Raw genomic sequence first — 57671 nt, 5'->3', positions numbered from 1 at the left:
GATTGCGGAGGAATTTGGATTTGTTGGATCGGCTGTACTGCTGCTGCTCTATTTTATCCTGATTCACCGGTTGATTCTGATAGCCCTTGTCAGCAGGGACCGCGCAGGGCCGTTTCTCATCGTAGGGATTGTAGCCATGCTGCTATATCAGATTCTGGAGAATATCGGGGCGTATATCGGTTTAATGCCGCTGACGGGAATTACCCTGCCCTTCATCAGCTTTGGAGGAACCTCGATTCTGATTAATATGGCCAGCATGGGCATTGCCATGAGTGTGCTTTTATACGGGCAGGATATGGAAGAGGATCTGCCGATGCTTGCCGCTCCCTCAGCCCCTGCCGGCAAATTAAACAGCATGATTCCATTCGTGAAATAGCGCATATCCATCTGCTAATTATAAATTAATAGATTGCTAGGTTTGCAGCCTCTCTTCCCTGGACATACTAGGGACATAAGAGTTTCATAGGGAGAGGGGCTGCGGGAGATGGATGTCAATAAACCGGGAATACAGGATTCCTTGCGCGTAACCGTTAAGTATACTGCCATTTTAGTTTGTTTTTTTATGATCCTGATGATGGCCTGGGAAGGGCAAAAAAGTGATGCGGCGATAGCGGAGGTTACTATTCCTCAGGATTCGATCCGTTTGCGCATTCTGGCGAACTCGGATATGACGGGCGATCAGCTGGTCAAACGCCAGATCCGGGACTCCATTGTTGAACAAATGAACCAGTGGGTAGCGGAACTGGAAGATCCCCAGAGCCTGGAGCAGGCGCGGGCATTGATCCGGGGCCATCTGCCGGAACTCAATGCGCTTGTCGCGGACGAACTGGAAAAGCAGGGGATTGAGTACACCTATAAGGTGGAACTGGGTGTGGTTCCTTTCCCGACCAAAATGTACGGTGGTACGGTGTATCCGGCCGGGGAATATGAAGCGGTACGGGTTACGCTCGGTGCAGGCAAAGGGCAGAACTGGTGGTGCGTACTGTTTCCGCCGTTATGCTTCATTGATGCAGGCTCAGGAGATGCGGCTGCCTCCGCCAAAGGAGCAAAGACTGTTTCCGCTGCTGGAGCGGAGGATGGAGCCAAGGTGAAGGCTGCGGAAGCGGGCAAGGTGACAACCGTTTCAGCTGAGAATGGCAATGGAGATGAACAAGCTTCGGCCCCGAAAGTGCGGTTCTTTATCTGGGAACTGCTGCGCAATCTCTGGAGCTGGATCAGCGGATTATGGTCTTGAGCAGATATTAGTCTTTCTGGCTCGCGGTTGCGAGATATGTTACGATATAGGATGAACTTGAGCGGATTTGCTGCGGTCCCACCTGGTGGGGCCGTTTTTGAGATTTAAAGAGATGATAAGGTGATGAGAAATGACAGAGCAGAAAGTTTACCCGTTCGCGGTCCAGCGCCGGAGCGGAAACATAAAGAATACGGTTTACTGGGAACTGGATTCCGTAAAGGAAACTGGGGATCACCCGGCTGCGGCTCCGGTGCTGCGGAGTGAGGCGGATGAGCGGGCGATCACGGCGGCTGCAGACATGCTGCGCGAAGGCGGAACGGTCGCATTTCCGACTGAGACGGTGTACGGGCTTGGCGCGGATGCCCGGAATACCTCTGCAGTAGAGGCGGTTTTTGCGGCCAAGGGCCGCCCTTCCGACAATCCTCTAATCGTGCATATTGCGCAGCGGGCGGATCTGGATGACCTTGTGACGGAAGTGCATCCGGTGGGCGCGGCATTGATCGACGCATTTTGGCCCGGTCCGCTGACGCTCGTACTCCCGGTTCGGCCCGGCGTGTTGTCTCCGCTGGTGACGGCCGGGCTTGATACAGTCGGGGTGCGTATGCCTGACCACCCGCTTGCGCTCGCGCTGCTGAGCGCAGCCGGCTGCCCGGTTGCCGCGCCCAGCGCCAACCGTTCCGGGCGGCCAAGTCCGACACTGGCCGCCCATGTGATGGAAGACCTCGCCGGATACATCGGCGGGGTTCTGGACGGCGGCGCCGCCGGGGTCGGCCTGGAGTCGACCGTCGTGCAGGTGCAGCCGGACGGGACGGTCGCTGTGCTCCGTCCCGGCGGCATCACCGCCGAGCAGCTGGCGGCGGTTGCGGGTGCCGGGGCTGTGGACACCGCCCCGGCTGCTGCCGTGGACTTTGCCGGCGCTCCAGCCGGCCCGTCCGCGGCCCGGGCCGAAGCGGACGCCGGTACCGGCTCCGGCTCCGCCTTCGTCCAGCCTGCCGGCGCGGTGCAGGCCGCCGGTAACGGCAGCCCGGCGCCGCGCGCGCCGGGCATGAAGTACACGCACTACGCCCCGCACGGCTGGCTGGGCGTAGTGCGCGGCGTTTCCCCGCAGCGCGTGGCGGAAACCGCCGCAGATCTGCTGCAGGCGGCGCAGCGGAATGGCGAAGTGACGGGCCTGCTCCTCTTCGAGGAGCACCGGGCCCTGTATCCCGCCGTTCCGGCCGCCTGCGTCGTTTCCCTCGGCTCGCTGGACTCGCCGGAGGAAGGGGCGCGCTCCCTGTATGCCGCGTTGCGGCGCTTCGATGAAGCGGGAGCGACCTACATCCTGGCCGAGGCTTGCCCGGAGGCCGGTCTCGGCGCAGCCATCATGAACCGGCTGATGAAAGCAGCCGGTGGATCCGTGATCGACGCCGGATAAATTCCGGCTCCGCTCACACAGTGCCCTGCGTTGAAGTCCCGCATGGGCACCCCGGCCAGGGCAATGCCGGTCGAGTCCCTCCCGGCCGCCTATTTTTAACCAAAATCCTTTCACCCAGCGGTTTCCCGCCTCCAACCTCTCCTGCTCAGTCATGATTGCCGTCTTGTCCGCATATCGTTGTTGTACAAGACTATCGGACTTTGGGGGTATGGGCATGAGCATGGGCATAGCAGGGGAATATGCTGGCTGGGGCCAGCTTGTAACGATTGCCATAATGGCAATCGCACTCGGGATGGACGCATTTTCGCTCGGTGTAGGTATCGGGATGAAGGGCATCCGTCTTTTGCATGTGCTGCAGCTCAGCCTGCTTATTGCTTTTTTTCATGTGCTGATGCCGCTGCTTGGCTTGTTTACCGGCAGCTATGTGGGACATCTGCTTGGCCAGGTAACCACTTTTGCAGCCGGGGGGCTGTTAATTCTGCTCGGTGGACATATGGTGTTCAACTCTTTCCGGGCCGGTCATGCTGGAACGCGGTCTATGGATCACCAGACCTTCTGGGGCATGCTGCTTATTTCACTGAGTGTAAGCGTTGACTCCTTTTCTGTTGGGGTATCGCTTGGCATGTTTGTGAATAGCATAGTTTTAACTGTTCTTGCTTTTGGCGCCTGCGGGGGGTTCATGGCGATTACCGGTCTGCTGCTGGGCAGGCGGGTCAGCCGTGGACTGGGCGATTACGGGGAGGCGCTGGGAGGAGCGATCCTGCTGGCGTTTGGATTGCTGTTCATCTTCTGATACAATAACGGTAAAAATTAATTTATATTATATTTGGAGGTGGAAAGCATGCTGCATATTTTATTCGTCTGCACCGGGAATACATGCCGCAGTCCTATGGCTGAAGGGCTTCTGCGGAAACTTGCGAAGGAACGCGGAATCGAGCTGGAAGTGCGGTCTGCAGGCGTATCCGCCATTTCCGGCACTTCCATATCCAGGCACGCTGGAGCAATCTTGCGGGAAGAGGGTATTAATGATCAGATGATCTCCTCACAGCTGAACGCAGAGATGGTGTCCTGGGCGGATCTGGTACTGACCCTGACGGGCGGGCATAAACGGCATTTGCTGCAATATTTTCCTAATGCGGTTACGAAGACGTATACCTTGAAAGAATATGTCCATGATGAAGAGGCGGTTAATAGCGATATTCAGGAGCTGGACAGCTTGTATGCAGATGCGGAACTAAGCAAAGCATTGGGCGGAGAGCCGAAGGCGACCGATTTGCAGCGGATAATCGAGATCCGCCAGCGCATTCCAAGCTTTGATATTACCGACCCCTATGGCGGTTCCCGTGAGGATTATGAGCTGGCAGCGGCGGAAATCCGTACCGCTCTTTACAATCTGCTCGATAAATTGGAATCCTTACGCCGTTTGTAAAGAAGGTTGATTTTTCGCAGCCTTTCCTTTAAGATGAAATAAATATTATCCGGTTCCGGTGTAACTGGCGACAAATGTGGATCAAACCACGATGGAGCACTGGAATAAACGGCCGGTCGCCTGGGCAAAAGAGCACATCCGCAGCTTCCTGCGGACTGCTCTTTTTTGTTTAAAATATATGTAAGCTTAAGCTGCGTACTATCCTTCAGCATTCATTCCCTGCTGTGGCGCAGCAGTACCTCTGCAGTAAAAAAACGGTTTTGGCCTGAAATGAGTTGCAGTAAACGTTGAGGAGGCAGAAGTGATGGATGAAGTCATGAAGCAGGACTCTTGGGAAGAACGCGCTCCCGGCAGTCCGGCCGTGGAAGGGGTGGAACCGGCGGGGACTGGGCTTTCCTTGGCTGCTGCCACCGCAGTAGTCGTAGGCGAACTGGCGGAAGCCGGCAAGCTGGGGCCGGGAAAAATCCTGGTCGTCGGAGTCAGTACAAGTGAAGTAGCCGGCGTCCGGATTGGAACCGGCGGGGCGCTTGAAGTGGCAGAGCAACTGCTGCAGGGTGTTCGCCAGGTTGCTGATAAATGGGGGTTTCATCCCGTATACCAATGCTGTGAGCATTTGAACCGTTCGCTTGTCATGGAGCGTTCTTTGCTGGAGTCGCTCGGACTGAGGGAGGTTTCGGCGGTGCCGATACCGGGAGCCGGCGGTTCAATGGCTGCCGCAGCGTACCGCTCGATGTCGGACCCTGTTTTGGCTGAAACGGTGGAAGCCCATGCCGGGATTGACATCGGTGAGACGCTGATCGGCATGCATCTGCGCCGGGTAGCGGTTCCGTTTCGCCCGAGTTTGCGCTATATCGGTTCGGCCAGAGTCAATGCGGCCTGGAGCAGACCGCCTCTTATCGGCGGCGAACGTGCGGTATACCGTACACCGGAAACCAGTGGTGCACAGCTCTGCGATTAAGCAGGGCAGCAGCTTGTAGCAATACATTAACAATCAGGGATTAAATAAGTACAACATAAACTAATGCACTAGGGAGGAAATCAAAAATTATGGAACAATTGCGTAAGAGTGACCCTGCAGTACTGGAAGCCATGGGACTGGAACTAAGCCGTCAGCGTGCCAACATCGAGCTTATCGCTTCGGAAAATATCGTCAGTGAAGCAGTAATGGAAGCCATGGGCTCCGTACTCACGAATAAATACGCCGAAGGTTATCCTGGCAAACGTTACTATGGCGGTTGTGAAGATGTAGATATCGTGGAGAATCTGGCCCGCGACCGTGCCAAACAGCTGTTTGGCGCCGAACATGTCAATGTGCAGCCGCATTCCGGCGCTCAGGCCAATATGGCGGTTTATCTTGCCGCGCTGAATCCTGGCGATACTGTACTGGGGATGAACCTGGCGCATGGCGGCCATTTGACACACGGCAGTCCTGTGAATGCCTCCGGCTTGCTTTATAACTTTGTTGCTTATGGCGTGCAGGAAGACACATTCCTGATCGATTACGATGAAGTGCGCAAAGCCGCCTTCAAACACCGTCCTAAATTGATTGTAGCCGGTGCAAGTGCGTATCCGCGGACGATTGATTTTGCAGCACTCGGTTCCATTGCGAATGACGTAGGTGCATTGTTCATGGTCGATATGGCTCATATCGCCGGGCTGGTTGCTGCGGGTGTTCATCCGAGTCCTGTTCCGCATGCCCACTTCGTCACTACAACAACGCACAAAACCTTGCGTGGTCCGCGCGGAGGCATGATTCTCTGCAGACAGCCATGGGCCGCGGCCATTGATAAAGCTGTATTCCCTGGTTCCCAAGGCGGACCGCTGATGCATGTGATTGCCTCCAAAGCAGTTTCCTTCGGCGAAGCACTGCAGCCATCCTTCAAGACCTATGCCGAGAATGTGGTGAAGAACGCTAAAGTACTTGCGGAGACGCTGATCGGAGAAGGAGTGAACATCGTCTCCGGCGGTACGGACAACCATCTGATGCTGCTGGATACCCGCAATCTGAGCATTACCGGAAAAGATGCGGAGAAAGTACTGGATTCCATCGGTATTACCGTGAACAAAAATGCAATCCCGTTTGATCCTACCAGCCCATTTGTAACCAGCGGCATCCGGATCGGAACACCTGCGGTTACTTCGCGCGGTATGGACGAGCAGGCTATGGTAACAATCGGCCGCATTATCGCAAACGTGCTGAAGAATCCGAAGGATGAAGCTAAATTGACTGAAGCGGCCCGTGAGGTCGCCCAGCTTACAGATCAATACCCGATTTATCCGGGTCTCCAGTACTAAATATCCACTTTGCTATCAGACTAATCTGAGCATAAAGCTTTCGCCTCCGTTGCGCTGGTATCCCGGCTGCTTCGGAGGTTTTTTTGAAAGTTAATAAAGAAGCAAAATCCTCATGTGACATAATGTTCACATCTTAGAATTGAAAACAGTCTGATGTCGTCATGAAATATTCATGAAAGTTCATGGAGTTTTCAACAAAATAAGTGAAAAAAATGTGAATAGTATTAAATGCAGCAAATAGAATAAACTAAAGCGCACTCTATTTCCAAAGCACCCCGTATTTTCCTGACTGTACTGGAAAGAATAGCTCGCCTTTGTTTATGCTTCCATGAAAAGGACTCAGTCATCGTAGGTGAAAAGAGCCTCCGGTGATGATATAATAGACAGGATTTAGCCACGGAAGAAGCAAAAGCGCTTTCTATGGCGAACAAGACTCACAATTACCGGAGGGACAGAAATGGGAAAATTGGTGATTTGCGATCATCCTTTGATTCAGCACAAACTAACATTTATTCGCGATGTGCGGACCAACACGAAAGAATTCAGAGAGCATGTCGATGAAGTTGCTACACTGATGGCTTACGAAATCACGCGGGATATTCCGCTGGAGACAATTACTGTGCAGACGCCGGTGGCCGAAACACAGGGCAAGGTTATCTCAGGAAGAATGCTGGGCTTGATACCGATTCTGCGGGCCGGCCTGGGAATGCTTGAGGGCGTTCTGAAGCTGCTTCCGGCAGCTAAAGTAGGACATGTCGGCTTGTTCCGTGATCCGGAAACCCTTCAGCCTGTCGAATATTACATTAAGCTTCCTACGGATGTTCAGGAACGGGAATTAATTGTTATCGACCCGATGCTGGCAACAGGCGGCTCTGCAATTGCAGCAATCACTTCTTTGAAGAACCGCGGCTGTACCCAAATTAAGATGATGAATCTGATTGCCGCCCCTGAAGGTGTCGCCGCTGTACAAGCAGCCCATCCTGATGTGGATATCTATGTGGCAGCACTGGATGACCATCTGAATGAACACGGATATATCATTCCGGGGCTTGGCGATGCCGGAGACCGGTTATATGGAACCAAATAATCTCTAGAGAAGTAATATAGAATAAATGTAAAACAAGCATCTATTTTAGAAGAGAGGGTGGGGGTTATGTCCAAAATTAAAGTAATGACGATTTTCGGAGTGCGCCCCGAGGCGATTAAGATGGCGCCTCTGGTCCTGGAACTGAACAGGCATCCCGAGCACATCGAGTCTGTTGTATGTGTGACCGCGCAGCACCGTGAGCTGCTGGATCAGGTGCTGGAGGTCTTTAAAATCACTCCTGACTACGATCTGGATGTGATGAAGGACCGCCAGACGTTGAATGAAATCACCATTCGGGTGCTGGAAGGGCTTGAACCTGTACTGCGTGAGGCCAAACCTGATCTCGTGCTGGTGCATGGAGATACATTGACGACTTTCCTGGCCAGTTATGCCTCTTTCCTGCAGCAGATTCAAGTAGGACATGTTGAGGCGGGACTTCGGACCTGGAATAAATTGTCCCCGTATCCTGAGGAAATGAACCGCCAGCTCACGGGAGTCCTCGCAGATCTGCACTTTGCTCCGACAGATTTGTCGGCAGGCAATTTGAGACACGAGAACAAAAAAGAGTCAAGCATTTATATCACAGGCAATACAGTAACCGATGTGTTTCAATATACCGTACAGCCGGACTACCGGCATCCTGTACTGGATTTTGCTTCAGGAAAAAGACTAATTTTAATGACGGCGCACCGCAGAGAATCTCAAGGCGAACCGCACCGTCATATTTTCCGTGCTGTCAAAAGAATCGCTGATGAATTTGAAGATGTAGCCATTGTTTATCCCGTGCATCCGAGTCCGGCAGTCAAGGAACCAGCGCATGAGATACTGGGCGGACACCCGAGAATTAAGCTGATTGATCCGCTGGATGTCGTTGATCTGCATAATTTTTATCCGCATACCCACCTGATTTTGACCGACTCCGGCGGCCTGCAGGAGGAAGCTCCCTCCTTTGGAGTTCCTGTGCTTGTGCTGCGTGATACAACCGAGCGCCCGGAAGGGATCGAAGCCGGAACATTGGAGCTTGTGGGAACGGACGAGGAGAAGGTGTATCAACGGACACATGCTCTTTTGACCGATCAGAATCTGTATCAGTCGATGAGCCGGGCCGCCAACCCGTATGGAGACGGCAAAGCCTCCGAGAGAATTGTCAATGCGATTTTGCACCATTTTGGAGCCGTTGAAGAGCGTCCTGAGGAATTTCACAGAATGTTCACAACTAAAAATTAAAGGCACAACGACTAATATACTAAAGTGAATAAAAACAGCATACAGTGAAACTGTACGGTTTATATGGTTTTGGTAGGCTTTGCTGTGATTATTTTCATGTTTTCAAGCACTTTTGAGCAATTTTCAATGAATTGACAAAGAGTCTGGATATTCAGTAAAATTAGTTGGGATTGTAGCCTATGAAGGAACAAAAGGACGAAGCCGGACTGGGACGGACCGCTTTAGTCATCGGAAGTGCAGGCACTTTGCTTGCCGCTTACATTATTATAGGTTTTTTTGCGGCAAGATGGCTGCAGAACCAGATGGACGGCCCCAAATCCTGGCTGGCCATCGGTACAATCACCGGGATGCTTCTCGGGATCGTTAACGTCGTCCTGCTAATCAAAAAATTTCTGGGGGAGCAAAATGGATAATATGACTCCCATGATCAATTCCGTTACCAGGATTACTCTCGTTGTGATGTCCGGATTGTTAATGGGATGGGCACTGCATCATGAGACCCGTACCGTGACACTGGGAATGGCGCTTGGTTTGTTAGCGGGATTGGTCAACTTTCGTTATCTTGCCGCCAAAGTAAGGCGGGTAACAAAGTCGGCTGCAAACCACGAGGGGAAGGCATTCAGCCTTGGTTTTCTTACACGGATCTGTTTTGCGATTCTGGTCACCATGTTCTCGGTCAAGATCGAGCATTTCTCGCTGGAGGCAACCATTGCCGGCCTGTTCATTCCCCAGCTTCTCTCTATTCCTGTGGGGATATATTTAGGTATTAGGAATAAGCTGTAGCCAGATTAAAGAGAAAGGGGGATGATACTATGCATGAAATGCCATTAATCTATTTCGGCGGAATACCGATTGATTTATCCGCTGTTCTGATGCTTTTAATCAGTTCGCTGGTAGTGTTCATATTGGTAATGATGTCTGTCCGCAACCTGTCCGTTGAGAATCCGTCCAAACTTCAGAACTTTATGGAGTGGGTGGTGGAATTTGTACAGGGAGTCATCAGCAGTGCCATGGACCTGAAGAAAGGTAAACCTTACATTTCACTGGGATTGACGCTGATATTGTTTATCTTTGTCTCCAATCTCCTGGGTCTGCCGTTTTCCTTCATCACTGAAGCCCATGAGCCGGTTAAGATTTTCGGACATGTTATCGAAGCGACCAAAAACTTGGCGCATGGCGAGCATGTGGAGATCTTGTGGTATAAATCGCCGACTGCCGATATCAATGTTACCGCAGGGCTGGCGATCATCGTGTTTGTATTGATGAACTACCTGGGCGTTAAGCTGAATGGTAAACATTATTTCAAACACTACATTGAGCCGTTTCCAATTTTCTTGCCGCTGAACATTATTGAGAACCTGGCGAAGCCGGTGGCGCTTGCCATCCGTCTATTTGCCAACATTTTTGCCGGTGAGGTTTTGATTACGGTTATTCTGAAGCTGGGATTCCTCAGTATTCCATTCTTGGCAATCTGGCAAGGCTTCAGTATCTTTGTAGGAGCGCTTCAGGCGTTTATCTTTACGATTCTGACGATGGTGTACATCGCGCAGATGACGATCCACGAGGAAGAAGCACATTAATGAACTGCCGTGAGGAAAGCGGCAGACGCCGGAGTACTCTTCGCGGGAGATTTTTATATCATTAAACAAATACTAAATGATTCAAAATTAAAGGAGGATATTTACAAATGGAATTTTTGGCAGCAGCAATCGCGGTTGGTTTGGGCGCACTCGGTGCAGGTCTTGGTAACGGTATGATCGTCAGCAAAACGGTAGAATCCATCGCTCGTCAACCGGAAGCACGTAACGCACTGCAGACAACAATGTTTATCGGTGTAGGTATCGTCGAAGTAATTCCGCTCGCCGCAACAGTTATTGCATTCCTGATCATGTTTACTTAATAAACCGTTCTTACGGTTTGGCGGGGAGGGCAAGTGCCATCCGCGCCTTACTTTTGTATATGTCCGCACACCGCGGTAACGGAAAGGAGTGACCACAGTGACTATAGTTTGGACGAATATAGTTTTTTCAATTGCCGCATTTGTAATTCTCTACTTCCTGCTCAGTAAATTTGCATTCAGCAAATTATTCGCAGTTATGGAGAAACGCCGTGAACTGGTGATGCAGCAGATGGATGAAGCAGCTAAGACCAGAGAGCAGGCGGTCGCTTATGTAGAAGAACAGAAGCAGGCTCTGCAGCAGGCACGTCAAGAGGCACAACAGATCATTCAACAATCCCAGGCCACAAGCAGCAATCAGGCAGACCGGCTTATGGATCAAGCTAAAGCTGAGGCTGCACGTCTTAAGGACGAGGCTGTCCGCGATATTTCCAACGAAAAGAACAAGGCTGTGGAAGCCCTGCGCAGCGAGCTTGGAACGGCTTCGGTCCGCATTGCTTCCAAGCTGCTTGAAAAAGAAGTCAAGGCTGACGGCGAGCAGGAACAGCTTGTCGATCAATACCTCAAAGAGGTAGGAGGCCGCTCATGAGCCGCGATACGGTAGTTGCTGGGCGCTACGCCAGAGCATTGTACGGTGCAGCGGTGGAGAAAGGCATTACGCTTGAAGTGGAAGAACAGCTGAAGACAGTAGTCGAGGTACTGCATCTCGATCAAGAGGTGAAACGGTTCATTCATGCACCGCGCATCTCAAAGTCCGACAAGCTGAAGGTGCTTCGCACAGCATTTCAGGATAAGCTCTCTCCAACGGTGATGAACATGGTGGAATTGCTGGTTGAGCGGGGCAGAACCGATATTTTTGCTGAGCTGCTGGAAACATACATCAAAATTGAAGGAGACGCCCTCGGTATCGGCGATGCTACTGTGTACTCTGCTTATGCGCTTAGTCAAGATGAGCAGGATACTGTGGCCGCAGAATTCAGCGAGCTTACTAAACGCAAGATTCGTGTTACGAATCTCGTGGACAAGGGCCTGCTGGGCGGACTTAAGGTCGTAATCGGCGATACGCTGTATGACGGCAGCTTGTCCGGCAAACTGGAGCGTCTCGAGAAATCTTTTAACGATAAGCATAGAAGATAGGGGTGAGGATATTGGGCATCAGACCTGAAGAGATCAGCACTTTGATCAAAAGTCAAATTGAGCAATATAAAGCCGATATCGAAGTGGCCGAAATTGGCACCGTCATTCAAGTCGGAGACGGTATCGCCCGTGTCTACGGTCTGGAAAACGCAATGGCAGGCGAGTTGCTGGAGTTCTCCAACGGAGTAGTGGGCATGGCGCTCAATCTGGAAGAAAGCAACGTCGGTGTTGTTATTCTGGGTGAGTATACGGAGATTCGTGAAGGCGATCAAGTTAAACGTACGGGACAAATTATGCAGGTACCGGTGGGCGAAGCCCTTCTGGGACGTGTAGTGAATGCCCTCGGCCAGCCGCTGGACGGCAAAGGTCCGATTGATACGACAGAATTCCGTCCGGTAGAGAACAATGCGCCGGGTGTTATCGACCGTAAATCTGTTCATGAACCGATGCAGACCGGTCTTAAAGCGATTGACGCGATGGTGCCGATTGGCCGCGGACAACGCGAGCTCATCATTGGTGACCGTCAAACCGGTAAAACAGCTATAGCAATTGATGCAATCATCAACCAAAAGGGCAACGGTATGAAATGTATCTATGTTGCCATTGGTCAAAAACAATCCACAGTGGCGCAGGTTGTAGAAACACTCCGCCGCCATGGTGCTTTGGAGTATACAATTATTGTAACTGCGTCGGCCTCCGAGCCGTCCCCACTGCTGTATATCGCTCCATACTCAGGTTGTGCAATGGGCGAGTACTTCATGTACAAAGGTGAGCATGTCCTTGTCATTTATGATGACCTTTCGAAGCAAGCCTCCGCTTACCGCGAATTGTCCCTGCTGCTCCGTCGTCCACCAGGCCGCGAAGCATTCCCGGGTGACGTTTTCTATCTGCACTCCCGTCTTTTGGAACGTGCGGCTAAGCTCAGCGATGAGCTGGGTGGTGGTTCATTAACCGCACTGCCTTTCATTGAAACTCAAGCCTCTGACGTTTCGGCCTACATTCCTACGAATGTAATTTCGATTACAGACGGCCAAATCTTCCTTGAATCTGACCTGTTCAACTCCGGTCAGCGTCCGGCGATCAACGTCGGTATCTCTGTATCCCGTGTAGGGGGATCAGCGCAGATCAAAGCTATGAAGAAGGTTGCCGGCTCACTCCGTCTGGATCTGGCCCAATACCGCGAACTTCAGGCATTCTCCCAGTTTGGTTCCGATCTCGATAAGTCTACGCAAGCCCGTCTGAACCGTGGTGCCCGTATGATGGAGATTCTGAAACAGGGCGTAAACCAGCCGTTGTCTGTTGAGCATCAGGTGCTCAGCTTGTATACCGCTGTTAAAGGCCACCTGGATGATATTCCTGTTAAAGACGTAAAACGCTTCGAGAAGGAATTCCTGGCGTTCGTCGAGAGCAGCGCTGCCGGCATTATCAAATCCATCACTGATACGAAGGATTTGACGGCAGACAACGAGACAGCACTGAAAGAAGCGATCGAGAAGTTCAAAAGAGGCTTCGCGACCAGCTAATCGCAAATAACTGTCTACCCATGCTTTGAAACGGGCTTTGGCTCTGCCGAAGCTCTGATATATGCTTACGAAGTTAGCTTTGACTTCTTCAAAGCTCAGTTATGCTTACGAGGTCAGCTTTGACTTCGTCAAAGCTTTAAGGTGGTGAAATCATGGCAAGAAGTATGCGTGATATTAAACGTCAAATCAAGAGCGTTCAAAACACCAGACAGATCACTAAAGCAATGGAGATGGTAGCCGCCTCCAAGCTGCGCAAAGCGCAGGAGAAAGCGGAAGCTGCCCGTCCGTACTCACAGAAGCTGAAAGAGGTCGTATCGAGTATTGCTGCCGGTACACAGGACTTGCAGCATCCGATGCTGGTCAGCCGTCCCGTGAAGAAGACCGCCTATATTATTGTTACTTCCGATAGAGGTCTCGCGGGTGGATACAATGCCAATATCCTGCGTAAAGTGACGATGCTTCTGGCAGAGCGGCATAGTTCCAAGGACGAATATGCGCTTTTCGTCATCGGCCGTAAGGGCCGTGATTTCTTGCGGCGCCGTGAATACCCGATTGTAGAGGAAGTTACCGAGCTGTCCGATACACCGAAATTCTCTGATATTAAGTCGATCGCCTACTCGGCGGTTCAGCAGTTTGAGACAGGTGTATATGATGAGCTTTATATCTGCTATAACCGGTTTGTGAATGCCATCAGCCAAGTGCCAACCGTTGACCGTCTGCTCCCAATGGATGCAGTGGGTGAGGAGCACACAGGCGCAAGTGCAGCCTATGAATACGAACCATCCCCGGAAGGCGTACTGCAAGTGCTGCTTCCGAAATATGCCGAAACTTTGATTTATAGCGCAATTCTGGACGGTAAAGCCAGTGAGCTGGGTGCGAAGATGACAGCGATGGGCAGTGCCACTAAGAACGCGTCGAAAATGATCGGAGACCTTAGACTTACGTACAACCGTGCCCGTCAGGCCGCGATTACGCAGGAAATTACTGAGATCGTTGCCGGAGCAAATGCGCAGTCTTGATCTATAAGAAACGGGTGCCGTAGAGCGATACAACGTACCGCTCGCTTCAGGGGCATAGTCTCCTGAAAACAGCACTGCCGTTTCTTCTCAATGTAACAGCTTTCGAGGAGGGAAATGAAGATGAACAAAGGACGCGTTGTAAGCATTATGGGTCCGGTTGTTGATATTGAATTCGAACGCGGCCAGTTGCCCAAGATTTTCAACGCTATCAAGATTGAAACCAGCTTGGAGAACGGCCGCATTATTGATCTGACGCTTGAAGTTTCCAATCACCTGGGTGACAATCTGGTCCGTTGTATCGCCATGTCGTCCACGGACGGTCTGGTTCGCGGATTGGACGCGATTGACCAGGGTGAACCGATTTCGGTTCCCGTTGGCGCAGCTACACTCGGCCGGGTATTTAATGTACTTGGCAACCCTATTGATAACGGTGCTGAGGTTGTCGCAGAGAAGAATCCGATTCACCGTCTTGCCCCGACTTATGATGAACTGTCGACCCAAGCGGAAATTCTGGAAACCGGGATCAAGGTTATCGACCTGCTGGCCCCATACGCCAAAGGCGGTAAAATCGGCCTCTTCGGCGGTGCCGGTGTAGGTAAAACGGTAACTATCCAGGAACTGATCAACAACATCGCTCAAGAGCACGGCGGTATTTCTGTATTTGCCGGTGTTGGTGAACGGACCCGTGAAGGTAATGACCTTTATCATGAAATGACCGACTCTGGCGTTATCAAGAAGACGGCCATGGTGTTTGGACAAATGAATGAGCCGCCGGGCGCACGTCTTCGTGTAGCCTTGACCGGTCTGACCATGGCGGAGTATTTCCGTGATGTGGAAGGCCGCGATACGTTGCTCTTTATCGATAATATATTCCGCTTTACCCAAGCAGGTTCCGAAGTATCGGCACTGCTCGGCCGTATGCCTTCAGCGGTAGGTTACCAGCCAACGCTGGCAACAGAAATGGGCCAATTGCAGGAGCGCATCACTTCCACCAAAAAAGGCTCCGTTACCTCCATTCAAGCGATCTACGTACCGGCGGACGATTACACTGACCCGGCTCCGGCAACGGCATTTGCCCACTTGGATGCAACGACCAACCTGGAGCGTAAAATCTCCGAGAAGGGGATTTTCCCTGCGGTGGATCCACTGGCTTCCAGTTCGCGTATGCTGGCTCCCGAAATTGTCGGCGAAGAGCATTACAACGTCGCACAAGGCGTTAAGCAATTGCTGCAGCGCTACACCGAGCTTCAGGACATCATTGCCATCCTGGGGATGGATGAGCTGAGTGAGGAAGACAAGGTTATTGTAGCCCGTGCCCGTAAAGTTGAACGCTTCCTGTCCCAGCCTTTCCACGTGGCAGAGCAGTTTACCGGCTTTAAAGGCAAATATGTGCCAATCAAAGAAACTGTTCGCAGTTTCAAAGAGATTCTGGAAGGCAAGCACGATGATCTTCCGGAGGCAGCTTTCCTGTTTGTAGGTACGATTGAAGAAGCGGTCGAAAAAGCGAAATCCATGTAATTCTGAGCTTTAGATCATGCTTTCGATGCGAGCTTTACTGGGTAAAGCTTTGAGGAGGAATGGAAGTGAATACCTTTTTGTTGGAAATTGTCACGCCGGAGCGTCTTGTCTACTCCAAACAGGTTAACAGCCTGACAGTACGGGGAGTCAATGGCGAGCTGGGCATTTTGCCGGGACACATTCCGCTTGTGACTCCACTTCAGGTTGCTCCGCTCACTGTAAAATCGGACGGTGTTTCCGTCACTATCGCCGTTCATGGCGGGTTCGTAGAAGTGCATAAAGACAAGGTGACAGTTCTGGCTGAAAGTGCCGAGCTGCCTAAGGATATCGATGTTGAACGCGCCGAAGCGGCTAAAGAACGGGCCCAACGCCGTCTTCAGACCCGCAGCAAACAGGATGAGATTGATCACCGCCGTGCGGAGCTGGCGCTGCAACGCGCCGTTACACGGATTAAAGTGTCCACCGGAAAAGGACAACAGTAGCACCAAATGCAGTCAAGCCTATAGCTTGGCTGCATTTTTTTTGGAATAAAAAACCTGTAAGAAATGAACATATTGTCATGAACCTGGGGCTTAATGGGCGAAATGTTTAAAAATTCGTAAAAGTACTGGATTCTTTTCATCTGCGCAAGTATGATATAAGAGTCGATTTCCAAGTAACATTCACACGGGAGGTAACATGGAACAAATGATCTACGATGATTTATCCAGCGCGATCGGTACCAGCGGTTTGGTTTCAATGATCGTTTCTTTGCTCTGTGTCGTATTATCTTGGTGGGCACTTCAGAACCTTAAGCTCGATTTGGTCATAAGATATCCCAAGAGCCCTCAAGGAAGACTGCTCCATCTGTTGCTGGCTATCGTCCTCGGTCATTTCGTGGCTGGGTTTCTGCTGGATTACCTGGGCTGGAGCGGGCTGCTTCGCAATGTGTTTTAATGCAAGTGGGTTTGGTTATATCTGTATAGGTCTATGGATGCGAAAAAGGTGTCGAATAATAAGGTTTTATTATGTCAACACTGAAGTTTAAGGAACGTGCCCGCACATCGGGCGCACAGACGGAATATCCGGTATTTAACAAATGAATCTTAAATTCAAAATTATTTCAGAAATATGGACGCGGAGGGAAACCGAAATGAGCAAATTTATCGTCCGCGGTGGCAACAGATTGACCGGGAGCGTGAAAGTAAGCGGCGCAAAAAATTCCGTACTACCGATCATAGCCGCCTCTCTATTGGCAGAAGAAGGAGTTAGCGTCATTGTGGACGCACCTCCGCTAGACGATGTAATGACTATCAGCAAAGTGCTGGAATCTCTGGGTGCAGGTGTTACATACCAGAACGATATCATCGAGGTTGATGCTAGAAGCATCACTTCCTGTGAAGCGCCTTATGAATGGGTGCGGAAAATGCGGGCTTCTTTTTTGGTAATGGGCCCTTTATTGTCCCGTATGGGTCATACACGCATTTCTCTGCCCGGCGGCTGTGCCATCGGTACAAGGCCGATTGACCAGCATCTGAAGGGATTTGAAGCGCTTGGTGCCGAGATTAGCTTGGGCCAAGGCTACATTGAAGCGAAATCAAACGGTCGACTGCGTGGAGCCAAGGTGTATCTGGATGTGGCCAGCGTGGGTGCGACTGAAAATATAATGATGGCCGCAGCACTCGCCGAAGGCGTGACTGTGATTGAGAATGCCGCGAAAGAGCCGGAAATTGTTGATTTGGCCAACTACCTGAACGGAATGGGCGGCATTGTACGTGGAGCTGGGACCGGCGTCATTCGTATTGAGGGCGTAGAACGGCTTCACGGCGTAAAACATCATGTGATTCCTGACCGGATTGAAGCAGGTACCTACATGGCAGCTGCAGCGATCACGGGCGGGGATGTATACGTTGAAGGTGCGATTGCCGATCATCTCGGACCTGTTATTGCCAAGATGGAGGAAATGGGCGTTACGATCATTCCTGATGAGAATGGCGTGCGCGTCATCAGCGATAAACCACTGAAGGCTGTTGATCTGAAGACATTGCCGTATCCGGGTTTCCCTACCGATATGCAGTCGCAAATGATGGCGCTGCTGCTTCGCTCCGTAGGTACCAGTGTCGTAACAGAGACTGTTTTCGAGAACCGGTTTATGCATGTAGATGAATTCCACAACATGAACGCCGAGATCAAGATTGAGGGCCGTTCGGCGATTGTGACCGGCAACGCTCAGCTTGTCGGCGCTAAAGTGTGCGCTACGGACCTGCGTGCAGGCGCTGCGCTTATTTTGGCGGGACTTGTTGCCGAAGGGACTACGGAAGTGAGCGGTACGCATCACATTGACCGCGGGTATGTGAATCTGGCTGAGAAGCTGTCGGGACTTGGTGCAGACATTTGGCGGATTTCCATGGAAGAGCCGGCTGTAGCGGCATCCAAAGAAGAAATTGCCAAACCGGAAGCTGCCAAAAGCGAATCGTACAAAAGCGATGAACTGAAGCCGCGCTTTCAGATTCAGCCAACCTGGGTATAATCGTAAATAATATAAATGAAATAGGCTGCTCCGCATTTGCGGTGCGGTCTTTTTTTGCCGATTGGGAATTTTGCTAACTTCACGGCAATTTGATTCTCTCACTCTCAGAATAGCGTTCTAGCAGTTGTGGAAAACTCATATCTATAAGAATCACCGGTGACTTACGGAAGGAGCCATAGAGATGAAAGATTTCCACTACCTGCGGCGCAAATTCAAACGCCGTTACGCACGCACCCGGCGCGGAGCGCCCCGTATCCGGCGGCTGGCCCCGGCCGCCTGGCTCGCAGCGCCGCTGCTGGCGGCGCTGCTGCTGCCGCTGGCGATTGTCCCGCTGCGCGGAGGCGGGCAGCCAGCGCCTAAGGCCGTGCCACAGGCCACGGAACGGCCTGTGCCGCCTGAGACGGCTGCTAGGGAGGCCCCGCAGCCGGAAGTGCATGTCTATTTGTCGCAGAGCGGACAAATAGAGACCCTGCCGCTGGAGGAGTACGTCAGCGGCGTGCTGGCGGCCGAGATGCCGGCGGACTTTGAGCTCGAAGCGCTCAAAGCACAGGCCGTGGCCGCCCGCACGTTCATTATGCGCCGCCTGGTGGCCGGCGACAGCAGTGGCGTGCCCGTTCCGGGCGCGGATGTGACCGATACAGTAAGCCATCAGGCTTACGTCTCGCAGGCGGCGCTGGAACGGGATTGGGTGCGCGGCGGCAAAAGCGCCGGGCTGGCCAAACTCCGTCGCGCGGTCCGCGAAACGCGCGGCGTCATTATGACCTATAAGGGGCAGCCGATCACCGCCTCCTTTTTCGCCTCCAGCGGAGGCTATACGGAAAATTCGGAAGACTACTGGAATGCCGCCGTGCCTTATTTGCGCAGTGTAGCCAGCCCCTGGGAGCAGGAGATTACACCGAATCTCGCGGTAACCTATACCTTTAGTATTTCAGAGCTGATAGGCAAGCTGGGGTTAAGCGCCAAGGTTTTACCTGCTTCCAAGGATCTTGCAGCTTTCGGAGGGGCGAAGCCGGTCTCCTCTTCCTCTGCACAGATGCCTGTGAAAGTACTGTCTCTGACTGCGGGACACCGGGTCAAGGAAATCTCGATTGGAGGAACCGTATTTACCGGACGGGAGGTGCGCGAGAAGCTGGGGCTGCGCTCCAGCCAGTTTACCTGGAAGCGAAAGGGCAGCGAGATTCTAATCACAACTTACGGGAATGGACACGGAGTCGGCATGAGCCAGTGGGGAGCTAACGGCATGGCCAAGGAAGGCAGCACAGCGACACAAATTCTCAAACACTATTACAGCGGTGTCTCTTTTGTTCAAGTCTCAACTCTTCTGAAAAAATAACTTGAAAGATACGTATAAAAGCGAAGCGCCCGGTAACACTGGTTACTGAGGTGATAAACATATGAATGAACAAGAAAAAAACAAATCAACCCATGATGAATCTCTCAAAAACAAGCAGGGAGATTCAGGCGCTAAGCCTTCTTCATGGAACAGGCTGTTCTCCAAACGGTGGGTATTCCCGGCAGTCTACACGGCGGCAGCGGCTATTATACTAACCTTGGTGTGGGTCTATCAGGATGCCGGCCAGAAGCCGCTGAACTCCGACACCAACGCAGTCGTTTCACAGGATGCCGCTAAACCCAGCAAAGAAGCCGGTGCAGCAAACGACCCTGAGGCTCTGGAAGTTGTCGCTTCGGCAGAAACTCTGACCTGGCCTGTAGCCAGTCCCGGAGAAGTGGAAGTGGTAAAACCGTTCTATGACGAGAATGGGACAGAAGAGAACCATGTAGCGGCTATGGTGCAGTACAATGACACCTTCGTGCCGAATGTCGGAATCGACATCGCACGTGAGGACAACAAGACGTTTGATGTCAAGGCAGCGCTTAGCGGTGAAGTAACACGGGTTGAAGATGTTGCAGTGTTCGGCAAGGTTGTAGAGATTACCCATCCGAACAATCTGAAGACAGTATATCAGAGCCTCGGCGACACCAAAGTGAAGCAAGGCGATGAAGTGAAGCAAGGCGACACGCTGGCAACAGCCGGACGCAGTGAAATTGAGAAAAATCTTGGCAACCATGTGCACTTTGAAGTGTACGAGGATGGCAAGGTAGTCAATCCTTCGGATCTGCTGCCGCAGCGTTAAGCATAACTTTTAGACAGGAGGCGAATGCCTCCTGTTTTTTTGTTGCAACGTCCAGCGAAACTTAGCAGGACAGAAGTAAGCTGTTTTCCGCCGAAATAGGCCCTTCTTACGGTTGTCCAGGAAATAAAATGAGCCTTCCAGGGCTTGTCATCCCCTGAAAGCGCGAATATATAGGCCCGCCCCTCATATAATGTACCAAACTATCCACAGTTGGGAGGCGGGAGCGTGCACGATTACATCAAAGAACGTACGATCAAAATCGGACGCTGCATCGTGGAAACCAGGCATACAGTCCGGACCATTGCCAAGGAATTTGGCGTTTCAAAAAGCACGGTGCATAAAGACTTAACCGAGCGTTTGCCGGAGATCAACCCTGATTTGGCCGATCAGGTGAAGCACATTCTCGAATATCACAAATCAATCCGTCATTTGCGGGGGGGAGAAGCCACAAAAATTAAATATAAGAAAACGACCGGTAAAAAACGTGAGGTTGCCGTAGCCGCAAAGCCATGATATTTTCGGAATTTTAAGCAATAATTCGCTTTTACTACATTGTGTATATCCCCTAAAGTATGGTATTTTTAAATTTGGTACTCACTAATAAATCTCATTTAAAATAACACTTTGGGGGCTCTTTCATTATGCTTAGCAAGGATATCGGAATCGATCTCGGCACGGCCAATGTGCTCATTCATGTTAAAGGGAGGGGAGTCGTTCTAGATGAACCCTCCGTGGTCACACTTGAAAGTGATACGAAGAAAGTCCTTGCGGTAGGTGAACAGGCTCGTCGCATGGTAGGACGGACACCTGGCAACATTACAACCATTCGTCCCCTTAGGGACGGCGTTATTGCTGATTTTGCCGTTACAGAAATGATGTTGAAATATTTCATCGACCGCGTTGGCGGCCGTACTTGGTACGCTAAGCCCCGCATTTTGATCTGTGCCCCCACGAATATTACATCAGTTGAGCAGAAATCGATCCGTGAAGCGGCGGAACGCAGCGGGGCCAAGGATGTATATATGGAAGAAGAACCCAAGGCCGCGGCAATTGGAGCGGGTATGGATATTTATCAACCAAGCGGAAATATGGTCGTCGATATCGGCGGCGGAACGACGGATGTAGCTGTCCTGTCTATGGGCGACGTCGTGACCGCCTCCTCCATCAAAATCGCAGGGGACAAGTTCGACGATGCCATTTTAAAATATATCAAACAGAAATATAAACTGCTCATTGGTGAGCGCACGGCTGAGGATATTAAGGTCACCATCGGAACAGTCCGGCCAGGCGGGATGCAGGCCGAAATGGATATTCGCGGCCGGGATATGGTGAGCGGACTTCCACAAACACTGACCATTAACTCCGGTGAGGTTAAAGAAGCATTATGGGATCCGGTTTCCTCTATTGTCGCTGCGGCAAAATCAGTGCTCGAGCGTACACCGCCGGAGCTGTCGGCCGATATTATTGACCGTGGGGTTGTACTGACCGGCGGCGGCGCACTGCTTAACGGGCTGGACGAGCTGCTCTCGGAGCAGCTGCATGTTCCTGTCTGGATTGCGGAAGATCCGATGCACTGTGTGGTCAAGGGAACGGGGATTATGCTGGATCATTTAGACAAGGTTGTTAAGAAAAAGTTCTAAGCTGCCGATAATAAAGGGTAATAGCAGATTCAGGAAGGGGAATTGCCCTCATGATTAGAGGATTATATACGGCCGCTGCCGGGATGGTCACGCAGCAGCGCAGACATGATACGGCGGTACAAAACATTGCCAATTTGAATACAACGGGGTACAAGCAGGTCGATAGTGTCAGCCATGCCTTTCCTGATGTATTGATTTCAGCCATGAGTGGTGGCACCACGAAGCCGGTAGGCCGCCTCAACACAGGGGTTTTTGCAGAACAATCTGTTTCCCAATATTTGCAGGGCGATCTGATTGAAAGCGGAAAGTCGATTGACTTTGCCTTGTCTACTGACTTACAGGTCACGGACCCTGCTACCGGAGACAACATAGCTTTTGACGGGTCGGGCAAATATGTAACTCCTGAAGGCGAGGTTATCTACCGGCCGCAGGCATTTTTCACTGTTCAAGATAACGAAGGCAATAATTTATATACACGTAACGGAAGCTTCAGCGTTAGCGCGACCGGACAGGTGCTCAGCGCCGGAGGTTTTAATGTTCTAGATGCTAACGGCAACCCGCTGGTCTTGACAGGCCCGCAGGATAATCTTAAAGTGGACGGGCAGGGCAATCTGATCAATACGGCTACAGGGCTTCCTTCCGGAACCAAAATTGGTGTAAGTGTAATCACGAGACCGCAGGAACTAGTGCGCGACGGTAACGGTGTCTTCCATGCGGATGATATTGAGGCTGCGGAAATCCGCTATGCTAACGCAGGAGATAACCTGCAGGTGCGTCAGAGATATTTGGAGAATTCCAATGTGGACCCTACCCAGGTAACGGTTGATATGAATGCTGCATACCGGGCGTATGAGGCGAACCAGAAAGTCATTCAATTCTACGACACCAGTCTGCAGAAGACCGTCAATGAAGTCGGTAGAGTATAGAGGGGGATTAATCCATGAACAATTCGTCAATCAGCGCTTCTGTCTCGATGTCCAGCCTTCAGCAGCGTCTGGATATTATCGCGGATAACTTTGCTAATATGAGTACCAATGGCTATAAGAGCAAAGAAGGTTCGTTTGAGGACGTTCTGACCCGTGTTCAGCAGCAGTCCAAAGACTACGATCAGCCCGGCCGCAGCATGCCGCTTGGCTTCAATATCGGCTTTGGGGTCCGTGTGCCTGAGGTTAAGACCAACTGGGAAGAGGGTCCGCTTCAAGAAACAGGGAATCCGACGGATCTGGCGCTGCAAGGTAACGGGTTATTTGGGGTTCAGGTGAATGGAGCTACCGCTTATACACGTCAAGGGGATTTTCATTTTACACCGGATGCCTCCAACCCTGATAATATGATGTTGGTAGATAATACAGGCAATCCTGTATTGAATACTGATGGCAACCCTTTAACAGTACCTGCGAATGTAAGTGCCGCTATTGATGAGCGCGGCCGGGTGCTCACGAAGACCAGCGAGAATGCGCCGGCCCGGGTAGCGGGTACAATCATGATTGTAGAGCCGCTAAGCAAGAGTGCGATGCAGGCAGTCGACGGAAATTTTTACGTGCTTGCTGACGGAGTCACAGCGCAGCAGGCCTTTCTCCAAAGAGCACCGGGTGAAGCCTCGGCAGTAGGAGTGCGTTCCGGATATCTGGAACAGTCCAACGTTGACCTCAGCAAGGAAATAACGGAAATGATGCAGATTCAGCGCACCTATCAGCTTGTCTCACGGGCACTTTCCTCCAGTGACCAAATGCTTGGCCTGGCTAATTCTATGCGCGGGTAGGTGAAGGAATGAGTCGTCAGGACAATAAGAAACCGGAAGAAGAACAACGGCAGCCGGTGAAGAAGCGGGGAGTATCCACATGGGCCATTATCCAGTGGATTATGATTCCCTTGCTGCTTGTAGCTGCACTTGCGAGTGGTCTTGTGGTCGGTTACGTCGTTCTAGGCAAAAAGGAATTCAGTGATGTGCTTCTGTGGAGTACCTGGAAGCATGTATATGATTTGGTGTTCGCACCTTAAATATGAGGTATTTTAAAGCTCCCTGGTTGTCTAAGGGAGTTTTCTTTTTTATACTGGAAAATGTATAATGATTGGGGACCAAGGAACGCCAAAAAGGGCCCTCTCCGCCATGCTGCCGCGTGCGGTGGAGAAAGCCCCTTATCTTAACCTCCACTGCTGCAGGTGGTGAAGGATAATTATAGTTTTTACCGAAGCCGCCAATATTTATGCAGACTTTGTAAAATAATAAAACCAAAGTACTGTTCAGCGGATGGTTTAAACACGCGGTTACATCCGAAAGGAGCTTTGCGACAATGCTGGATATCAATCAAATTCAAGAAATAATACCCCATCGGCCTCCATTTCTGCTGGTGGACAAAATTACAGAAATAGAAATGGGCAAACGGGCTGTCGGCATCAAAAATGTGACGGTAAATGAACCGTTCTTCACCGGTCACTTTCCGGGTTATCCGGTAATGCCCGGCGTTCTGATTACGGAAGCTCTGGCACAGGTAGGCGCCGTAGCTATTCTGGGACTTGAAGCCAACCGGGGCAAGATCGGTTTTCTGGCCGGACTGGACGGTTTCCGTTTCCGTGGCCAGGTAGTACCGGGAGATACGCTAACGCTTGAGGTGGAGATTACCCGGCTTAAAGGCAGCATCGGAAAAGGCCAAGCCACCGCGAAGGTGGAGGGGAAGATTGTCGCCTCTGGCGAAATTATGTTCGCGCTCAGCTAGCACCTGTTATACAATCATATATCATAATATGGATAAGGAGAGATTCATATGACTGAATTAAGCCCGAAAGCGCTAGAAACATTGACACGTTGGCTGCAGGACCCATCTGTGGATGAGAATACGAAGGCAGAACTGAACCTTCTTGCGAATGAAAAACAGGAACTGGAAGAACGCTTTTATAGAGATTTGGAGTTTGGTACAGGCGGATTGCGCGGGGTTATCGGCGCAGGCAGCAACCGGATCAACCGATATACAGTAGGCCGGGCGACTCAAGGGTTCGCTAATTATATATTGGAGCAGCATACTGGAGAAGGCAGACCTTCTGTAGTGATCGCGCATGACTCCCGCCGCTTCTCACCCGAATTTACGCTGGAGGCGGCACTTGTGCTGGCTGGCAACGGTATTGAGGCGCATCTGTTTCCATCCCTGCGTTCGACGCCGCAGCTTTCCTTTACTGTCCGTCATTTGAAGGCGTCAGGTGGCGTTGTTATCACAGCAAGCCATAACCCGCCGGAATACAACGGCTATAAAGTTTATAATGCTGAAGGTGGACAGCTGGTACCGGACGAGGCGGAGAAGGTCATTTCCTACATATTGGAGGTTGATTCCTTCAATGGCGTAAAGCGGATTTCCCGTGAAGATGCAGAAAGTCAAGGCTTGCTGCATTGGCTGGGAGAGAAAGAAGACGAAGCTTTTACAGATACAGTAGCTGCTGTGAGTGTTGCCCGTGAAGAGATCGCTTCTACTCTTGGCAAAGATTTCAAGATTGTGTACACTCCGCTGCATGGAACGGGCAATTTGCCGGTCCGCAGTGTACTGAAGAAGATCGGCTTTACGCAGGTCCATGTGGTGCCGGAGCAGGAGCAGCCGGATTCTGAGTTCTCGACGGTGAAATCACCGAACCCCGAGGAGCGGGAAGCCTTTACCCTGGCTATAAAACTTGGCGAAGAATTAAACGCCGACCTGCTGATCGGTACCGACCCTGATGCAGACCGGATGGGGGCCGTCGTACGGGACAATGAAGGGAACTTCGTTGTTTTATCTGGTAACCAGTCCGGGGCTCTGATGATCCATTACTACCTGAGCCGTTTGCAGGAACAAGGAAAGCTGCCGAAGAACGGTGCTGTTGTCAAGACCATCGTGACGAGTGAAATGGGCGCAGCGGTTGCCGAGCATTATGGTGCTACTGTATTCAATACGCTGACTGGCTTCAAATATATCGGGGAGAAAATGACCCAGTTCGAACAGTCCGGGGAATATACGTACCTCTTCGGTTACGAAGAGAGCTATGGTTACCTTGCCGGCAATTATGCCCGGGACAAGGATGCCGTTCTGGCTTCCATGCTGATTGCAGAAGCTGGGGCGTATTACAAAGCACAAGGCAAGACGCTTTATGATGTGCTTCAGGAGCTGTACAGCAAGTTTGGCTTCTTCCTGGAAAGCCTGGAATCACGCACGCTGAAGGGTAAAGACGGTGTGGCCCAGATTCAGGCAATTATGAATGACTGGCGCAGCAATCCCCCGCAGGAAATCGCAGGTGCTTCTGTAAGCGAGGTTCTGGATTACTCTCTGGGGCTGAATGGCCTGCCTAAGGAAAATGTGCTGAAGTATCTGTTATCCGACGGTTCATGGTTCTGCCTGCGGCCCTCCGGTACAGAGCCGAAGATCAAGGTGTACTTTGCGGTTCGCGGTGAATCGCTCCAGAATGCCAAGGATAAGGTTGCTGCACTTACGCAGCAGGTTATGGCCCGCGTTGACGGGAAATAATACGAGATAGCTAATTTCCCGCAGAAACGGATACTGCTCCTAACCGGATGCACATCCGTTTCTGCTTGAGTTTAGAGCGATTTTAATTAATATGCAGCTTGGCAGTGAAGACTGTTTTATAAACGGTACTAGGCTTCAAAGTGAAAGAGGAGGTACTTTTGGTGCAGCAGAAATGGCAACGATGGAATATAGCTTCGCGAAAGTGGTTGTGGATTATCGTAATAATTGGTGTCTTGGCTGCGCTACCGGTTGTTTATGACCGGCTGCAGACGGAGAAATCATCCAAAACGGTTGAATTTGTATTTGATTACCGCGATCTGGTTGAAGTGGCCAGCTACCGCTCTAATCCAAAGGATTATATTTCCGACCAGCTTGACCGTTTAAAGGATGCCGGCGTTCAGAGCATGGCAATTTATGAAAGCACGCTTGAGGATTACCGTAAGGCCCGCCGTTTGATGTTATGGGGAGCGGCTGATATCGCTAATCTTACCGACACTGTGATTCCGGAGAATGAGAACTATACATATGTCCTCTTTACGAGCGCAGATAATAGTGATGCACTCTCGTCGATGATACGTGAAGCGTTCAGCAGTCTTGACATTGGAACGGAGGACTGGAGTTTCCGCGGACAGCAGGGGCTGATCATCAAGACTCCTATTGAAGATGCTACAATGAAACCTCTACAGCCGGATCCGATGACGCTGGACATGCTGCATGGCAAAGGGTTCAACATTGTCCCCCGTCTAGTGGACTCCTTAAAGTATAACCAGGAGGCAGTACAGAAACTGCTGGACCGCTATGAGGAACTCGGGGTCAAGCGGATTCTTTTCGAAGGCGAGTCGGTCAAGGGATATAATGATGACGCTGACTTAAAGAGTTTAGACGCCTTTGGAAAACTTATGAAGGAACGCGGAATGGGGATTGCTGCAATTGAGAATATTAAGGCCCAGCAAAAAGGTTTTAATAAACTCGCCTATGAGCTCGACTATAACGTCGCACGGTTGTATTCTCTCAGTGAAAGAGATTCCAGCTTGGCACCAGAAGTCATTGCTGACCGTTTCGCGCTTGCAACCAAAGACCGTAATATCCGGATGATCTATCTCAACACGATTCCGTCAAGAAACACTGCTAAAGCTCAGGTGACCGACACGCTCGATAACCTCATAACGAGTCTAAGCGATCCCGGGGGTGCTGTAGATAAAATTGAGGATAACGGTTTTACCCTGGGACAAGCCACGGCGTTTGAAGTCGTTGACTCCTCCTATCAGCGTTATTTCAAGCTTGGGGCTGTGATTGGTGCGGTATCCATGGTAGCTTTGCTTGTCTCATTTTTCATTCCATGGCTCACACTTCCTGCCTGGGTACTGGGATTGCTGGGAAGTGCCGGATTACTTGTAATAAAGCCTCAGCTTTTTGAACAGGCATTGGCACTTGCGGTAGCTATCAGCGCCCCGACTGTGGCGACAGTAATGGCGATCCGCAAGATTAATGAACAGGGTCCGCCGCTTCGAATCAATAAACTAACCTATACGGTCATGAGTCCCAAGCGGCGTTTGGCGCACAGTCTTGTACTTTATGTGAAGACAGCACTGATCTCGCTTAGTGCCGTACCGTTTGTAATTGCACTTCTGAACAACATTACGTACAGCCTTGTGCTCAATCAGTTCCGCGGTGTCAGCCTGCTGCATTTGGCGCCGATTGCCTTGACTGCGCTGTATGTACTTCTATACCGTGGTGAATTCACCTTTAACAAGACAGGCAAGCTGCTGCGTACTCCCATTACACTCATAATGGTTATTGCTGCCGGTGTTCTGTTGATCATTGGCTGGTATTACTTAAAACGGACTGGAAACAGCGGTAGTGTAAGTCCATTGGAGATGACTTTCCGTACCTTCCTGGAGAATACAGTTCAAGTCCGGCCGCGCAATAAAGAATTCCTGCTGGCTCATCCGCTGTTCATTCTGGGTGCTTTCATGGCCTATAAATACCGGAATGCCGCGTTTATTATGATTATTGCGGTCATCGGCCAGCTTTCGATGGTGGATACCTTCGCCCATATCCATTCTCCTATGCTGATTTCACTTGTTCGCGGATTGCTTGGACTGGGGCTTGGTCTGATTATTGGACTCATCGCTGTTGGCGTATGGCAGATTGCAGAAGGGTGTTGGAAACGATGGTCGCCGCTGCTCAAAAAATAATTCTCTCCGGCTATTATGGTTTCCGCAACAGCGGGGATGAGGCAGTGCTGCAGTCCATTCTAGATGCGCTGCAGAAGCATTCACAAGCTGCCGGCATACCGGTTGAACCTGTTGTGTTATCCATTGATCCGGAGTGGACAACGGCTACTTATGGTGTAAAAGCTGTTCACCGGATGAAGCTGGGTGAGGTACGCCAGGCCATTTACGAGAGTGCAGGTCTCATCAGCGGCGGCGGAAGCCTGCTGCAGGACGTGACGGGCAGCAAGAGTATTCCCTACTACCTGGGGATTATAAAGCTGGCTCAATGGATGAGAAAGCCGACATTTATTTATGCCCAGGGCATCGGTCCGGTAAACCGGAAGCTGTTCCATCCGCTGATCAAATCCGTTTTCCGCAAATGCAGCTATGTGTCTGTGCGGGATGAGCAATCTCGCCAGCTGCTGCAGACTATGGGGCTTGACCGGGAACTAGTTGAGGTTGTTCCTGATCCTGTGATGGGACTCTCTCTTCCAGAGGCTTCCCAACCCTTTGAGGAGATTACCCGCGACACTGCATTGAAGACCGTCGGGATATCGGTGCGTTACTGGGAGCAGTCCCGTAAGGAATTGGATGCCATTGCGCAAGGCCTGCTAATTGCCTGTGGGCAAGTTCCGCTGCATCTGCGCTTCTTGCCTTTCCATCATTCCTCAGATAATGAGGCTTCGCGTTATGTGATGCAGAAACTGGAGGAGGGTATTGCGCGCCAGGGCGGCAGGATCAGCATTTGTGAAGATGCGCTCCATCCCCGGCAGATGTTGCGCGAGGTAGGAGAATGCGATATGCTGATCGGGATGCGGCTGCACAGTCTCATCTATGCTGCCGGAAGGCGTGTGCCGCTGATGGGGATCTCCTATGATCCTAAGATCGATCACTTTCTTGAGCGGATCGACTGTCGGCCCGTCGGTTCTACGACTTCGCTTGACGGCGGAGAAGTTGCCGCTGAAGTCCTTCATCTTCTGGAAGCAGGAGACGATTGGAAACTTAAGCGTGAGCCGCTAATTGCTGCCTTAGTTGAAGAAGCCGAGGCTCCTGCCCGGCAAATTGTTGAATATTTCCACCGCAAAGGATGATTGATAGTGAAAGCAGAAAGTCCGGTACCTACAGTTCCAATTTTTGGCATCAGGGTATCTAAAATCGATATGAAAGCCACAGTCGCTTATTTGACAGAAGCAGTCCGCAACCGTGAACCGCACCAGGTAATTACTGCTAATCCGATCATGGTTATGACCGCGCTGGAGAATCCAGCATACATGGAAATCATGAAATCGGCGGAGCTGGTGGTGCCTGATGGGACAGGCGTCGTGTGGGCTGCGGAATATTGTCGTGAACCCGTGGCGGAGCGTGTGGCCGGATTTGATCTTTTACATGAATTGCTGCGTCAAGGCGAAAGATATACCTGGAAGGTCTATCTGCTGGGCTCTACCCCGGAAGTGATTCATGAGACGTCCTCCCGGTTACAAACTCAGTATCCCGGGATCGTAATCTCGGGATATCATGATGGTTATTTTGGACCCGACGACGACGAGAAGATTATTTCTGGAATTCTGGAGGCCCAGCCGGATCTGCTCTTTGTTGCCAGAGGCGCTGACAGCCAGGAGCCTTGGATCGCCAAGTACAAATCCAGACTGAATATTCCGGTGATGATGGGGGTCGGAGGGAGTTTTGATGTGATCTCGGGCAAGACCAAACGCGCTCCCATAGCCTTCCAGAAACTTAGAGCGGAATGGTTATATCGTCTTCTTAAAGAACCAACACGCTATAAAAGAATGCTTGTGCTGCCGAAATTCGCAGTAAAAGTGATGCGTGAGAAAGATAAAGTGACAAAAGCTCAGTAAAATGCGGATATTCACCGTGAAAATAAGAATAGCAGCCCAAAAACGGAATTGGAATTTGTATTTAGTTCAGCGTATAATTCAATGCGGTAGAGAAATGGGGGTCGACTGATCAAATGTTAATCATATACATCGCCGGATTTATTGTGTGCATGGGACTCGCCTTACTCTTGACGCCGCTGGTGAAGAAATTCGCTATTAAGATTGGCGCTACAGATGTGCCGAATGCCCGTAAAGTGCATACGAAGATTATGCCCCGCCTTGGCGGACTTGGTATTTTTCTGGCGTTTGTGTTGGGCCTGCTTGCCGTATTGCCAATTATTCCTTATGACTTCACTCCGCGGGAGGTAAGCTTCATCAAAGCGCTGCTGTGTGGCGGCGGAATGATTGTTCTGATCGGCGGTTTGGATGACCGGTTCGAACTTTCGGCAAAGGTGAAGCTGCTGGGCCAGATTGCGGCTGCCTGCATAGTAGTCTTCGGTTTTGGTATTACTGTTGATTTCGTAAATATTCCTTTTCATAATACGTATTCTTCGCTGGAAAGCTGGATTGCTATTCCACTGACTATTTTCTGGATTGTGGGGGTCACGAATGCCGTTAACTTGATTGACGGGTTGGACGGGCTTGCTGCCGGGGTATCCGGTATCGCTATTGCCACCATTGCAGTGATGGCCTTCTTGATGGGAAATACCATGGTTGCACTTCTGTGCCTGCTGCTGCTGGGCAGCATCATAGGATTTCTGTTCTTTAATTTTCACCCCGCCAAAATTTTTATGGGTGATACAGGTTCACTATTCTTAGGTTTTTGCTTGGCTCTGCTTGCACTTCTTGGGTTTAAGCAAATTGCCGTCGTTTCTTTTATTACACCGCTCCTCATTATCGGGGTGCCTTTGTCTGATACCTTTTTTGCCATCGTACGCCGCAAGCTGCAGAAGAAACCGATATTTGCACCGGATAAAGGCCACCTGCATCATTGCCTGCGCGAACTGGGGTTCAGCCACCGTCAAACGGTACTGATCATTTATGGAATTGCAACATTTTTCGGTGTATTGGCTGTTATCCAGACCTCTGCCTCACTTTACGAAGCAAACTGGGTTACTTTTGTAGTCATTTGTGTAATGCTGTTCTTCCTGCAAATTGGCGCGGAGATTACCGGTGTTATTAGTAAGACTAAACGGCCTGTAATTGACTTCTTCCTGAGAATGCGAATGAAAGTTAGTCAGGAACGAGGCTCGAAGCTGTAGGGTTTGTTTATAGATTTGTATTGCTATTATATATTTTTTTTGAAAAGCTCATCCTGATGAAGGGTGGGCTTTTTGCATTTTAGAGGGTGTTTATTGAAGGAATCTGTTGAAGCACGAATGATAAGTGTATAGAAAATTCAAGGAATTCCTTCAAATTATCTTCTCTAGGACCGATAAAATAATTAATATCATCAAAAGGGAGAGATTAATGACATGCAGCGCATGAGAAAGCCATTTGTATGGACGCTTCTGTTCGCCTTAATTGTATCTTTAATTCCAACTGGACTTATGAATACTGCAGTGGCTGCAGATACGCTTAAGCCTACCAGTTATTTTACGCCAGATAATACGAAATTGAGAAACACTGTTGATCTGACATTACTGCCTCCAATTGAAAAACAAATCTCAAGAACTAATGTATTGCAAGTAACGGATGCTAGTTTACCAGTTACAGGAACATTTACAAAAGTTACGAGTTCTACTCTGGGGGCCAATGTACAACGTTTGAACTGGGAAGATGGGAAATGGGTAGAAGATGCTACTCATGTAACGCCAGGTGTTGTGCAGTTGGATATTGACAGTCCTGACAACCGCTTTACCGCAAATCTGACATTGTTTCCAGGCATGAACAAGATTACTCTTACGGGGTCACAGGGAAGCAATGATCGCTCTGAGGCTTTTTATGTCCTATTTGATCAGGTTCCTTATGTCGAGAGGCTTCAAGTTCTGGGTGGCTCAGAGAAGCTTAATTTGAACGAAGGGGCACAATTGGTCGTAGCCAACAAAGAAATTACACTTGAAGGTAAAGCGTTAAATGCAACAAAGGTTACTGCTGCCATTAATAATGAAAGTGCATCGAACACCTCTTTACTGCAGGATGGAACGTTCTTCTCACAGCGTATGGCGCTTAATCCGGGTGTCAATAATCTGAAATTAGTCGTGCAGAATGGCTCAGATACGTTGAGCTTTGAATATACGCTTTTTTATTATGATGAGAAGAATCCTATAGTTAAAATGTATTTGGTTGATTCGCACAGTCAGGGTCAGGACCTGCTGTATAGTGATCAGCCGGTGATGACTGAAGATTCAGATACTGCAAAATTAATGGTTCAAATGATGGTTCAGGATAATGCGGGAGTTCCTTTCGCAGGTTCGGCAGTAGTGAAAATGGATGGAGCAGTGTCAACGCCTACCTACGGGAGCAATATAACATTGGACACTGCTGGTCTTATTGCTTTGAACGCGGGAGATGAGGTCCTGGTACCTTCTCCTATCAAGAATACACCTTCATATCGGCTGGTTTCTTTTGAGATGCCGTTGACCCTTAATAAAGATACGGCAACACCAGCCAATAGATTAGAGACACAAACCCATAATCTTTCAGTAGCTTACGGAACCAAAACCATTAACCGTTCCTTTGATTTTCAGTACATGAAGGATAGAATTGTAATCACGGATATGAAATATCTTCCGGGATATGATGGCACAGGTGATATTCCGCCTGGAGTAGCTTTGAATGGGGCTAAGGTAAACTCCGGTGAATTCTACATCTTAGTTAAAACAAATACTGCAGCGGCAGCTCCTGTGGAACTGCTTGCGAGTTATTTGCCTATTTCCACTAAGGGTTTGACACCAGAGTGGATTAAATCAGTTTCAAGTACGCAGTATATCTTTAAAATATCGGATTTCCAAAACGGTAACCAAACCGTTCGATTCAACATTAAGGGATCCACGGCGTATAAAGATGTTAATATTTCCTTTGCCTCAAAAAACTATATTTATGTATCCAACCTCACAGATGGGCAGAGTATTGTTATTGATTCTAAAGCCAGTAAGACCCTTAATATTAAAGGCCAATATATTGATTTCAATTTAAGCAGTCAATACTTCCTGGCTGAGATGTATGTGAATGGAACGAAAATAAGACCAACGGGAGCAACTACTACTTGGCTTAATAGCAACGGTGGATTTGATGTTGATCTACTTATCGATGCCACTATGGGTCCATTAGTGTTTGGAGAGAATAAAATTGTCTTTACAGGCACAGGTACGGATGAAAAGGGGCAAACCCGGGAAGTCCGCAAGGAACTGCGCATTTACATTCTCGATGAGAACGTATCAACCATAAGTAAGTTTCAACCCGCTGTCGGTACTGCAAGAAGTGCGTTCCCTGATCCAACCTATGGACCAACGGATGAATTGCTGACCAAACTATTTAACTTAACTCCTGATTTTATATATAAAGACAATCAGTATACAACCAGCTTGAAAACTTATGATCTGGTTCTTAGAGGTAGCGGAGCGGTAAAACTTAATTTAAATGTAGGAACAAAAAATATCCTGTCACTCGATATTCCTGCTAATGCGAGTACATCGATTACTCCCAGCCCAACTTTTGCAGATAAAACCTACACCACCAGTTTTGCCGGAAGTCAAAAAGACTTTGTAATGCGGATTCAGGATCTTGTGAATGATACGCCAGGAACATATGTCTACACGCTTGAGCTGATAAATAGTACAGGAGCCAAAACCAGTCAGAAGCTGGAGATTGTTAGAGAAGTAAGTGCCTATCGTATTCTCTCTCCTCAGCCTTCTGTAGGTACTCAATATGTTGTTAATAAAAACTTTGTTCATTTTGATATTGAAGCTGAAGGGGCTACAGATGTCATCATAGACAAAGAAAAAGCAGTCAAGCGTACGGATTTGGGGCCAGGGAGATTTGCACTGGACTATGTAGGGTTGAAGGCAGATAAAGCTAACAGCATCAAAATTCAAATTGTTCGCGGTGCTACGACAAGTACAGACACTATTTCAATATTCTATACCGGTACAGTAGCGGTCGATGCACAATACATGTCACCTAAAACAGCAGACAAATACAGTGTGTTTAACAAAGCAGTGGAATTAACCTTCCCAAAAGGAACGGTAATGCAAAGTACGGATACGCGTAATTTGACGAAGTACTATCCTAATAACAAGCTGCGGTTTGGGATTGCAGACCCATCCACAGGTGTTGTAGAACGGCGTAACGATTATGGGAACGTCATCGGCTTCCCTGAAACCTTTAAAGAGAGCGGCATACCAACTTGGACGATTCCAGATGAATTTACGCTCCGGTTCAATTCTCCTTATGAGAGCAGCAATTTTGGACGCATATCGGAAGTGTATTGGATCAGCGGAGGATTGGGTGAGCTTGGAACCACATCAACGCCAGGGCATATTCCAGCTACGAATGGTTTGGCTCCTTATTCTGTAGATGGATTGTTTGGGGATCCACAGACTCCAGCGGAACGTATCATTACACCATCTAAGCGGGGGAAATTGACATTAGCCTTTGACCCGAATGTTGTACAAGACGCGGGAACTATTGTTACGGTCTTCAAATACAACAATAAAAGGGAATGGGAGAATATTGGCGGTACTGTAGATACCAATAAGCACACGATCTCCGTTCCTTTTGATGAATTTGGGTATTATAAGGTAATGAAAATGAGCCGGGGCTATAATGACGTCACGAATCATCAATGGGCCAGAAATATTTTGAACGCTCTTTACTCAAAGGGTATTATGAAAAATCTTCGGTTTGAGCAATTTGGAACAGATGATCAAGCGACACGAGGTGAGTTCGCGACACTTCTGGTTAAAGGTTTGAATCTTCCACTTAATTATGATGACAACAAGACGTATTCCGATCTGGTGCCTGGAGCAAGTTCAATCACATGGGACTATGCCCATATTGAAACTGCGTCGAGAGCAGGCATAGTGACTGGACTTACCGATGGAGTATTTGCGCCGGATCAGCCAATTACTCGTGAGCAGGCAGCTGTAATGATTGCCAGAGCCCTGAAATTGAAATTGGCAGCTAACGATCAGAAATTAAAGGATTCAGTCGCCAAGTCATTTTTGGATTCCGGTAAAATAGAGTCTTATGCCTTGTCGGCAGTCCAAGCCGTTTCGAAGGCGAAAATTATGAATGGCGCTGAAGTAAGCATAGCTGGTCAAAAGAAGGCGTCTTACAACTTTAATCCTAAGTCTAATATGACCAGAGCTGAGGCAGGAAAGATCGCTGTGGAACTGTTAAAGAAGAGCACCACCATCTTCCCTAAAACCCTGAGCTAGATACATTTTAATTTATTATGATATTACGGAGGGCTGGTTACTTGCCCTCCGTTTTGTATGCAAATGGAGTTGTTAAGGGTATGCCTTTATAAATCAATTTTCTTTGGGTATAATAAGAAACGGACTATATATAGTTCTTCGGAGAAGCTGTGACTTCACGCAGGTTGCATTTCCATTTAGATAACTTTGTAATCTGCTCCCATTTACGTTACAATAATATTGTAAATATTATTTTCTGAAAGGTGAAAGCCATCCATGAAACCGATTTTAGCAAAAGCACAATTGGATTATATGAAAGCAAAGAATATGTTTGAGAATAGAGCGAAAATCCTGGAAAAGGAAATCACAGCAAAAAGAGCATTACAGGAAATTTCACAGGATCTAATGGAGGAACTTGTACAAGCTACAGGATTCCATGATGCATATAATGATCTTGTTATTGCAGAGAATGCATTAATTGAGTGGTCTCATACTACAATTAAGCATGAGAAGAGCTATCGGGAGAACCGAGTAGCGATTGATACAATGTACGAGAATGTCAATTCAAGCCCTGAGAAGCGGCAGGAACTGATTCAGCTGTCGATGAAGATCCGTTAGTTATATGCTATAAAGTGAAAGCGCCGGTTACGGCGCTTTTTTGTTTTGGATGATAAAGAAATTTTTGGGTTTGAAAAAAGGTGATTATGTTTATTAACTTAACAAATATTGTTTAATGACGTTTCGAAAGTTCATGTGCTATACTGTTTCCCGTAGTCACCCATGATTAGAAATAGTTAGTAGAACTACATATGCTCTTCTATTGGAGCGGCATCGGGATGCCAAAAAAAACTTTTTTTGAGTAAGGCGCAACTTTTCCAGAACTTCTGCGTTTAAAGTGTAGAGTCATTTGCACCAGACATTTGGGATGGCCCAAATTAATGAAGCGCAGTGATTGGAAAAATTAGCTTTACGTGACTTGAGGCACATTGTATAATACTTAGGTAGAATTAGGAATCTAGTATTGTCATGCCTTAAATCGGTTTACAAGTTTCTGTGATACCCGTCACAGACATTATTTATACTTAATATGCTCAACTCGGGAAAGGGGGTGCATCGGCTAATGAGTGACATGAGCTACCCAACTAAAGAAAAATCTCAGTTCATGAACGTCCAAGGAGGAGAAAAAAAGGTTATGAAGAAAATTTTATCCGTAGCATTATCTACAGCAATGGCATTCTCGATGTTTGCCTCTGTAGCATTTGGTGAAACTGCAACAACTCCGCAAGCGAAATTTGATGCTTTGGCAGCGAAAGGTATTCTTGATGGATTCCCAGACGGTCAAGCGCATCTTGAAAAAGATCTGGATCGCGCTCAATTCGCGAAGATCATCACTAAATTGTTTGATCTTCCAGAAGTGACTCCTACAACATTGTCTTACAAAGACAAAGGTTACACTAAAACTATGTGGGCAACTCCTTACATTGAAGCTGTAACTGCAGCTGGTTACATGAAAGGAACTGACCCTGTAAAAGGTATCTTTAACTACAGTGGTAAAGTTACAGTTCAAGAAATCGCAGCTGTGCTGCACCGTGCTTTGAAACTTGAAACTCCTACTACAACTGACAACAACGCCGCTGTATGGGCTAAAGGTTACGCACAAGCAGTTGTTAACGCTGGTCTGGTTGCAAAAGGTATCGATTTCAAATCCAGTGCTACCCGCTCTTTGGTAGTAGAAGCAGCCTATGCTGCTGCTAACTACTCGAAAGCTCCAACAGTAGTTTCGGGTGATGCTTTGAACCCAACTAGCGTATTGGTGACTTTCTCTGATAAATCTACAACAACTGTAACTCTGACTACCGCTTTGGTGGAAGGCGTTGAAACTACAGTTCCTTTCAAACACAACAACGTTGATTACACCGTGAAGGTTACTCTTGCAGCTCCTAAGGTTGTTTCTGTAAATGCTCCGAACTCTAAGCAATTGCAAGTAACATTCAACCGTGCAATTGATACTTCAACTGTAGTTTCTAGCGATAAGCTTAAAACTGGTGTTATCAGAGTAATTCCTTTGAATAACCAACCTGCTATTACAGTAGATGGTGCTGAAGTGAGCGTTAACGCTGCTGGAACTGAAGCGGTTGTTACATTCCCAGGTCTTGAATTCCTTAAAGGCCAATACACTGTTGTTGTAACAGATGCAGTTAAGACAACTGCTGGAACAGCTCTTGCTCAGTACAGCCAGATGTTGACTGTTGCTGATACAGTGGCTCCAACAGTTGCAAGCGTAACTGCTGTAGCTAAGGATACTACTAATAAAGTGCTTGTGAAGTTCAGTGAGCCAGTTAAACCGGCCGGAATCATTGCTAGCGTAAACGGCGTATCCGCTTCTGTAACCCGTGAAACTTACGACACCTTCAGCTTGACTGCAGGTACATTGAAGACTGGTACAACTTATGATGTATCCCTGTTGAATGTTAGTGACTTTGCTGGCAACCTGATAAGTCCTAACCCGATCAAAACAAGTGTAGCTGTAACTTCTGATACTGCTGCTCCTGCAATTACTTCTGTTACTGCAACAGGTGATAGCCTTATCACTGTCAAGTTCAACAAGAAAGTTAACTATCAGTCCTTGATTGGTAACGTTAAATTCTTGAATACTTATGGAGAGTCCCAAGGAACACTTAGTGTAGAAGCAACTGCTGACAGCGACACTATTAAGTTTAAAGTTCCTGCTGGATTCAAACTGCCAGATTCCGGTTCTTACACTGGATCACTTGTTTTCGGAGCAACTGTTAAAGACACATTGGGCAACACGCTTGGTACACCAGTGACTCAACCGATCACACTTGTGAAGGATACTACGGCTCCTGTAGCTTCTAATGCATCATTTAGCACTGATAAAGGTCTGGTTGTACCATACTCCGAAGATGTTACGCTGGTAGGTGGAACACCAACATTGATTAGTGATTCTACTGGTCTAGTAGTAACTGGTATTGATTTCAGTGGTGCTAAGATTGTTGACGGTAGTAAGCTCACATATCCAAATGTGAAGGGTCTTAGCGGAACTTATACTCTGCGTCTTCCTGCTGGTCTAGTAACAGATTTGGCACTTGCTAAGAACAAATCAGTTGGCACTACTGTTAATGTTACTGCAGCAGCTGCAACTACAACTGACACTGAAAGACCTGTAGTTACAAGCATCACTTACTCTGAGGGTGCTAAAGCTGATACTGAAGTTGTCTTCACCGTAACAGTTAAAGACAACGTTGGTCTGAATGTGGCATCCCTGCGTGATTTGAACAGCTATACTTTGGGCAGCAAAGCACTTCCTATCAATTCCTATCCGCAGCTATTGTCATCTAAAGGAACTTCAACAGCTCCTACAGAAGCAGTAGTTGAAGTACGCGTTCCTAAAAATGCAATCAGCAAAACTGAAGCAATTGAATTTATTGCATCCGGTATTACTGATACTGCAGGAAATGGTACTTACGGCGCTACTATTAAGCCAGTATTGGCAGACGGTGTTAAACCAACCTTGGATTCAGCAGCTGTCTCTTCTGGAGATACTTCACTTCTGCAATTGACATTCTCTGAGCCGATCAATGCTGCTACTCTTAAGGCTAGCGACTTCGTAATTATTGTGAACAACAGCTCGACTGGAACAGCAATTACTGGTGGTTTCATCGCCGGTGTTGGTAACGATGCAGGTAAATATTATGTTAGACTTGCAGGATATCCTGACCTCAATGCTAACAACGTAAACAATATTTCTGTTAAAGTTATCGATGGTGCAACTGCTACAGATATCGCAGGTAACACTATTGTTGGTGATAAGACAGTATTCGCTAAGTAATCTCCGATTACCGAAGCACAGAATAGCCTCTTCGGAGGCTATTCTTTTTTTTTTAGATTTTTATGTAATAAGGCTTACAATCCCAGTACATTGGAGGTTAGTATGAAACCAACTTATAAAATAATGACAGCAGCTGTGCTTATTACAGGCAGTCTGTGGGGTGGATCCCTCTTTTTTGGTGAAGCTGACGGTGCAGGTGTAGGCAACCAGCCAGGAACGTCCGAAGATCCAGTAGTTACTAAAAGCTATGTAGATCAACAGATCCAAAAAGCGATTCAGGGCGGAACTATCGCTACCCAGGCTCCAGCGGCCACACCAACGCCTGCAGCAACCCCTACCCCTACAGCAACACCTAGCCAGAATAAAGGCGATGAAGTTGAGATCGTTGATGTGAAAGCAGGTCAGACTCTAATTGCCGGAGCGGGTGCCGAGTTTATTGTTCGCGCCGGAAAGGCGGCTATTTATTCTCAGGACAGCAATGGTGTTGCTGATTTAACGGATGGAGCAGATTTGGTTAACGGTACTGCAGTACCATCCAATCATCTGTTATCGTTCCCTCGCGCCGGACGGGGCATAGTGGTGCAAGAGGGTCAGACCGGTGGCCTGGTTGTTATGGTGCGCGGAGCCTATACATTGAAGTAGGCTCGAATATAAAATAGGATGTCCTAATATCGGATTCGTCATACTTCGGCACAGTTTACCACTGCTGACAAACATTGAGGCGATTGGGGCCCTGGTAAAGAGCACACAATACTTCCTGTGATCTTAAAAAAATTCAGGAGGTGCTGTAACATGGCACGTACTAATCGCACAGTTGTACCGGAGAGCCGGGCAATGCTTAAACAGATGCAATACGAGATCGCTGCTGAATTCGGACTATACGGAGCTTCTTACGGTGGCGGGGCTGATACAGAGTTTGCTTCTGAACTGGGGGCTTTGGGTGGAACAGGTGGAATCGGGCGAAGTCAGTACCTTGGACATCTTACATCCAGAGACAACGGATCTGTAGGTGGAGAGATTACAAAGAGACTGGTCAAACAAGCTGAGCAATCTTTGTTTACTTAATACCCGAACCACTCTAGGGTTTGCTTGCGGGGTATAAGCTAGTGCCTTACGCTATGACGGGTAACACTGGCTATAATTGACACCATCCGGCAAATAAGATAATATGACTTTTGAGGAAAGCCATAAACCTTTTCCATGCGGAAAAGGTTCATTTTTTTAAGATATGCGGTATTCCGATATTTATACTATACTTATTTTATGTGGCCTGTTATTTGTTAAGGAGCCCCCTTATACAGTGTCAGACTATCCATATGGGAGGTTATTGTACATGTCGATTAAAGGACGTCATTTATTTACTTCCGAGTCCGTAACGGAGGGACATCCGGACAAGATCTGCGATCAGATCTCTGATGCGGTACTGGATGCTTTTCTGGCTAATGATCCAAACGCACGTGTCGCCTGTGAGGTAGCGGTTGCAACGGGTCTTGTGCTTGTCATTGGCGAAATAAGTACAAAGTCGGAGTATGTAGATATACCGGCCATTGTACGTAATACGATTAAGGAAATTGGCTATACACGCGCGAAATATGGCTTTGATTATAATACTTGTGCGGTTCTCAGCTCGCTGAATGAGCAGTCTGCAGATATTGCCCAAGGTGTAAATGCTGCGCTGGAGAACCGCGATCCTGCACAGGTTGCTGAAGAAACCGCCAACATTGGCGCCGGTGATCAGGGGTTGATGTTCGGGTTTGCGACGAATGAAACACCTGAGTTGATGCCACTGCCAATTGCTTTGTCCCACCGTATTGCCCGGCGCCTGTCTGAGGTCCGTAAGAATGGCACTTTGGAATATTTGCGTCCTGATGGTAAGACACAGGTGACCATTGAGTATGATGGCGAAAAACCGGTACGTGTAGATACTGTAGTGGTATCAACACAGCATGCCGAAGAAATTTCGCTTGAGCAAATTCAGGCTGATATTAAGGAGCATGTTATTTTGCCGGTTGTTCCTGCCGAATTGCTTGATGAGAATACTAAATATTTCATTAATCCGACAGGCCGTTTCGTTATTGGCGGTCCGCAAGGTGATGCAGGCTTGACTGGCCGTAAGATTATTGTCGACACTTATGGCGGATATGCCCGTCATGGTGGAGGGGCATTCTCAGGGAAGGATCCGACTAAGGTCGACCGTTCCGCAGCTTACGCCGCCCGTTATGTCGCCAAGAATTTGGTGGCCGCTGGTCTTGCCGACAAATGCGAGATTCAACTGGCCTATGCCATTGGCGTCGCTAATCCTGTCTCGATTAATGTAGATACATACGGAACAGGTAAAATCAGTGAGGAAAAAATGGCTCAGTTAATCAGCAGCAACTTCGATCTGCGGCCGGCCGGAATTATTTCCATGCTCGATCTGCGCAAGCCGATTTATAGACAAACTGCAGCTTACGGTCATTTTGGACGTACGGATATTGATCTTCCTTGGGAGCGTGTGGACAAGGCAGAAATGCTTAAAGACCAGGCTGGGATATAATTTATAGCTTTAGAATCAGGCCCGTAAAGGCAATTCTTCGATTCAAGGAAGAACTGCTTTTGCGGGCTTTTTTGTATGCACATGCTGAAACTATATATAAGTCAACTTATCTTATAGAGGAACTCTTCTAAACTTTGGAAGCCATTTAGCCGAAATATAAGAATATATGTAAAGACGAAAGTATGGCTTGAGAGGAGTCTATCACCGCATGAAAAGGAAAATTTCAATATTAGCAGCACTCATTTTGGCAGGGGATCTGTTGCTCAGTGCAGGGTATTCGTCAATCGGTCCCGGGAATTCAGCAGTTTATGCTGCAAGCGAATTCAGCATGGCAACTTCGCCAACAGCAGGTGAGGTCAATGTAAATGTATCGTCCTCCATTAAACTGAAATTCGATCGTCAGGTGTATCCGCAGAGTGGAGATATCACCCTTACTACGCGAGACACAGGCACGCCATATGTGACGGTGCCTATCGGCAGTTCTGGGCTAATCAGCAATTCTACGGAATACGAAGTTAAATTAGGCAAGCAGCTGGAGAAGAACAAAACCTATACCGTCACTGTTCCCAGAGGACTGTTTAAGGACGGGGCGGGTGCTGACTCAGCGGCTGCTTCATGGACATTTACCTCATCACCTGAAATGAACCTGAATATTGTGGCAAGCGAATTCACTCCGGCGAACTATTCACGGGTAGATTCCACAACACTGACTCAGCTTAGCTTTAAGCTGAACAAGAAGCTGCAAAAGAGCGGTGGATCCATTAAACTCATTTCCTCGGCAGACAATTCTGTTGTTCAGGAATTCAAGGTTAATGATGGAGATTATTCAGTCAATCTGCAAAGCGACGACTCTTCCACGATAGTGAGATTGAATCTGGCGAGTAGACTTACGGCTGGAAAAAGTTATTATGTTCTAATCGATCCTTATGCTTTTAAGGATGATGAGAATAAAACCTTCGCTGGAATAACCAGTGGGAACATTTGGAGTTTTTCCACAAAGGGAACAGGCGTTGCGGTAAATGTATCTCCAGCCAGTGGTGCTACTGCCGTATCCCCAGCCGGCAACATTCAGCTGAACTTTGACCAGCCGATGACGCCGGTTAATGGAGTGATCAAATTATCTTCCACTAATGCAGCGGATACAAGATACTTTGATGTGAACTCCTCGGCTGTTACCGGTGGCGGGACCAGAACCATAACGGTAGCATCGACATCGGCGACGAGTCCGCTGATGAATAATACTATTTACACAGTCACTATTCCTGCAGGCGCGTTTAATGACCAGGATGGCAATGCTTTTCCTGCCTCAGGAACACCGTATGTATGGAGTTTTACAACTACCTCACAAACTGGTTATGCTGTAGACTCGCTCAGCCCGGCAGACCGCAGTGAATCTGCGGCGCTTGATCAGCCCATTAAGATAACCTTCAACCGTCCAAGTAAATATATTGAGACGAATCCAGTGAGCCTCTATAAGAGCAATGGAACTAAATTGGGATCAAAAGTAATTGCCGGAAATAACGATAGCGAATTCGTAATCGTGCCTTCAAATGTTCTCGAAAACGATACGGTTTATTACGTTGATATTCCTGCAGGTGCTTTTGTTGAAAAAAATAATCCGAATTCATATGAGGGACTCAGCGGAAAAAACTCTTGGAGTTTCCGAACGGTGGCATTAGATAAAAGGGCACCGGTTCTGGTGTCTACACAGCTTGAAAGTAACCGCACAATCCGGCTGAAGTATGATGAAGCAATTCGTCCGGCAGTTGCCCTGCTGTCTTCCAGCTTTAATGTAACGGTCAACGATGAGAAAAGGGCAGTAGAGAGTGTATATATCCAAGGGGACAGCGTGTATGTGACCCTTAGTACGGGTGTGGCAGTAGGCCAATTTGTCAAGATAGCCTATACGGGTGGTCTTAGAACGATTCAGGATGCCGCCGGCAACGCAGCATCTACGTTCTCACTACGACAGGTAACGAACACAGTCCAAACGGCGCTTCCTGCGCCTAAGGACGGAATTTTGTCAGGCAAGACACTAACGCTGAATTTCAATGATACACTTAAAGCAATTTCCAATAACGCCTTCAGCCAATTTTCTGTTTATGCAGATGGTGTTTCACTTGGAGTGGTCTCCTCCACTTCCAGTGGCTCCACGGTCATTCTGGGGCTAAGTAATGATGCAGCGAATGGACAGACGATTCGCGTAACCTATTATGCCGGATCTTATCCTATCCAAGATCAATATAGCCAAAATATTGCGAATTTTAGCGATTTCTATATCCGTAATACCAGTGATTCAACTGCACCTGTCTATCAAAGCGCTGCAGGCTCGGGAAATAAGATTGTACTAACTTATAATGAAGGACTGTCAACGGCTAATTTGCCGATGAACAGCCAATTCTCCGTACTTGTGGGGAATACACCTAATTATGTGACAAACGTAGACGTAAGCGGAAATCTGGTAACCTTGACGCTAGCGAGCGCCTTGAGCACGAATAATTCCACTACGATCTCTTATGTACCAGGAACATCTGGTATCAGTGACTTGAACGGCAACCGGGCCGCCTACATTAATTTGCAGCCAGTGTCGGTTTCAGGCACCAGCAGTAGTAATGGTACAACAACAGTGCCTTTTATTAATTCAGCGACTGTCTCCGGTGATGAGCTTATTGTAAACTTCAGCAAGAATATGCAGGCGTCCTCAAGCTTGTACACCAACCAGTTTGGTGTGAGAGCTGATGGAAGCAGCGTGGGTATACAATCGTATACTGTATCGGGAAGTACATTAAAGCTGCTGTTGTCCACGGCAGTCAAAACCGGACAAACCGTCGTTTTATCCTATATGTCCGGTTCCGGAAATATTCTGGATCTGAACGGCAGTGCGCTTGCTTCATTCAGCGCGCTTTCTGTTCAGAACCTCACCGGTGTAGGCACATCGGCAACCGGGCGTCCTTCGTATCTGGGAACTTTGGCAGCAAGTGAATTTGGCAAAGAGTATCCGCTATTGAAGGGGGACTCCGCAGCTTCTGCGGATGACCGTTCCGTATATAACCAGTCGGTAAAAAGATATACCCTTACGGCTGACCGATTAACTGCCAGCTATGATTATCTCAATAAAATGGGCAGTCCGTCTCTGGCATTTGAAGTGCCCACCACGGAATTGGGGGCCTATGTAGTTGTACCGCTTAAGCCCCTGCTGGAAGCAGTAAAACGCGACAGTAAGGCAGCCTTTGCTATACGTTATGGTGACAGCCTGTACAATCTTGCACTAAATGACATAGATATGACCGGCCTTGCATCCAAGTTAACTACAGACAGCAGCAATATCTCGCTGATGCTAAGACTTGAAAAGGTACCTTTCGGCACATTTGGGCCAGTTGAGGCAACGCTTAAAGCTCAGGGACTGCAGAGTGTAACCAGCCTTGTGGATATCCGTTTGACCGCTGCGGTCAGCGGCAATTATTCCAATAGTACGGTTCTAAGTGTTCCGGGGGAATATACAGCCCGTACAACTTCTTCTTTAGTCAGTGACCAGACTTTAGCAGCCAGACTGGACCTTGTCTATTCTGAAGCAGCATATCTGCCTGGCAAAATCAGCGGGGCAGGAAGCTATACCTTCATTCAGGCGAAGGTGGTAGGGAATCAGGTGGTAGGAACGTTTCTGTCTACCCGGGGCTTTTCAGATATGAGCAGGCACTGGAGCAAATCAAGTGTAGCTTTGCTGGCGGCCAAAAATATTATAGACAACAGCTACGGCAGCACCTTTAAGCCAGAGCAGAAGATTACCCGTGCCGAGTTTGCGGTGATGCTAAGCAGAGGGCTTGGGCTGCTGGGTGACCGTGAGACGGCACAGCGCTTCAGTGATGTTCAAGCTTCTACCCAAATCGGAGATGCTATTGGAGCAGTGGCCAAGGCCGGAATTATTACCGGCAATACGGATGGTACTTTCCGTCCCAATGCCAATATTACCCGTGAGCATATGGCGACAATGATGATTCGGGCTATGGAATACACCAAAAATCCGATTACGCTTAGCGGCACAAGCACATCCGTACTTTCGGCCTTTAAAGATAAGAGCAAGGTTTCGGGTCAAAGCGCCGAATTTGTGGCTAAAGCTGTACAGGAAGGAATTATTCTGGGTATGCCTGGCGCCCAGTTTCAGCCTCAAGGCAATGCCACCCGCTCTCAAGCGGCAGTAATGCTGCAGCGGATGCTGACAAAGGCTGGTTTTTTGTAAAAATATACGAATTTATATGGCTTCACGCTATAAATTATCCTTCTATTTCTCGCTGAAACGGATACTGTCCTTTTTAGGACGGCAAAACCGTTTCCACTTGCAAGAGCATGAGTATCCGAGTGTGGCATTACTACTGACAATAGCTATATGTCCGCTCTCAAGCGTCCGGTTTTGCGCCGGGCGCTTTTTGTCAGTTCAAATTGATGAATCTAGTAATATTCGCAACTTTTTCCCATAAATTCAGTCTATTAAAGATATAACAGGGACACTGAAAACAGTTTATAGGATTTTTGAAAATAGATGTGAACCTATGGGGAAGTTTAAATTTTTAACAATGAGATGGGAGAGTTACGCTGAAATGAATGAAGTATTCAAGGACAAGAATAGCAGAGCAGATTTACGGGGAATGAAAATGTCGCCAGCTAAAAGATGGATCGCCGCTTCATTGGCAGGAGTGCTGTGGATCATGCCGGTAATCGGCAGTGAAGGGTTGCCTCATTTCGGGCCAGGAACCGCATCGTTGGCTCAAGCAGCAGCCTCTATTAAAGTAACCAAATTAGGTGAAGAGGTAATCACTTCAGGGGCAGTTATGATGAAATATAAATTCTCCACCACCCGCTCCGGCAAGAATGCGACTGGGCTCGCGGATGTAATTCGTGTAGATCTGAATAACCCCTACGTATCTCTAGATGTGATGACCGGCAAAGGCGGCAACTTGACTACGCGCCAAAGCACAGGCGGTATGGCTGCGGAAACCGGAGCAGTGGCGGCAGTTAATGGAGACTATTTCAATACAAGTGGTGAAGGCGCGCCTATTGGTGGACAGGTAACGGGCGGAGTCGTTGTTTCAACGCCGTCGCAGCTTAATGGAATGTACGCCTTTGCTGTTACCAAGGACCGCAAGCCTGTGATCGACGAATATACGTTTGAAGGGCTGGTGACGGCGGAGGATGGTTCGCAATTCCCGTTATCGGGTATCAACAAAGGAGCTTATACTCCGGATGGAGGCAGTTCCACATACAGCCATGCCAATGCTGCCTATGTTTATACGGATGCCTGGACAGCGCGGGAGCGGCCAAAGAATAGCTCGGCCAGCCCCACAGAGGTTCTGGTTGAGAATGATATTATTACCCAGATTTCAGAAGCCGGTAAAGCTCTGGCAATAGCAGTTCCTAAAGGTGCCTATATTCTGCGGACACATGGACTCGCGTCTCAGTTTGTTACGGGTCACCTGGCTGTAGGGCAAAAGCTGGTCACAGACTATACGCTACGCTCCAAAACAACGCAGCAGGAGCTCGATCCCGCCAATGTGCAGATGATGATAGGCGGACATACGATACTGGTTAATGGCGGCCAAGCTGCGACCTTCTCGCGCTCAACCAGCAGTCTTGGCGGTTACCGTGCCCGCACAGCACTGGGGTATTCACAGGATGGACAGTATGCCTATGTTATCGCAGTCGAGAAAAATGACAACAGTGCCGGAATGTCGCTGTCAGAGCTGCAATCCTTCATGACGAACATCGGGGTCTGGAAGGGGCTCAATCTGGACGGAGGCGGCTCTACAACGATGGTAGACCGGCCTTTGGCCGAAACCTCGACCACTCTAACGTTTAATACAGAGTATGGCAAAGAGCAGCGCAGCATTGTCAACGGGCTTGGAGTATTTACATCTGCTCCAAAAGGCGAAGTAAAAGGGATTAAAATCAGCGGCAGCCCGGTGCTTCTGATCGGACAAAAGGAAAGCTATTCTTTAAAAGGCTATGATACGTACTATAATCCAATCGATGTAGCTGCAGCAAACCCGGCTTGGGTGGCAAGCAATGGCAGTGCAAGTGTAAGTACAGGGGAAGTAACCGGAGTGAAGCCGGGGACAGTCACCTTGACAGCGACTAGCGGTAAGGCTAGCGCGTCTACAAAGGTCACTGTTCTGGGTGGTGAGGATCTGAACAGTCTGTCTGTTGGAACGGCTACAGCGCCTCTGACGGCCGGCGCATCGGTATCCGTGCCTGTGACAGCAGCTGCCAAGAGCGGAGCAACAATTTCAGTGCCGAATTCAGCACTCAAATGGGAGTTCGTCGGTTTTAAGGGCAATGTGCAGGATGGTAAGCTCACAGTTGATTCTGTCAATCCTGGTGTGACTACCGGTTATGCGATAGCCCGTTATGACGGCTTCAGCACTGCAGTTGTATTGTCGGCAGCGGCAGCTTCTACCTGGGAAGACTTTGAGAATGTAACCTATCCGATTGCCTTTACTTCCAACGTCAACACTGTAACAGGAACTGCGGGTGTTACGGCGGGCAGTGCTGAACGTGCAGGCTCCAAGGTGCTGTCGCTTAGCTATGATATGACGGCCGGCAGCGGCAAAATGTATGCCTACGCCCAATTCAATGGCACGGGCGGTAAAAGCATCCCGGCAGCAGCAACCTCAATGTCGCTTGATGTCATGGGCGATATGAGTTTGAATTGGCTACGGGCTGAAGTAGTGGACAGTAGCGGAACTACAGCTTATATTGATTTGGCCAAAGTTATCGACTGGAACGGCTGGAAAAGCTTGAATATTGATTTGTCAGGCTCCGGAATTAAATTCCCTGCATCTTTAAAGAGATTGTATGTGGTGAATGTAGAGGAAGGACAAGATGAGCGGGCCAAAACCGGCACCGTTGCTTTTGACAATCTTTCCTTTGTGATGCCGTCGCTTTCCAGTGAAGCCGGACTTCCGAAGGGAACCGCTGTAATGAAGATTGGTTCCAAATCCATGGCGCTGAACGGAGCGGATAAACCCATTGACGTAGCTCCCGTTGTTAAAGGTGAGAGTACTTATGTGCCGATTAAATATGTGATGGACGCGTTTGGCGGCAGCGCGGGTTGGAATTCGAGCACCAAGAAGATCTTGGTTTTGCGAGGTGCAAAAGTTATGGAGCTTACTGTGAATAGCAAGGAATATGTGTTGAACGGGAAACGGCAGAGTGCTGAAGTAGCTCCTTTGATCCTACAGGGCAGGACTTTAGTACCTCTAAGATTGGTCTCAGAACAGCTAGGTTTGACCGTAAAATGGGAACAGAACACGAAGACCGTAACTATCGAATCGTGATATGTTAGTATAAAGGAAAGCCTTTAATACGATTCGATAGAAATGGGGCAAGCATCCGTGGAATTTCAGGCCGATGCGATAGATCGCGTTATTAAGAATACCATCGACGTGATGGAGAGCAGCAAGTATCAGATATTTGAAATATTGCAGGTTGCAAGGGATGAGCTTGTTGCACTCACCAAAGAACTGCAGCGCGTTATGGAAGAAACGGATGAAACATTGCAAAAGGTAGACAAACTGGAGCTGCAGTACCACCGCTCCCGCATCCGGCTGACTGAGGTTAGCCGGGATTTTGTCCGCTACTCGGAGAAAGATATCCGGATTGCGTATGAGAAGGCGACAGAGCTTCAGCTGGAGCTCATGATGACAAGGGAAAGGGAAACCTATCTCCGGAGCAGACGGGATGAACTGCAACAGCGGGTTCGAAGTGTGGAGAACTCAGTGGAACGTGCCGAATCGATTGGTTCGCAAATGAGCGTTGTCCTGGAATATTTGTCCGGAGAACTAGGACAAGTGACTAGAATTGTCGAAACTGCGAAGAACAGGCAGATGATCGGACTCAAAATAATCCTGGCTCAAGAAGAGGAACGGAAGAGAATTGCCCGGGAAATTCATGACGGTCCTGCTCAAATGCTGGCGAATTTAGTCCTTAGGACGGAAATTGTAGAAAGAATGCTGGTAAAGCAGGAATTTGCCCTGGTGCAGGACGAAGTAATAGACTTAAAGGGACAGGTTCGATACAGCCTCGAAGAAATGCGCAAGGTGATTTTTAATTTACGTCCGATGGCTCTCGATGATTTGGGGCTGATCCCGACACTCCGTAAATACGTTCATGATTATGAGGAGAAGACGAAGATCAGAACCTCCTTTGAAACGAGGGGCAAGGAGCACAGGCTGTCTTCTGCCATGGAGGCGGCGGTGTACCGACTGGTTCAGGAAGGTTTGTCCAATGCGGCCAAGCATGCCTTTCCCAGCTATGTGCTAGTAGAGATCACTTATCAGGCGCAGCTGATTAAGATCGTCGTAAAGGATAATGGATTAGGCTTTAATGTTAAGAAGGTAAGCGAGCAGGGCAACCGCGAAAGCTTTGGACTGGTAGGCATGCGGGAGCGGGTGGAACTGCTTGAAGGAAGAATGGAGATTTTGTCAGCGGAGAATCAGGGCACAACAATTGTAATCCACATTCCGACGAATGTGGATAAGGGAAAGGAGTAATGTGATGGAGAACCAAAGTTCTGGCAAATCGCCCATTCAGGTTCTTTTGGCCGATGATCATCAGTTGTTTCGTGAAGGGCTGAAACGTATTTTAAATATGGAGGATGACATTGAAGTCATTGGCGAATGCGGTGACGGCATCCAGGTGTTGGAGTTTTGCAATGTCAATAAACCGGATATCGTGCTTATGGATATCAATATGCCTATCGAGAACGGTGTGGAGGCTACTCAAAAGCTGCGTGAAATGTTCCCTGAAGTCAAGGTTATTATTTTGTCGATTCATGATGATGAAAGCTATGTATTTGAAACACTGCGCAAGGGTGCCAATGGCTATTTGCTGAAGGATATGGAGGCAGAGTCGCTTATTAACGCTATTCGTTCCGTCTGTGAAGGCCATGCATTTATCCATCCTAAGGTTACGGGCAAGCTGATTAATCAGCTGCGGCGCATGACCTATCTCAATGAGACGGGAGCAATGACCGAAACGGCCGTTAAGGAAGCAGGCGTCAAATTCGTCGCAGGCGACAACAATCCATTGACCCGGCGCGAGGCAGAGGTACTGCGGCTGATGGCCGAAGGCAAGAGCAATAAGATGATCGGAGAATACCTCTTTATCAGCGAGAAGACCGTTAAGAACCATGTCAGCAGTATTCTGCAAAAAATGGAAGTTGACGACCGTACTCAAGCAGTCATTAATTCTATCAAATACGGCTGGGTAACCCTATAACAGGCTTAACCTTAACTGAACGTTTTGGAGAATCCCAATGATCCGGAACAACATTACATAACAGACTGCAGCGATTCTGCTGTAATCAAACGTATTGTTTCAGTGCACAGTTATATTCGATTCGGCAAAACGCTGATGTAAATATGTACCCGGCTATCCCCAGTCTTGTTGGAACCATGGGCAGGCACCGACCTTTTAACTCCGGCATATAGTGTCGGTATACAGAGGAGGTGCATCTCCATGGTAGCCCAGTTAATCTGGATTGCGGTTATATACGGATCCGCAGTTGTCCTTGTTCATATTTTGCGCAACCGGGAACTGACCCGGCAGACGGCATGTTCTGGGAAGCGGCTGCATTATATTCTTATTACCCGTAATCATGAAGCGGTTGTCGAATGGTATATCCGGGTAATCGGTATTCATGCTTTTCTGACCGGAAAGTTATTTCGGGTGACAGTAATGGACGATGATTCAAGTGATGCTACGATAGCTGTGGCTTCCAGATTGGCTTGCAGCGGTTCTTCCATTGATGTTGCCCGGTTCATGCACAATCGTAGCTTACAGGCAGAAAGCCCGTTACAGCAGGGTATATTGGTCGATTTGCGGTTTCCCGGCACAACTGCTCCGTTGCGGTTTATGCGGATGCCGGAAAGCGGGGGATATCAATCAGAGCGCGGCGAATGAGAATTAAATACGCAAGAATCGGGTGAAGCACACTCTCCAAGAATGGAGTGGTGTGCTTTTTTGTGTCTCAGGATAAATTAAGGAGGGATTGCAGATGAGGGTTGCCCTATATGCTGTGAAGAATAAGGAATGCTGGCACCTGTGGGTTTCGCTGAATATCCAGGTAGACAATGTCTGGTGGAGCGGGGTGGGAGGTGAAGGCTGGAATGGACAGTCTGCGGACAAACGGGTATTGCTTTCTGCGGATCTGCCGCTCGGTTGGGCAGTCAAACTTCGTGACAATGTCAAACCTGTGAAGGGCATGCAGGAATGGACGGAAGAACATTGGGCTGGCTATCTGGCTAATCTATTGCAGGCTGAGATTAATGAGGAGCAAGAAGCAGGTGGCGAATGGAAGAATAGTACCCAGTTTCATTCAACCGCTAGTTTCAGTGAACGGACTGCGCGTTTCGCACTCAGTGCGCAGGCGGATCGCTTAGTGGAGGCGCTGTCCGGCCGGTCTTTGCTGCAGTCTGAAGTTGAAGCACTACTGGAGGAGAAGGAGCCGCTACTGGCAGACACTTGGCAAGCTGCAGCGCAGCTCGCACATTTGCAGGGGCGGCTGAAACTTGAGGCCGCTTGCAGCAGGGTTGAAGAGAGCAAGGGGAAACTGCGGCGATGGAGCTCGGGGATAGAAAAGAGAGCTACGCGGACTGAGAGCCCGCAAAAGGCTGCAGGTGAGGCGAGGCGGGGGCGGGGAAGCAGGGAAGTGGCGGGCGATACATGGAGTGAGAGCGTAGCTAGGGATACAGTAGGTGATGCGTGGAGTGGGAGGGAGAGCAGGAGAGTAGGCGTTGATGCATGGAGTGAGAGGAAGAGCAGGGAGGTTGTGGCGGAAGAATTGAAAGAGAGCGAAGGCAGGGATGTCCGTGCGCGGCTGCCCAGTGCAGGCAGCCTCCTGCGTGCTGCGGCGCTTCGCCTGCCGCGGCTCCGCTTGCCCCTGCGCGGCGGCGCTGTCGCCCGCCGCGCGGACATACGCTGCCTGCGCTGCGGCAGCGTCGCCACCGGCCGCACGGCATGCGCCGCGTGCGGCCTCACCGGCTGCGCCTACTGCGAGGCCTGCCTCGCGCTCGGGCGCAGCCGGGCCTGTGCGCTGCTGCTGCGCAGCGCATCCCTTCCGGCCGTACGGTGTACGGCCGGTGTCAGTCCCACCGTAGCAGCGCGCCGGTGGGGGCTGAGCAGCGCGCAGGCGGGAGCCGCCGGCGCTGCACTGGGGTTCCTGGCGGAGCCGCGCCAGCGCTCCGCCGCCCAGGGCCCAGAGCGGTTCCTGCTCTGGGCGGTTACAGGAGCGGGAAAGACGGAGATCACTTTCCCGCTCCTGGAGGCGGTGCTGCGCGCCGGGGGACGCGTGCTGATAGCGACGCCGCGCCGCGACGTCGTACTGGAGCTGGCTCCGCGGCTGGGCCGGGCGTTCCCGGACAGGACGCTCTCCGTGCTGTACGGCGGCAGTCCAGACCGCTGGGGCCAGAGCCAGATGGTGCTGGCGACCACCCATCAGCTGCTGCGTTTTCATCAGAGCTTTGATCTGGTCATAATTGACGAGCTGGATGCATTCCCCTATGTCAATGATCCTATGCTGTCCTTTGCGGCTGAGCATGCGTGCAAGCCGGACGGCCGCTTTATCTATTTGTCGGCGACGCCGCCACCGGAGCTGCAGCGCCAAGCGCATAGCGGCAGACTTCCGCATGCCAGAGTGCCTGTCCGTTTTCATGGCCATCCCCTGCCCGTACCGCAGCATCTGACCATGGCGCCGGTACAGCAATGCTTGAAGCGCAGAACTCTGCCCGGGAAGCTTAAGAAGGCGCTGGGCAGGTCTTTTGCCCGGGAAGCGCAAATATTTGTGTTTGTGTCGCGGATTTCCCATATTGCCGGACTGCTGTCGCTTCTGCGCCGGAGTTTTCCGGGCAAAGCCATTGAAGGCACCTCATCCCAGGACCCCGAAAGAGCAGAGAAGGTGGCGGGATTCCGCAGCCGGGCAATCTCCCTGCTGGTGACAACTACGATTCTTGAACGGGGAGTAACAGTCCCGCGAAGCGATGTGTTTATTCTGGATGCTGACAGTGGTCTGTTCGATGAGGCCTCACTTGTCCAGATGGCAGGCCGGGCCGGGAGGTCAAAGGACGATCCAGACGGATCGGTGATCTTCTTATCTCCGCAGTGGTCAAGGTCACAGCGCGGAGCCATTTCGCAGATTCGGACAATGAATGCCATTGCCCGCAGACAAGGGTTGATAAGCAAGGAGAAATGGATATGAAATTCTCACTCTTGAGGCTGGCCAATATTCAATCCTTATTTGCCCCTTCCCTGCAGCAGTGCCTGATCTGCGGGAAACACAGCCAGCCCGTAACAGAACTGCCTGGAGTCTGTGCGGGCTGTGAAGCGGCTATTCCCTGGATTCGCTGTCCGCGCTGCAGTAAATGCGGACGCCATGTCGGCTGTCCCGATTGTACCCGCAGCAGCGAGCCAGGTCCACTCGTGTGTAACCGCAGTGCGGTTGCTTATACGAGTGTGATGCGTGAGATTTTGGGAAGGTACAAATATCGCGGCGATGAGAAGCTGGTTTCAATGCTTGGCCTGATGCTGGACAGGGCATATTCCATTCTGAAGGAAGAACGGGAGCAGTTAATGCACAGCAGCCGCCCGGTGCAGAGCAGATTCTCAAACATCATATTTCCTGTTAGGAAAAGCGAGCGGAATCTTCTCTGGCAGGCCGACTTGCTGGTTCCTGTTCCTGTCAGTGACTCCCGGCTCGTGGAGAGAGGGTTCAACCAGGCCGAGCGGCTGGCGGAGATGATATCCCGGCGCAGAGGGGTACCGCAGCTCCCGCTGCTGATCCGTACCCATCATACCGGCAAACAGAGCTTTAAGACCCGGGCCGAGCGGCTGGCAGATATGAAGCACGCTTTTGCCGCTAGCCGAGATTCTAAAGTTCTATCAAGTTTTGAAGATCTGTTGGAATCATTGAATCCGCAGGACCGGCCTTTGCAGATTATCATTATTGATGATATCTATACCACAGGAAGCACCATCCGTGCGTGTGCGGAAACGATAATCCGGCTAAGCGCGAGTTTGGGCTGCACAGCGGAAATATACAGCTTGACCTGGGCCAGATCTTAGAACGTTCATTTTACTTCCATTTTGAAGGTATGCATGAGCAGCGCAGCCAGCGAGACCGGGAACACAATTACAATCAGCATTACGATCTTTCCGGTCTCGATGTTTCCAATATCGGATACATATGGGGCAGCCACCACGGAAAAAGGCGAATACCAAAAAAATTTGCTGCCGCTGAGTCCAAGACTAAGATTAGTAATCGTAGCGGCTACTGCCACCAGCACGGGAACAAGCAGTGAGCGGCTGAGCTGGCTGAGCAGAGCGAACAGAGGCAGAACCGCAAGCTGACCCAGCAGGAACAGCCCTGCACGTGCCAATTGATCGTTCAACAGTTCTGTAGGCAACGGCTCTCCTTTAAAAATCCAAATGGTAATATACATCCCTATAAATTCAATAAACGTGCTGACCAATAAAATCAGGAAAGCTATGAATAGTTTGCTGAATATAATCGACATTCTGGAGCGTGGATAGGTGTATAATACAGAAGCCGTAAAATCTGTATATTCCTTGGAGATGATTTGACTGGCTAGTAGAGCAATCCAAAGGGTTACCGTCATGAATGCATACATCAGCTTTTCATTCGAGAGATAACCTTCCCAGGACATTGGTTCTCCGAGGCGCATTACCATAAACAACAATGGGCCAAACAGGCTTACTGCGGGCAGTGCCCAGAAGAGCGGCGATTTTCGGAACTTGAGCCATTCACAGTACAGCATCTTAGTTCAGCTCCTTTTGGCTGGTAACATGGATGAAGAAATCCTCGAGTGAGTCGGCGCGGATGGCCAGCTCTTTCACTTCAATCCCGTGCACCACCAGCTGGCGGTTGATTTCACCGCTGTTGTCGAAGCCCTCGTACAAGCGGAGTACTCCCTTTTCCCACACCTGGAACTTGTGGATTCCAAGCTGGTGCTCCAATAACACGGCCGTCTGCTGATCATCATTCACCTTAAGCTCAAGATAGTGGCGGTTTTTGCCCTGGATCTCTTCGTAATCCAACTGCTCAATGAGTCTGCCTTTATGCATAATACCGATCCGGTTGGCCATAAGCTCGATTTCACCCAAAATATGGCTGGAGATCAGCACGGTCAATTCCCGCTTCTTCTGCAGGTCTACAATAAGCTCGCGGGTATCCTTAATGCCAAGGGGATCAAGCCCATTAATCGGCTCATCCAGGATGAGCATGTCCGGACGATGCATGAGTGAACGGGCAATGCCGAGACGCTGGCGCATGCCGAGTGAGAGCTGTTTTGCCTTTTTATGTGCGGCCTGCTGCAGACCGACCAGCTTCAGGTGCTCCATCACGGATTCCCTCTCGGGAATGCCGCTCATCCGGCGGTGAATTTCGAGATTCTCGGCGGCTGTCAGGTGTGGATAGAATCCCGGGGTTTCAATAATAGAGCCAATCCGGCTGTAAAGCGTTCTGTGCAGCGGATTACCAAGCCATTCGATGCTGCCTGAGGTAGGCTGGATTAATCCCAGAAGCATGCGCAGGGTCGTAGTTTTGCCGGCTCCGTTCTGACCGAGAAGACCATAAATATCACCCTGGCGCACGGTCAGGTTCAAATTTTCAACTACGGCCGAGTTTCGGTAGTGCTTGTTTAAGTCACGGGTTTGCAGAATAGGAATCATTGATTGTCTCTCCTCAGTAAAGGTATGGACTCAGCTTAGAGGAATACCCTTACTTAACTATGACTTAATTCTTACTTTTTCTTTAATATTCCTACATTCAGCAAGAGGAAGCCTTAGGCAGCTGCAGAATAAAAGAGGTGCGTTCCCCAGGTATCGAAGCGGCATGGAGACTTCCCCCCTGCTTGAGCGCGAGCTGTCTGGCTATCGTGAGTCCCAAGCCGCTGCCGCTGCTGCCGGATGTACGTGCGGGTTCAAGCGTGTACGTTCTTTCGAAAATAAGCTTCAAGTTCCCCGGTGCAACCCCCGGCCCGTTATCCCAGATTTCAAGCGAAATGTGATCCTCTGTTTCGGTGAGCCGAACCCCAATCTTTCCGGAGGAAGCACCATGCTGCAAGCTGTTAGAAAGTAAATTGCCAACGATGCGTTCCACAGCCATGTTATCGCCAAGTGCATACAATCGTTTTTCCGGAATCTCCACAACAGGCTCCAGCGACAGGTTGAGAAAAATAGGGTAGAGGCCGACCAGCATTTCCTTGGCTAATCTGTTCATGTCTATAGGGACGTTTTGCAGGGGGAGATCCCCGGCTTCA

General features: G+C 49.3%; 50 protein-coding genes and 1 riboswitch (2 of these 51 only partly in view). Of the genes, 47 read left to right on the top strand and 3 right to left on the bottom strand.

The genetic code is table 11. The features are described 5' to 3' along the window. The 47 genes from NST99_RS31240 to NST99_RS31010 form a co-directional block, all read left to right on the top strand. Positions 1–376 carry the 3' portion of an FtsW/RodA/SpoVE family cell cycle protein gene (locus NST99_RS31240; RefSeq protein ID WP_341096835.1) on the top strand. It extends 836 nt beyond the left edge of the window, so 376 of the gene's 1212 nt are visible here — the last part of the coding sequence; the start codon falls outside the window, past its left edge; it ends in the stop codon at positions 374–376. Between the two features lie 108 nt (positions 377–484). Continuing rightward, the gene (gene spoIIR, locus NST99_RS31235; protein WP_341096833.1) at positions 485–1234 is read left to right on the top strand and encodes a stage II sporulation protein R; all 750 of its coding nucleotides are present in this window, start codon (positions 485–487) and stop codon (positions 1232–1234) included. Between the two features lie 130 nt (positions 1235–1364). Then, positions 1365–2648, top strand: coding sequence for an L-threonylcarbamoyladenylate synthase (locus NST99_RS31230; protein WP_341096832.1), 1284 nt, complete (start codon positions 1365–1367; stop codon positions 2646–2648). Positions 2649–2868: 220 nt separating this feature from the next. Further along, complete coding sequence (locus NST99_RS31225) at positions 2869–3441, top strand: manganese efflux pump MntP (RefSeq protein ID WP_341097805.1); 573 nt, start codon at positions 2869–2871, stop codon at positions 3439–3441. Between the two features lie 48 nt (positions 3442–3489). After that, positions 3490–4077, top strand: coding sequence for a low molecular weight protein arginine phosphatase (locus tag NST99_RS31220; RefSeq protein WP_341096830.1), 588 nt, complete (start codon positions 3490–3492; stop codon positions 4075–4077). 50 nt (positions 4078–4127) lie between these two features. Continuing rightward, positions 4128–4210: riboswitch (ZMP/ZTP riboswitch) on the top strand. 171 nt (positions 4211–4381) lie between these two features. After that, complete coding sequence (locus NST99_RS31215; protein ID WP_341096827.1) at positions 4382–5035, top strand: TIGR01440 family protein; 654 nt, start codon at positions 4382–4384, stop codon at positions 5033–5035. An 86-nt stretch (positions 5036–5121) separates the two neighbouring features. After that, positions 5122–6372 (top strand): serine hydroxymethyltransferase, encoded by a 1251-nt coding sequence (gene glyA / locus NST99_RS31210; protein WP_038597437.1) that lies wholly within the window; start codon positions 5122–5124, stop codon positions 6370–6372. Positions 6373–6829: 457 nt separating this feature from the next. Next, on the top strand, positions 6830–7459 hold the full coding sequence (gene upp / locus NST99_RS31205; RefSeq protein ID WP_341096825.1) for a uracil phosphoribosyltransferase: 630 nt from the start codon (positions 6830–6832) through the stop codon (positions 7457–7459). Positions 7460–7525: 66 nt separating this feature from the next. After that, positions 7526–8686 carry a non-hydrolyzing UDP-N-acetylglucosamine 2-epimerase gene (gene wecB / locus NST99_RS31200; RefSeq protein ID WP_341096822.1) on the top strand — a complete coding sequence of 387 codons (1161 nt, stop codon included), beginning with the start codon at positions 7526–7528 and terminating at the stop codon, positions 8684–8686. Positions 8687–8865: 179 nt separating this feature from the next. Next, on the top strand, positions 8866–9099 hold the full coding sequence (locus NST99_RS31195) for an AtpZ/AtpI family protein (protein ID WP_052092354.1): 234 nt from the start codon (positions 8866–8868) through the stop codon (positions 9097–9099). Further along, the gene (locus NST99_RS31190; RefSeq protein ID WP_038597428.1) at positions 9092–9469 is read left to right on the top strand and encodes an ATP synthase subunit I; all 378 of its coding nucleotides are present in this window, start codon (positions 9092–9094) and stop codon (positions 9467–9469) included. The genes NST99_RS31195 and NST99_RS31190 overlap by 8 nt, the downstream gene beginning before the upstream one ends. 29 nt (positions 9470–9498) lie before the next feature. Beyond that, a complete protein-coding gene (gene atpB / locus NST99_RS31185; RefSeq protein ID WP_341096819.1) occupies positions 9499–10266 on the top strand; it encodes a F0F1 ATP synthase subunit A in 768 nt (255 codons plus the stop codon). 107 nt (positions 10267–10373) lie between these two features. Then, positions 10374–10586 (top strand): F0F1 ATP synthase subunit C, encoded by a 213-nt coding sequence (gene atpE / locus NST99_RS31180; RefSeq protein WP_036699216.1) that lies wholly within the window; start codon positions 10374–10376, stop codon positions 10584–10586. 97 nt (positions 10587–10683) lie between these two features. Beyond that, a complete protein-coding gene (gene atpF / locus NST99_RS31175; RefSeq protein ID WP_038597421.1) occupies positions 10684–11172 on the top strand; it encodes a F0F1 ATP synthase subunit B in 489 nt (162 codons plus the stop codon). Beyond that, the gene (locus NST99_RS31170; RefSeq protein WP_341096815.1) at positions 11169–11720 is read left to right on the top strand and encodes a F0F1 ATP synthase subunit delta; all 552 of its coding nucleotides are present in this window, start codon (positions 11169–11171) and stop codon (positions 11718–11720) included. The genes atpF and NST99_RS31170 overlap by 4 nt, the downstream gene beginning before the upstream one ends. Before the next feature lie 11 nt (positions 11721–11731). Then, a complete protein-coding gene (atpA, locus tag NST99_RS31165; RefSeq protein ID WP_341096814.1) occupies positions 11732–13243 on the top strand; it encodes a F0F1 ATP synthase subunit alpha in 1512 nt (503 codons plus the stop codon). A 152-nt stretch (positions 13244–13395) separates the two neighbouring features. Beyond that, the gene (gene atpG / locus NST99_RS31160; RefSeq protein ID WP_038597413.1) at positions 13396–14262 is read left to right on the top strand and encodes an ATP synthase F1 subunit gamma; all 867 of its coding nucleotides are present in this window, start codon (positions 13396–13398) and stop codon (positions 14260–14262) included. Positions 14263–14382: 120 nt separating this feature from the next. Then, entirely contained in the window at positions 14383–15780 is a 1398-nt protein-coding gene (atpD, locus tag NST99_RS31155) for a F0F1 ATP synthase subunit beta (protein WP_341096812.1), read from the top strand. Positions 15781–15845: 65 nt separating this feature from the next. Next, a complete protein-coding gene (locus tag NST99_RS31150; protein WP_038597409.1) occupies positions 15846–16262 on the top strand; it encodes a F0F1 ATP synthase subunit epsilon in 417 nt (138 codons plus the stop codon). Between the two features lie 196 nt (positions 16263–16458). After that, positions 16459–16716, top strand: coding sequence for a DUF1146 family protein (locus NST99_RS31145; protein WP_038597407.1), 258 nt, complete (start codon positions 16459–16461; stop codon positions 16714–16716). Between the two features lie 196 nt (positions 16717–16912). Continuing rightward, the gene (murA, locus tag NST99_RS31140; protein ID WP_341096809.1) at positions 16913–18289 is read left to right on the top strand and encodes a UDP-N-acetylglucosamine 1-carboxyvinyltransferase; all 1377 of its coding nucleotides are present in this window, start codon (positions 16913–16915) and stop codon (positions 18287–18289) included. A gap of 181 nt (positions 18290–18470) precedes the next feature. Beyond that, positions 18471–19622, top strand: coding sequence for a stage II sporulation protein D (gene spoIID / locus NST99_RS31135; RefSeq protein ID WP_341096807.1), 1152 nt, complete (start codon positions 18471–18473; stop codon positions 19620–19622). Positions 19623–19683: 61 nt separating this feature from the next. Then, on the top strand, positions 19684–20424 hold the full coding sequence (locus tag NST99_RS31130; protein WP_038597399.1) for a M23 family metallopeptidase: 741 nt from the start codon (positions 19684–19686) through the stop codon (positions 20422–20424). Between the two features lie 225 nt (positions 20425–20649). Then, a complete protein-coding gene (gene spoIIID / locus NST99_RS31125) occupies positions 20650–20937 on the top strand; it encodes a sporulation transcriptional regulator SpoIIID (protein ID WP_038597396.1) in 288 nt (95 codons plus the stop codon). 128 nt (positions 20938–21065) lie between these two features. Beyond that, complete coding sequence (locus NST99_RS31120) at positions 21066–22064, top strand: rod shape-determining protein (protein WP_341096806.1); 999 nt, start codon at positions 21066–21068, stop codon at positions 22062–22064. 50 nt (positions 22065–22114) lie between these two features. Continuing rightward, complete coding sequence (locus tag NST99_RS31115; RefSeq protein WP_341096804.1) at positions 22115–22990, top strand: flagellar hook-basal body protein; 876 nt, start codon at positions 22115–22117, stop codon at positions 22988–22990. 14 nt (positions 22991–23004) lie between these two features. Then, positions 23005–23826 (top strand): flagellar hook-basal body protein, encoded by an 822-nt coding sequence (locus NST99_RS31110; protein WP_341096803.1) that lies wholly within the window; start codon positions 23005–23007, stop codon positions 23824–23826. Positions 23827–23834: 8 nt separating this feature from the next. After that, entirely contained in the window at positions 23835–24065 is a 231-nt protein-coding gene (locus NST99_RS31105) for a DNA-directed RNA polymerase subunit beta (RefSeq protein WP_341096802.1), read from the top strand. A 293-nt stretch (positions 24066–24358) separates the two neighbouring features. Beyond that, the gene (gene fabZ / locus NST99_RS31100) at positions 24359–24781 is read left to right on the top strand and encodes a 3-hydroxyacyl-ACP dehydratase FabZ (RefSeq protein ID WP_038597382.1); all 423 of its coding nucleotides are present in this window, start codon (positions 24359–24361) and stop codon (positions 24779–24781) included. A 48-nt stretch (positions 24782–24829) separates the two neighbouring features. Then, a complete protein-coding gene (locus NST99_RS31095) occupies positions 24830–26548 on the top strand; it encodes a phospho-sugar mutase (RefSeq protein ID WP_341096800.1) in 1719 nt (572 codons plus the stop codon). 161 nt (positions 26549–26709) lie between these two features. Beyond that, entirely contained in the window at positions 26710–28746 is a 2037-nt protein-coding gene (locus NST99_RS31090; protein WP_341096799.1) for a DUF5693 family protein, read from the top strand. After that, the gene (csaB, locus tag NST99_RS31085; protein WP_341096797.1) at positions 28722–29855 is read left to right on the top strand and encodes a polysaccharide pyruvyl transferase CsaB; all 1134 of its coding nucleotides are present in this window, start codon (positions 28722–28724) and stop codon (positions 29853–29855) included. Before NST99_RS31090 ends, csaB begins: the two co-directional genes overlap by 25 nt. After that, the gene (locus tag NST99_RS31080) at positions 29856–30620 is read left to right on the top strand and encodes a WecB/TagA/CpsF family glycosyltransferase (RefSeq protein WP_445745003.1); all 765 of its coding nucleotides are present in this window, start codon (positions 29856–29858) and stop codon (positions 30618–30620) included. Positions 30621–30733: 113 nt separating this feature from the next. Beyond that, positions 30734–31861, top strand: a complete 1128-nt coding sequence (locus NST99_RS31075; protein ID WP_038597370.1) for a glycosyltransferase family 4 protein — start codon at positions 30734–30736, stop codon at positions 31859–31861. A 213-nt stretch (positions 31862–32074) separates the two neighbouring features. After that, on the top strand, positions 32075–35980 hold the full coding sequence (locus tag NST99_RS31070; RefSeq protein WP_341096792.1) for an S-layer homology domain-containing protein: 3906 nt from the start codon (positions 32075–32077) through the stop codon (positions 35978–35980). Between the two features lie 255 nt (positions 35981–36235). After that, on the top strand, positions 36236–36577 hold the full coding sequence (locus NST99_RS31065; protein ID WP_038597365.1) for a hypothetical protein: 342 nt from the start codon (positions 36236–36238) through the stop codon (positions 36575–36577). Positions 36578–37079: 502 nt separating this feature from the next. Beyond that, complete coding sequence (locus tag NST99_RS31060; RefSeq protein ID WP_341096790.1) at positions 37080–39809, top strand: hypothetical protein; 2730 nt, start codon at positions 37080–37082, stop codon at positions 39807–39809. A 102-nt stretch (positions 39810–39911) separates the two neighbouring features. Beyond that, on the top strand, positions 39912–40451 hold the full coding sequence (locus NST99_RS31055; RefSeq protein WP_341096788.1) for a hypothetical protein: 540 nt from the start codon (positions 39912–39914) through the stop codon (positions 40449–40451). Between the two features lie 150 nt (positions 40452–40601). After that, positions 40602–40874 carry an alpha/beta-type small acid-soluble spore protein gene (locus NST99_RS31050; RefSeq protein WP_341096786.1) on the top strand — a complete coding sequence of 91 codons (273 nt, stop codon included), beginning with the start codon at positions 40602–40604 and terminating at the stop codon, positions 40872–40874. 268 nt (positions 40875–41142) lie between these two features. Next, positions 41143–42345, top strand: a complete 1203-nt coding sequence (metK, locus tag NST99_RS31045) for a methionine adenosyltransferase (protein WP_076109642.1) — start codon at positions 41143–41145, stop codon at positions 42343–42345. Between the two features lie 208 nt (positions 42346–42553). Further along, entirely contained in the window at positions 42554–46582 is a 4029-nt protein-coding gene (locus NST99_RS31040; protein ID WP_341096785.1) for an Ig-like domain-containing protein, read from the top strand. 358 nt (positions 46583–46940) lie between these two features. After that, on the top strand, positions 46941–49673 hold the full coding sequence (locus NST99_RS31035) for a stalk domain-containing protein (RefSeq protein ID WP_445745002.1): 2733 nt from the start codon (positions 46941–46943) through the stop codon (positions 49671–49673). A 57-nt stretch (positions 49674–49730) separates the two neighbouring features. Continuing rightward, positions 49731–50888, top strand: a complete 1158-nt coding sequence (locus tag NST99_RS31030) for a sensor histidine kinase (protein WP_341097803.1) — start codon at positions 49731–49733, stop codon at positions 50886–50888. 4 nt (positions 50889–50892) lie between these two features. Further along, complete coding sequence (locus tag NST99_RS31025; RefSeq protein ID WP_341096784.1) at positions 50893–51615, top strand: response regulator transcription factor; 723 nt, start codon at positions 50893–50895, stop codon at positions 51613–51615. A gap of 240 nt (positions 51616–51855) precedes the next feature. Then, positions 51856–52299, top strand: a complete 444-nt coding sequence (locus NST99_RS31020) for a hypothetical protein (protein ID WP_341096782.1) — start codon at positions 51856–51858, stop codon at positions 52297–52299. A 94-nt stretch (positions 52300–52393) separates the two neighbouring features. Next, complete coding sequence (locus NST99_RS31015) at positions 52394–54592, top strand: DEAD/DEAH box helicase (protein ID WP_341096780.1); 2199 nt, start codon at positions 52394–52396, stop codon at positions 54590–54592. Beyond that, positions 54589–55455, top strand: coding sequence for a ComF family protein (locus tag NST99_RS31010; RefSeq protein WP_341096778.1), 867 nt, complete (start codon positions 54589–54591; stop codon positions 55453–55455). The genes NST99_RS31015 and NST99_RS31010 overlap by 4 nt, the downstream gene beginning before the upstream one ends. Positions 55456–55460: 5 nt before the next feature. Here NST99_RS31010 and NST99_RS31005 read toward each other — a convergent pair whose 3' ends face one another. From NST99_RS31005 to NST99_RS30995, 3 genes are all read right to left on the bottom strand, one after another. Beyond that, the gene (locus NST99_RS31005) at positions 55461–56168 is read right to left on the bottom strand and encodes an ABC transporter permease (protein WP_341096776.1); all 708 of its coding nucleotides are present in this window, start codon (positions 56166–56168) and stop codon (positions 55461–55463) included. Between the two features lies 1 nt (position 56169). After that, entirely contained in the window at positions 56170–57081 is a 912-nt protein-coding gene (locus NST99_RS31000; protein ID WP_341096775.1) for an ABC transporter ATP-binding protein, read from the bottom strand. A 97-nt stretch (positions 57082–57178) separates the two neighbouring features. Further along, positions 57179–57671: the 3' portion of a sensor histidine kinase gene (locus NST99_RS30995; protein ID WP_341096772.1), read on the bottom strand. Its footprint extends 467 nt past the window's final position; only the last 493 of its 960 coding nucleotides appear in the window; its start codon lies beyond the right edge, outside the window — the gene reads right to left on this strand; the stop codon is at positions 57179–57181.

The sequence above is a fragment of the Paenibacillus sp. FSL L8-0470 genome, from assembly GCF_038008625.1.
Lineage (GTDB): Bacteria > Bacillota > Bacilli > Paenibacillales > Paenibacillaceae > Paenibacillus_AQ.
The sequence above is the reverse complement of the archived record's forward strand: the minus strand, read 5'-3'. Positions and strand labels throughout refer to the sequence as shown.

Bases quoted from the DNA above. Each gene is read 5' to 3' on its own strand.
- spoIIR (WP_341096833.1), top strand. From the start codon at position 485: ATGGATGTCAATAAACCGGGAATACAGGATTCCTTGCGCGTAACCGTT.
- NST99_RS31230 (WP_341096832.1), top strand. From the start codon at position 1,365: ATGACAGAGCAGAAAGTTTACCCGTTCGCGGTCCAGCGCCGGAGCGGA.
- NST99_RS31225 (WP_341097805.1), top strand. From the start codon at position 2,869: ATGGGCATAGCAGGGGAATATGCTGGCTGGGGCCAGCTTGTAACGATT.
- NST99_RS31220 (WP_341096830.1), top strand. From the start codon at position 3,490: ATGCTGCATATTTTATTCGTCTGCACCGGGAATACATGCCGCAGTCCT.
- NST99_RS31215 (WP_341096827.1), top strand. From the start codon at position 4,382: ATGGATGAAGTCATGAAGCAGGACTCTTGGGAAGAACGCGCTCCCGGC.
- upp (WP_341096825.1), top strand. From the start codon at position 6,830: ATGGGAAAATTGGTGATTTGCGATCATCCTTTGATTCAGCACAAACTA.
- wecB (WP_341096822.1), top strand. From the start codon at position 7,526: ATGTCCAAAATTAAAGTAATGACGATTTTCGGAGTGCGCCCCGAGGCG.
- NST99_RS31195 (WP_052092354.1), top strand. From the start codon at position 8,866: ATGAAGGAACAAAAGGACGAAGCCGGACTGGGACGGACCGCTTTAGTC.
- NST99_RS31190 (WP_038597428.1), top strand. From the start codon at position 9,092: ATGGATAATATGACTCCCATGATCAATTCCGTTACCAGGATTACTCTC.
- atpB (WP_341096819.1), top strand. From the start codon at position 9,499: ATGCATGAAATGCCATTAATCTATTTCGGCGGAATACCGATTGATTTA.
- atpE (WP_036699216.1), top strand. From the start codon at position 10,374: ATGGAATTTTTGGCAGCAGCAATCGCGGTTGGTTTGGGCGCACTCGGT.
- NST99_RS31170 (WP_341096815.1), top strand. From the start codon at position 11,169: ATGAGCCGCGATACGGTAGTTGCTGGGCGCTACGCCAGAGCATTGTAC.
- atpG (WP_038597413.1), top strand. From the start codon at position 13,396: ATGGCAAGAAGTATGCGTGATATTAAACGTCAAATCAAGAGCGTTCAA.
- atpD (WP_341096812.1), top strand. From the start codon at position 14,383: ATGAACAAAGGACGCGTTGTAAGCATTATGGGTCCGGTTGTTGATATT.
- NST99_RS31145 (WP_038597407.1), top strand. From the start codon at position 16,459: ATGGAACAAATGATCTACGATGATTTATCCAGCGCGATCGGTACCAGC.
- murA (WP_341096809.1), top strand. From the start codon at position 16,913: ATGAGCAAATTTATCGTCCGCGGTGGCAACAGATTGACCGGGAGCGTG.
- spoIID (WP_341096807.1), top strand. From the start codon at position 18,471: ATGAAAGATTTCCACTACCTGCGGCGCAAATTCAAACGCCGTTACGCA.
- NST99_RS31130 (WP_038597399.1), top strand. From the start codon at position 19,684: ATGAATGAACAAGAAAAAAACAAATCAACCCATGATGAATCTCTCAAA.
- NST99_RS31120 (WP_341096806.1), top strand. From the start codon at position 21,066: ATGCTTAGCAAGGATATCGGAATCGATCTCGGCACGGCCAATGTGCTC.
- NST99_RS31115 (WP_341096804.1), top strand. From the start codon at position 22,115: ATGATTAGAGGATTATATACGGCCGCTGCCGGGATGGTCACGCAGCAG.
- NST99_RS31110 (WP_341096803.1), top strand. From the start codon at position 23,005: ATGAACAATTCGTCAATCAGCGCTTCTGTCTCGATGTCCAGCCTTCAG.
- NST99_RS31105 (WP_341096802.1), top strand. From the start codon at position 23,835: ATGAGTCGTCAGGACAATAAGAAACCGGAAGAAGAACAACGGCAGCCG.
- fabZ (WP_038597382.1), top strand. From the start codon at position 24,359: ATGCTGGATATCAATCAAATTCAAGAAATAATACCCCATCGGCCTCCA.
- NST99_RS31095 (WP_341096800.1), top strand. From the start codon at position 24,830: ATGACTGAATTAAGCCCGAAAGCGCTAGAAACATTGACACGTTGGCTG.
- csaB (WP_341096797.1), top strand. From the start codon at position 28,722: ATGGTCGCCGCTGCTCAAAAAATAATTCTCTCCGGCTATTATGGTTTC.
- NST99_RS31075 (WP_038597370.1), top strand. From the start codon at position 30,734: ATGTTAATCATATACATCGCCGGATTTATTGTGTGCATGGGACTCGCC.
- NST99_RS31070 (WP_341096792.1), top strand. From the start codon at position 32,075: ATGCAGCGCATGAGAAAGCCATTTGTATGGACGCTTCTGTTCGCCTTA.
- NST99_RS31065 (WP_038597365.1), top strand. From the start codon at position 36,236: ATGAAACCGATTTTAGCAAAAGCACAATTGGATTATATGAAAGCAAAG.
- NST99_RS31060 (WP_341096790.1), top strand. From the start codon at position 37,080: ATGAGTGACATGAGCTACCCAACTAAAGAAAAATCTCAGTTCATGAAC.
- NST99_RS31055 (WP_341096788.1), top strand. From the start codon at position 39,912: ATGAAACCAACTTATAAAATAATGACAGCAGCTGTGCTTATTACAGGC.
- NST99_RS31050 (WP_341096786.1), top strand. From the start codon at position 40,602: ATGGCACGTACTAATCGCACAGTTGTACCGGAGAGCCGGGCAATGCTT.
- metK (WP_076109642.1), top strand. From the start codon at position 41,143: ATGTCGATTAAAGGACGTCATTTATTTACTTCCGAGTCCGTAACGGAG.
- NST99_RS31040 (WP_341096785.1), top strand. From the start codon at position 42,554: ATGAAAAGGAAAATTTCAATATTAGCAGCACTCATTTTGGCAGGGGAT.
- NST99_RS31035 (WP_445745002.1), top strand. From the start codon at position 46,941: ATGAATGAAGTATTCAAGGACAAGAATAGCAGAGCAGATTTACGGGGA.
- NST99_RS31025 (WP_341096784.1), top strand. From the start codon at position 50,893: ATGGAGAACCAAAGTTCTGGCAAATCGCCCATTCAGGTTCTTTTGGCC.
- NST99_RS31020 (WP_341096782.1), top strand. From the start codon at position 51,856: ATGGTAGCCCAGTTAATCTGGATTGCGGTTATATACGGATCCGCAGTT.
- NST99_RS31015 (WP_341096780.1), top strand. From the start codon at position 52,394: ATGAGGGTTGCCCTATATGCTGTGAAGAATAAGGAATGCTGGCACCTG.
- NST99_RS31010 (WP_341096778.1), top strand. From the start codon at position 54,589: ATGAAATTCTCACTCTTGAGGCTGGCCAATATTCAATCCTTATTTGCC.
- NST99_RS31005 (WP_341096776.1), bottom strand. From the start codon at position 56,168: ATGCTGTACTGTGAATGGCTCAAGTTCCGAAAATCGCCGCTCTTCTGG.
- NST99_RS31000 (WP_341096775.1), bottom strand. From the start codon at position 57,081: ATGATTCCTATTCTGCAAACCCGTGACTTAAACAAGCACTACCGAAAC.